Consider the following 56,436-nt stretch of genomic DNA (forward strand, 5'->3'; position numbering starts at 1 on the left):
AGCAGCTCGCCGGTGGCTTCGACCGTCACCTGCTGCGTCAGGTCGCCGCCGGCCACCGCCGTCGTCACGACCGCGATGTCCCGCACCTGCGCCGTCAGCCGGGACGCCATCGTATTGACCGCCTCGGTCACATGGAGCCAGTCGCCCGACAGCCCCTGCGCCTTCGCCCGGCCGCCGAGACGACCCTCGGTGCCGACCTCGCGGGCGACCCGGGTCACCTCACCGGTGAAGAGGGAGAGCTGGTCCACCATGCGGTTCACACCGATGCCCAGGCGTCGCAGGTCGCCGCGGAGCTGGCGGCTCCCGTCATGCAGATCGACGTGCTGGGTCAGATCGCCGTCCGCGACGGCGTCGAGCACCCGGGTGGCCTTGGCGACGGGCACCACCAGCGCTTCGAGCACCGTATTGGCGGCCTCGATGTTCGTCGTCCAGGTCCCCGAGCCGGGACTCGCCGAGATCCGCTCGTCCAGCCGTCCCTGTCGGATGATCTCGTGGCGTACCCGCTGGAGCTCCGAGGCGAGATGCGCGTTCCGCGCAACGATCTGCTGGAACACCCCGGCCATTTCGGCCGGCACCCCGTCGGGCAGGGTAGCTCCGCCCCGTTCCTCCGAGTCCTCCACTCGTGCCGTGAAATCACCGTCGCACAGGGCCTTCATCGCGGCGAGCAGCGGGCGCAGATCGCTCGTACGAACCCACTGTCCGTCTTGCTCCGTGCCGGGCCGGGTCGGGGCCAGTGCCATGGAAACACCCTCCGCCCAAGATCCATTGGTGCTCACCAGAGGTTCATTGGTCGCGCTTGTCATAGTATAAAACGCACGAAAGTACTCTTTCTCGTGCGTATTTGGTGCATACGGGAGGAACGGTGATCCCGTTGTCCGTACACGCGAGCCAGTCCGTGTCCAGGAAGGGGCTGCCGGCGAACCAGCTGGCGGCCGCCCGGGCGCGGGAATTCGTGTGTGCGGCGCTCGAGGGGTGGATGGCGACGCTCGCGGACGGGGACGGGGGAGAGGCGTCGGCCACCGATGCGGGCACGGCCCCTGCTCCGGCGCGGGGCCCCGAGGAGATCGAGGAGCTCGTCGACGACGCCGTCCTGCTCGTCAGTGAACTGGTCACCAATGCCGTCATGTACGCCGGCACCGATATCGACGTGGTCTGCCGCGTGGAGCGGAACCCGGCCACCCGGGTGGGCGTCGTCGTGGAGGTCGTGGACCGTCACCCCTCCAGAGGGGTACGCGGCGGGGTGGACACCCGGCACGGTGAGCCCGGCTACGGCCTCCAGCTGGTGAACGCGCTCTCGGAGTCCTGGGGTGTGACCTACCGGCGGGCGGAGAAGAGGGTCTGGTTCCGGCTGGAGGTCGCGGGGAGAGAGACACCTGCGACAGATGCGGCCTCCTCCGGGCCCGGTACCACCGAGCCCGGCAGCGACGCACGGTCCCGTGACGCAGCGCCCCCCGTACATTCGGCGCAAGCCCACGGATACGCCCCCGGGTGGGCCGACCGCGGCGGCCCGTCGTTCCTCGCCGAGACCAGCGAACTCCTGGCGGGCCAGCTCGACGAGGCCATGGTCACCGCGCTCGCGGCCCAGATGCTCGTACCCCGGCTCGCGGACTGGTGCGGCATCTGGCTCAGCGCGCCGGGGAGGGGCCTGCAACTCTCCCGGGTCTGGCACGCCGACGAGCAGCGCATCGCTCCGCTGCGCGAGGAACTGGAACGGATTCCGCCGCCTGCCGCGCTCCGCAGCGGGGGTACGCCCTGGCCGTGGCCGGAGAGTGCCGGCGCCGACCGCGCGGGCGGGTCGGCGTTCGCCTTCCCGCTTGTCGTCCGCGACATCGACCAGGGCGTACTGCTGCTCGGCCGGGCCGGGCAGCCGCAGATGACCGACACCGTGGTGCGGATGGTGCAGGACGTGGCCCGCAGGGTCGCGCAGGCCGTGTTCACCGCCCGCCAGTACACCCGGCAGCGCAGGATCAGCGCCGCGCTCCAGCGCAGGCAGCTGCCGGCCACGCTGGCCACGATCGCCGGCGTCGACACGGCGATCGTCTACGAGCCGCACGGCGAGGGCCAGACCGTCGGCGGCGACTTCTACGACATCTTCCCGATGGGCGAGGACCACTGGTGCTTCCTGCTCGGGGACGTGCAGGGAAAGGACCCGGAGGCGATGTCCGTCACCGGCCTGGCCCGGCACCTGGTGAGGCTGCTGGCGCGCGAGGGCCATGGCGTGGAGTCGGTGCTCGGCCGGCTGAACGTCGCCATGGCGGAAGACAGCGCCGAGGCATTCGCGCTCGGCGCCGAGCAGACGGGCTCCCGCTTCCTGAGCCTGCTGTACGGGGAGCTGACGGTCGACCCGGGCGTGGCCGGAGCCCGCTGCACGGTCGCCAGCGCAGGTCATCCCCCGCCGCTGCATCTGTTCGCCGACGGCAGGGTGGAACCGGCCTCCGAACCCCAGATGCTGCTCGGCATCGATGAGGGCGCCGAATTCCGGGCCGGCACCTTCCAGCTCGCGCCCGGCGAGACACTGTTGTGTGTGACCGACGGCGTTACCGAACGCCGCTGTGGCAACTGGCAGTTGGACGACAACGACGGTCTGGCCGATGTGCTCCGGCAGGGTATGGGGCTGGGCGCGAAGGCACTTGCGGAGCATGTGCGGCGCGCGGCGCACGACTTCGGGGTGGGGCCGGTCGAGGACGACCTTTCGGTACTGGTGCTGCAAGCGGTGGCGGAGGACTCCTGCGAGCGGCGGACCCGAACGTCGGCCCGGGCGGACAAGGCCTGACACCGGCGGCCGGACGCAAACCGGGTGCGGCGGCGAACCGCGCTCCGGCACACTGCGCCGGTGAACGCAGCCCCGTACCCGTCGCCGCAGGCGCGGGCCCTGAGCCATGTCGGGTCCCGGTCCGCGGGCAGGCCGCTCGACCCCACCCTGCCCCTGACGCTGAACTTCCATCCCGACCGGATGGCGGGCGGCCGGCCGATCCTGGTCCGGCTGGCCGAGGACGGTGTTTACCGTTCGCAGTTCGTCACCGGCACCGGCAACGGCGGCCTGACCGCGCATCCGGGTGGTGACCGGTGGCGCTGGGAGAGCCGGATCTTCGACGGTGCGTATGACGACGCGCCCGCCGAACAGCGGCCGGTGTACGGGGCGTTGAACTTCCGTCGCAGAGCCGTCGGTGCGGCGCCGAGGTTCGGGTCCTCGCACTTCCGGCTGACCGCGGACACCCTCCCGCGTGCCACGTTCTGCTACCCGGACAGCGCTGCCGAGCCGACGGACTTCGGCGTGGCGTCCGGTACGCACCTCATCGAGCTGGCCGAGGCCGACGACCGGGACGCGATCGACGACTACATCGAGGCGCAGATCCATGGCCCGGTCCTCCTCGACCGCCATGTCGAAGCGTTGGTGCTGGACCCCGGCTACCGGTCCACACCCGTCGAGGAGGCGGCCCGCCGGCTCCCCTGCCGTACGGAGTGGCACGCCGGATTCCGGCTGACCGTGGAGCAGTTGCGGCTTCACTCCGACTACCGGGGTGCGGAGTCCGTCGATCTCGGCGCCGAGATCGCACAGGGCGGCCTGCTCGACCCCCGCATCATCGGCGACGCGGCCCGCACCGGCCGGTACGAGCCGCAGTCGCTCAAGATGGTCTGGCACTGCCTCGCGCGCTTCGGCGCACCGCCGCACCCGACCCGACCGATCCGGGCACGGAATATCGGGTCCGCCGGGGTGCGTGCTTCCTAACGTGAGTGCTCGTAAGGGAAGGAGTCCGGGGTGCTGGAGCGGCTGAACCAGGCCATGGAGCACATCGAGTGCCGCCTCGATCAGCGGATCGAGGCGGCCGAGCCGGCGCGGATCGCGCTGACGTCGGAGTACCACTTCCGGCGGATGTTCTCGGCGTTGGCCGGGATGCCCCTGTCGGAATACATCCGGCGCCGGCGGCTGACGCTCGCGGGTGCCGAGGTGCTGGCAGGGGAGCGGACGCTGCTGGAGATCGCGGTGCGCTACGGCTACACCTCGGGGGAGGCGTTCGCGCGGGCGTTCCGGGCCATGCACGGCGTCGGCCCCGGCGAGGCCAGACGGACCGGTGCGGCTCTGCGGTCCCAGCCCCGGATGTCCTTCCACCTCGTGGTCGAAGGGAGCAGCAGCATGCGGTACCGGATCGTGGAGAAGGAGGAGTTCCGTGTGGTCGGGAAGAAGGCGCGGGTTCCGCTCGTGCACGAGGGGGTGAATCCGGCCATCGCCGAGTTCATCCGGGGCATCGGACAGGAGACGGTGCGGCGCATCGCGGAACTGTCCGACCAGGAGCCGGAGGGAATCGTCTCGGTGAGCGACAACCTCGCCGACAGCCGGGCGGAGGGGACCGAACTCGACTATTACCACGCCGTGGTGACCGGTGGGGCCGCGCCCGAGGACCTGGACGCACTGGTGGTCCCGGCGGGCACCTGGGCCGTCTTCGAGAACTCCGGGCCCTTCCCGCAGGCACTTCAGTACCTGTGGCGGGATGTGTTCACCCAGTGGTTCCCGTCAAATCCGTACCGGAGCAGGCCCGGTCCCGAGATCCTGCGCACCCGGGTGTCGCAGGACGCCGGACAGGCCGAGGCGGAGCTCTGGATCCCGGTGGAGCGGACCACGGCCTGAGACCGGGGGCTCGGTCCGGACGGCTCGAGACCGAACGGCCTGAGACCCGACGGCTTGAAACCGCCCCTTGTGGGGGCCCCTGCCGTGCGCCAACATGCGCATGTCAAAACCGAAGGAACTTCGGTCGCAGGGGCCATTCGGGCCCTGCACAGGTCACTGGAGGGGACCCCCACATGAAGAAGCCTCTCGTCGGCGCGCTTTTCACCGTTCTGCTGCTCGGGGCGGGAATCGCACCCGCGACCGCGGCCGCCGGCCACGACGCGGCAGCGACCGGCACCGTCAAGACGAAACTCGCGCCCAAGGCGGTGAACTTCGCCGGGACCGTCGCGCTCAGCAACTGTTCCGGCTCCGTCGTCCGTACGCCCGACTCCCAGCCCTCCGACCCCGCGCTCGTGCTCTCCAACGGGCACTGCATGGAGTCGGGATTTCCGGGACCGGGCGAGGTCGTGTTCAACCAGCCGTCCACCCGGAGCTTCACCCTGCTGAACGCCTCGGGCAGCGGGGTCGGCACCCTGCGGGCGAGCAAGATCGCGTACGGGACGATGACCGACACCGACATATCGGTGTACCAACTCACCCGCACCTATGCCCAGATCGAGAGCACCTACGGCATCAAGGCGCTGGAACTCAACACCGCGCACCCGGTCCAGGGCACCGCGATCACGGTGGTCTCCGGCTACTGGAAGCGCACGTACGCCTGCAATGTGGACGGTTTCGTCTACCGCCTCAAGGAGGGCGAGTGGACCTGGAAGGACTCGGTCCGCTACACCTCCGCCTGCCAGACCATCGGCGGTACGTCCGGCTCCCCGGTGATCGACAACGCGACCGGCAAGGTCGTCGCCGTCAACAACACCGGCAACGAGGACGGGCAGCAGTGCACGGACAACAACCCGTGCGAGGTCGACGAGAGCGGCAATGTGACGGTGCGTCAGGGCATCAACTACGCCCAGGAGACCTACGGCATCGTGCCGTGCATCGGTGCCGGCAACAAGTTCGACCTCAGCCGGCCGGGGTGTGCCCTGCCCAAGCCGTGAGTTCGTGAGCCACGCCGCCGCCGCGATGCCGACCGGGCACCGCGGCGGCGGCGCGCGCTCGTGGGCTCACGGAGCGCCCGTACGCCGGATCGCCGCCTCGATCCCGTCGAGCAGCACATCGAGTCCGACGGCGAACGTCTCCCGCGCCTCGCGTTCCAGATACGGCATCGCCTCCTCGCCGGGGGCGGAGGGCGGCTGCTGCGGGGTGCCCTCGCTCTCCATCGCGCTCAGGCTCGGATAGCGGTCGGCGAAGTCGGGTGCCGCCTCGCCCAGCAGCGCCGAGCGGGCGAACCACCACTCCTCGTCCGACTCGCCCGTCACCGCGGCGGCCTGCCGCGCCTCGGCGACCGTCCCGGCGCAGCCGCGGACGAAGTGGGTCAGTGTGCCCACCAGCCGCCGCAGGAGCGAGGCGTCGAGCCCGGTTCCGCTCAGCAGGCGTACGAGCGTGTCCAGGCCGGTGTACTCGTGCGGGCCGAGGACCGGGCGGGCCTGGGAGACCTGGAGCACCCAGGGGTGGCGGAGGAGGAACGCGAGCGTGTCCCGCGCCCAATCGGTCAGTCCCGCACGCCAGTTGTCGGTGCCTGAGTACTGGGTGGGCAGCTCGGCGTGGACGGCGTCATACATCAGGTCCAGCAGCTCGCTCTTGCTGGGGACGTAGGTGTAGAGCGCCATCGCCGTACGGCCCAGCCGCTCGCCCACCGCGCGCATCGAGAGCGCGGCCATGCCGTCCTCGTCGGCGACGGCGATCGCGGCGGTCACGATCGCGTCCACGCTCAGCCCCGGCCTGGGGCCCGGCCCGGGGCCGCGGCGCGGCTGCGCCGGCTGCTCGGCGCGCCACAGCAGGGACATCGAACGGCGGGCGTCGCCCTGTCCGGCAAAGACCACCACTTGCGACTCCTTACGCCATAAAGTAACTTCGCCGAGGTAATTCCTTACGGCATAAACTATCAGTCGCAGAGAGTGGGTGCCGCGATGGGGCAGGCATTGCCCGTGTCGTATGTACGGGTTGTGGGCGTGGAGCGGATCACCCCGCGCACGGCACGCATCACCTTCGCCGGGAACGCACTGGCGGAGCTCATGGAGGACCGGCCCGACCAGCAGATGAAGCTCTGCCTCCCGAGGGAGGGGCAGGAGGTGCCCCGGCTGCCGGAGCCGGACGCCGACGACACGTACGGCATGCGGTGGTACGAGGCGTACCTCGCGATCCCCGAGCCCGAACGTCCGCTGATGCGGAGCTTCACGGTTCGCGCGTACGACCGGCGGCTCGGCCTGATGGCCGTCGACTTCGTGCTCCATGGCGACGAAGGACCCGCCGCCCGCTGGGGCCGGGACGCGCGCCCCGGGGATGTCCTCGGCATGGTCGGCCCGTCGTCGATGTACGCCCGGCCGCTGCCCGCCGCCGACTGGCTGCTGCTGGCCGGGGACGAGACGGCGCTCCCGGCGATCGGGACGCTCCTGGAGTCCCTCCCGGCCGGGGCGCGGGCGGTGGTGTACGCCGAGGTGGCCGACAAGGCGGAGGAGCAGGTGTTCGACTCGCCCGGCGAGGTGACCGTCCACTGGGTGCACCGGGACCGGGGTGAGACGTTGACGGACGCGGTGAGGGGCGCCGAACTGCCCGCCGGGTCCGGTGCGGCATGGCTGGCCGGCGAGGCCGGGGCGGTGCGGGCCCTGCGCCGCCACCTGGTCGAGGAGCGCGGACTGCCCAGGGCCGCTGTGGAGTTCAGCGGCTACTGGCGGGCGAGCCTCACCCAGGACGACGCCCCGACCGAGGAGGACCTGGCCTGGGCGAAGGAGCGTGCGGCCGAGGGCCCGGAGACCTCATAGGCCCTGGGTGCGTCCCTCTCCCCGTACGGCCCGGCCCGCCAGCACCTGGGTCCGGCGGCCGTCCTCGATGACGAAGCGGCCGTCGATCAGCACATGCGGAATGCCGGTCGGCAGCGTACGCGGTTCCTCGAACGTCGAGCCCGCCGCCACCGTCGCCGGGTCGAAGAGGACCAGGTCCGCGCGGTAGCCCTCGCGTATGTGTCCCCGGTCGGTCAGACGCAGTCGCTTCGCCGGGCGGGAGGTGAGGTGGGCGACGCACTCCTCCAGTGACAGGATGCCCAACTCCCTTACGTACCGGCCGAGATACTGCGGGAACGTGCCGTACGCGCGCGGGTGCGGCTTGTCGCCCTGAAGGATGCCGTCGCTGCCGCCGGTGTGCACACGGTGGCGCATGATCTGCTGGACGTTCTCCTCGTGGCCCACGTGCTGGAGGATCGTGGAGCCGAGCCGGTCCTCGATGAGCAGCCGGCGTGCGGTCACCCAGGGGGCCTCGCCGCGCAGGCGGGCGGACTCGGCCACCGTACGGCCGACATGGCCGGCGAGGCCGGGGACGCTGACGCCCGAGATCTCGATCGTGTCCCACTCGATCGGCACACCGTGGCAGCCGTCCGAGCCCAGCACCTCCATGTGGTGCCGGATCCGCTCCGCCGCCCTGTCGTCCGCGAGACGGGTGAGGACCGACTCGGGTCCGCCCTCGCTCGCCCAGCTCGGCAGCATCGCGGCGAGGGTCGTGCAGCCCGGCGCGTACGGGTAGGTGTCGAGGGAGATGTCCGCGCCCGCGTCGAGGGCGTCGTCGAGCAGGGCGAGGAGGTCCGGTGCCTTGCCCTTGTTCACGCCGAAGTTCATGGTGGCGTGGGCGAGGTGGAGGGCGCAGCCCGCGTTCCTGGTGAGCTGCACCATCTCCTCGTACGCGCCGAGTGCGCCCGCCCCGTAGGAGCGGTGGTGCGGGCAGTAGTAGCCGCCGTACCCGGCCACCACCCGGCACAGTTCGGTGAGTTCGGCGTCGTTCGCGTACATGCCGGGTGTGTACGTGAGACCGGAGGACATGCCGACCGCGCCGTCCGCCATGCCCTGGGCGACGAGCTCCTTCATCCGGGTCAGCTCGGCGTCGGTGGCCGGGCGGTCCTCCCAGCCCATCGCGTACATCCGGACCGTGCCCTGCGGGATGAGGTAGGCGGCGTTGACCGCGATGCCCCGGCCGTCGAAGTTGCGGTCCAGGCGGTCCAGGTACTCGCCGACCGTGCGCCAGTCGAAGTCGAGGTCCGAACCGTCGCCGTTCCAGCCGCTGATCGTCTTCCGTACCTCGGCGAGCGTGCGGTCGTCGACCGGGGCGTACGACAGGCCGTCCTGGCCGAGGACTTCGAGGGTGACGCCCTGCGCGGCCTTGGCGCTGTGGTCGGGGTCGCGGAGCAGCGCGAGATCGCTGTGCGCGTGCATGTCGATGAAGCCGGGGGAGAGCGCGAGTCCGTCGGCGTCGAGGGTGCGGCGGGCGGTGGGGCGCGGGCCGGGGGCGTGTTCGGGGTGGACCTCGGTGATCCGGCCGTCGCCGATGGCCACGTCCGCGCGGTGGGCGGGGGTGCCGGTGCCGTCGACGACATGTGCGTTACGGATGACCAGGTCCATGGGGTGGGCCGCCTTTCGCCAGGATCAAGCCCCTTTGGCGATCGAGGTCCGGGGGTCCGGGGGCGGAGCCCCCGGTTACAGGGAGGGGCGGGCAGAGGTCAGAAGAACGTGCGGATGTAATCCGTCACCGTGCCGTCCGCCTCCACCAGCGGAATCAGCTGCCACTTGTCGAAGCTCGTGCACGGGTGCGACAGACCCATCCCCACCCAGTCACCCACCTCCAGCTCCGCTCCCGGCTCCGTACGCACCCACGTGTGCTGGTCCGACAGACCGCTGACCGCGACACCCGTCGCGGGCCGGACCGAGCCGTCGCGGCCGGACCGTACGACCTGCGCCTGCGGGAGGTCGAGGTCGTACGCCGCATCCCGCTTGCCCGCGTTGAGGAACGCCTGCTCGGGGGAGGGCCGGGAGACGACCTGGGCCCAGAGCCGGAAGGCGGGCTGCAGGGCCCCCTCCTCCGGGACGCGGTTGAACGGGGTGAGGTGGCGGTAGTGGCCGTCGTCGTGCGAGACGTACGCCCCCGAGCGCAGCAGCTTGAGCACCGGACCGGAGAGTTCCGGGATCTGGGCGAACACGTCCGCCACCGCGTCGAACCACGCGCTGCCGCCCGCGCTGATCACGATCCCCTCGTCGGCCGCCGACTCCGCGAACCGGCCCGCCCGGTCGAAGCCGACGGCCAGCGCGACGAGCCGGCGCAGCCACTCCCGTACCCGCTCGCCGGACGCGTCCGGCACCTCGCCCTCGTAACCGGCCACGCCCACCAGCCGCAGCGTCGAGGCCGCGGCCACCGCATCGGCGACCGCCGCGCACTCGGCCTCGGTACGGACCCCCGTACGCGCACCCTCGCCCGCGCCCAGCTCGACGACGACGTCCACGGGCCGGGAGGCGCCCGCCGCCCGCAGCGCCTGGTCCATCAGCTCCACGCCGCGCACCGAGTCGACGTAACAGATGAAGCGGAATTCCGGGTCCGAGTCCAGCTCACCGGCGAGCCAGCGCAGGGCCACCGCGTCGACGAGCTCATTGGCCAGGAAGATCCGCCGGATTCCGTACGCCCGGTAGACCCGCGCCTGGTGCGGCACGGCCGCGGTGATGCCCCAGGCGCCGTACTCCAGCTGGCGGGCGAAGAGCTGCGGTGACATGGAGGTCTTGCCGTGCGGGGCGAAGGCGAGCCCGTGGCGCTCCGCGTACGTCTCCAGAAGGGCGAGATTGTGCTCGACCGACTCGGCGGACAGGGCGAGCACCGGGGTGGTGAAACCGCCCGTGAAGAGATTGCGTCGCTCGGCGGCGAGGGCGCCGACGGTCAGGCCCTCCGCGTCGGGCGGGAGCGCCTTGAAGCGGTGGTCGACCAGCTCGTCGGCAAGTCCGGCCACAGGACGGTCGGCGGCCAAGGGGGCCTCCTCGATCGAAGGAATCGTTGCAGCATATGCAACACCCATTGCGTATATCGCTCAACGCTGTCTAACATCCGAGCCGGCGCCGGGTCAATGCCGGGAGCCGGCAGTCGGCACCGCCCCTACCCGAGCCGCCGCCCCGCCGAACCCGCCGCATCACCGAACCCGCCGATCCCGCGAGGAGCCCCGAGTGTCCGGAACCCCGGCCAGGACCGCCGATGCCGCCACGGCCGCCGAAGTCGTGTGCCTCGGCGAGTCCATGGTGACGTTCCTGCCGTCGCAGTCCGGACGCCTCGCCGACGTACCCTCCTTCGGCCGCGGTATCGGCGGCGCCGAGTCCAATGTCGCCTGCGCGCTCGCCGCCGCCGGGCACCGGGCGGCCTGGGTCAGCAGGGTCGGTGCGGACGGGTTCGGGGACCATCTCGTCGAGGCGGTCGCCGGCTACGGGGTCGACACCTTGGCCGTGCAGCGCGATCCGGCGCGGCCCACCGGGATCTACTTCCGCACGGCGACGGACCGGGCCACCGATGTGCACGAGGTCGCGTACTACCGGGCCGGGTCCGCCGCCTCCGCGATGTCCCCGGACAACGTCCCGTACGAGGCGCTGTTCGCAGGCCGCGTCCTGCATCTGTCCGGCATCACGGCGGCGCTCTCCGCCGGCTGCCTGGCCCTGCTCCACGACCTGACCGCCCCCCGGCCCGGTCGCCCGCTGATTTCCTTCGACGTCAACCACCGGCCGGGCCTGTGGCGCGACGCCGACGCGGCCCCCGAGGTGCTCCTGGACCTGGCCCGCCGCTGCGACCTGGTCTTCGTCGGCGAGGACGAGGCGGAGGAGGCGTGGGGGGTGAAGGGCGCGAAGGCGATTCGCGCGGCATTGCCGGAGCCGGGGGTGCTGGTCGTGAAGCGCGGGTCCGACGGGGCGACGGTCTTCTCGGACGCGGGCGAGGCCGACGACGTCACCGCCGTCCCCGCCCTCCGGGTCGACGTCGTCGCCCCCGTCGGCGCCGGTGACGGCTTCGCCGCCGGGTTCCTCTCCGCCACCCTCCGCGACCTCCCCGTACGCGACCGCGTCCGGCACGGCCACCTCATGGCCGCCGCCGTCCTCACCGTCCCCGGCGACCTCACCGACCCTCCGGCCCGCGCGCACGCCGACGCCCTTGCCGCACTGGACGACGAGGCCTGGGGGAGACTTCGTCTCGGCCCCGGGTGGACGGGGCACGACCAGGAGGTATGTACGACGTGAGCGAGCGCGGCGAGCGAACGGACAAGAGGGGCGTCCCGGGCGAAGACCGGGCCGAGGGCAGCGAGGCACGCGTATGAGCCAGACCGTCGACCGGGCGCTGAGCATCCTGCCGCTGCTCGCCCAGGGGCCCGCCGACCTCGGGCAGGTCGCCGAGCGGCTCGGCGTCCACAAGTCCACGGCGCTGCGCCTGCTTCGTACGCTCCACGAGCACGGACTCGTCTACCGCCAGCAGGACCAGCGCTACCGCCTCGGCGCCCGCCTCTTCGCGCTCGCGCAGGAGGCCGTCGAGAACCTCGACGTACGGGAGATCGCCCACCCCCACCTCGTCGAACTCAACGAGAGCTGCGGCCACACCGTGCATCTCGCGGTGTACGAGGAGCACGAGGTCCTCTACATCGACAAGGTCGAGAGCCGCTACCCGGTCCGGATGTACTCGCGGATCGGCAAGCCCGTCGCGATCACCGTCGCCGCCGTCGCGAAACTGCTCCTCGCCGATCTCACCGAGCCCGAGCGGCGCGCCATCGCCGAGACGCTCGACTACCCCATGTACACGTCCCGTTCGACCCCGAACGCCGGTGCCTTCCTCAAGGAGCTCGCCGTCGTCCGCGAACAGGGCTGGGCCACCGACCTCGGTGGCCACGAGGAGTCCATCAACTGCATCGGCGCCCCCATCCGGGGTGCGGACGGGCGGGTCGTCGCCGCGATGTCGGTCTCCGCACCCAATGTCGTCGTCACGGCCGAGGAACTCCTCACCCTGCTCCCCCTGGTGCGCCGCACCGCCGACACCATCAGCCGGGAGTACTCCGGCACCAACCAACCCAAGAAAGCCTGAACAGCCATGACCGAGAAGATCGCCCTCACCCCGAGCACCCACACCACGCCGCCCGCGAAGTTCTCGCACGGCGTGAAGAAGGGGAACATCCTCCAGGTCGCCGGCCAGGTCGGCTTCCTCCCCGCCACCGAGGGCCAGGCGCCCACCCCCGCCGGTCCGACGCTGCGCGAGCAGACCCTCCAGACCTTCGCCAACGTCAAGGCGATCCTGGAGGAGGGCGGCGCGAGCTGGGACGACGTGATGATGATGCGCGTCTACCTCACGGACGTGGACCACTTCGCCGAGATGAACGAGATCTACAACGCCTACTTCGGCGAGCAGAACCTCAAGACGGCCCCGGCCGCCCGTACGACGGTCTACGTCGGCCTCCCCAAGGGCCTGCTGATCGAGATCGACGCGCTCGCGGTCCTCGGCTGAACCAGCTGATCCACTTGCGTCGCCCAGGGCTCGGCGACGGTCGCGATCGTCACCACCGCGGGCGTCGTCGTGCCGCTGGTCGAGGCCAGGACCTGTCCCAGGCGCATCTGGCGCTGATCATCATGGCGATCTCGGCCGGCTCGATCTTCGCCTCGCACGTGAACGACGGCGGCCTCTGGATGGTGTCGAACGCATGCAGCAGCGCCGCCGGGGGAGCGGCGGCGCTGCTGGTCACTGATGCCGGACGGTGGTTACGGCAGGCCGTGCACGTGCGGGGCCACCGCGTTCGACCAGGCGTTGCCCGACTTGGCGTCCCAGTTGGTCGACCAGGTCATCGCACCGCGGAGACCCGGGTAGGTCTTCGCGGGCTTGAACGTGCCGCAGTTGGTGCCGACGGCCAGGCAGTCCAGGGCCGCGTTCACGATCGACGGCGAGACGTAGCCGCTGCCCGCGCCGCTGGTGGAGGCGGGGACGCCGAGGCCGACCTGGGACGGGTCGAGGCCGCCCTCCAGTTGGATGCAGGCGAGCGCGGTGAGGAAGTCCACCGAGCCCTGCGAGTAGACCTTGCCGTCGCAGCCGAGCATCGAACCGCTGTTGTAGTACTGCATGTTGACGACGGTCAGGATGTCCTTGATGCCGAGCGCCGTCTTGAAGTACTCACCCGAGGCGGACTGCATGTCGATGGTCTGCGGCGCCATCGTGATGACGAGGCCGGAGCCCACCTTCTGCGACAGCGAGCGCAACGCCTTCGTCATGTACGTGGAGTTGATGCCGTTCTCCAGGTCGATGTCGACGCCGTTGAAGCCGTACTCCTGGATGAGCGAGTAGACCGAGTTGGCGAAGTTGGTGGCGGAGGCGTCACTGTTGACCGAGACGGACCCCTTCTCACCGCCGACCGAGATGATGACGTTCTTCCCGGCCGCCTGCTTCGCCTTGATGTCGGCCTTGAACTGGTCGGCGGTGTAGCCGTTCAGGCCCGCCGTGTCCAGGTTGAAGGTGACGGCACCCGGTGTGGTCGTGGCGTCGGCGAAGGAGACCGCGATGATGTCGTAGTTCGCGGGCACGTCGCTGAGCTTCTGCACGGTCGCGCCGTTGTTGAAGTTCTGCCAGTAGCCGGTCACCGCGTGCTTGGGCACCGAGGTGCCCGGGTCGGGGTTGCCGCCCGACTGGGCCGTACGCCCGCTGACCGTCGCGGACTTGACGGACTCACCGGCCGCGTTGGTGGCGGTCACCGCGAACCGGTACGCCGTGTCGGCGGTCAGACCCGTGATCGTTGCGGAGGTCCCGGTGGACGTGGTGACCTTCGCGCCGTCCTTGTAGACGGTGTAGCCGGTCGCGCCGGACACCGCGTTCCAGGACAGGGCGATGGAGGAGGGCGTGGTCGCGCCGACGGTGAGACCGGCGGGCGCTGCGGGGATCTCCGGAGTGGGGTCGGTGCCGCCACCGCCGTCGGGGCCGCTGACCGAGATGTCGTCCGCCAGATAGGCGGCCTGCCCGTACCAGCCGTGCGTGTACACCGTGACCGAGGTGGTGCTCGGGCCGGTTCTGAAGCTGGTGGTGAGCTGGGTCCAGCTGCTGGAGCCGGGGGACCAGGCCGATACGTCGGTGGTTCCGGTACCGCTCGCGCCGATGTACGCGTACCCGCCCTGCACCCAGGAGCCGAGCGTGTACGTCGAGTCGGGCTTCACGGCCACGGTCTGGGTGCACTTCGCGTTGTCCTGGCCGGCCGGGGTGGCCTTCAGGGCGGCGGTGCCCCCGTGCACGGGGGAGGAGACGGTGGTGCCGCTGCCGCCGGAACAGGTCCAGTTGGCGAGCCCCGACTCGAAGCCCGCGTTCTTGGCGACGTTGACATCGGCGGCCTCGGCGTTGCTGACGAGACCGGTGGCGGTCAGCGCGCCGGCTGCGAGGACGGCCATGGCTGCGCCGAGGAGCGGCCGGGTGTGGCGCCTGCGGATTCTGTGGCCGCTGACGGGCAAAGGTTCCACTTGCTGCCTCCGTGGGGGAGTTGGGGATGCCGGGCGGGGTACCTGGGATGAGCCGGCGGGTCGACCGGCGGTACCCGGGCTGTCCGGGGAATGGCGCGGAGATGGAGGGGGTGTGCAGTTGAACGACGGTGGCCACCGCTGGCCGATAAGCTGGTCCGGACCAATCAAGTTGTCAAGACCTCTGGCGATGCCGGCTGTCCGGCCCGTGCTCGCCGGGGCGCTCCGCGGCCGCCCCGTCAGCCACCCGTGAACGGCCGTTCGGAGGTTCCGCAACGGCCGTGGGGCCCCAACAAATTGACGATTTGTTGAGCTCGCGTGCCCCTCGTGCGGGTGACGTGGTCCAGATGCTCGGACAGTGACGATCAGGCCCTCCGGAGCCCCGTGCGCCAGGTTCCGCATCCGGCCTGACGTGCGGAGATGAATTTCCGGCGGCAGGTAATCGGGAGGTGGATTCGTAACACTCCGCAGTGGTACAGGAGTTAACGATTTTCGATTTGATCCGATTTAGCATGGAGATGTTGTGCAGGCGGCTCACACAGGTTGTCGTACTGACCTCCGAAAAGTGTTCTCTGCCAGGTAAGACGTGGATAAAGTGCAGAGGCAGAACCGCGGAGCAGGAGCGATTGCGGCCGACGTCATGACCGCCGTCTGGCCGGAGCCGAAACGGGGAACAGCGTGCCGACCGCAATAGCAGTGACCAGTGCTGATTTGGTACTACCTCCGACCGACCAGCAGACGCCGACAGCAGCCCTGCTGCAGGCACCCGACGCCCAGGCGTTGGAGATGGCCATCGGTGACATGCACGTGCTGCTCGAACAGCACGGCTACGTCGTCGCCGTCTACCCGACCGGCATCGCGCCCGCCCATGAACGCCGGCTCTACTCCGTACGGTCCGTGCTGGAGAGCGACCGCATCGCTCTGCTCAAGGTGGACCTCCCCCCCTTGGGCGTCGCCGTACTCGTAAGACAGCTCCGCCAGTTGTCCATCTGTGACTTCAGTCCGGGAGTGGTCGCCTCCGCCGCCCGGCTGCTGTCCCACTACATCCGCGCGGGCGCCCTGCTGAACTCCGTCACCAAGTTCGACCGGGTCCCGGTCGACCTCAGGACACATGCCAAGTCCTGGGTGCCGGGCTCCCAGTTCGCCGTGGTCGCGGGGCCGGACCCGCAGCTCGTCAAGGTCGGCCCGAAGGCGGACCCACCGACCGGCCCGGAATTCGCCACGGATCTGGTGATCGCCAAAGGGCAGTCGCAGTCCGAGTGGGTGAAGCAGACCCTGGCACCCGCGTGGCAGGTCCAGTCCATTCACGAGGCCGCGCTTCCTTCCGGTTCCCCGGCATGGTGGGGAACCGGAAAACTGGTTGAATTCGCTGCCTATCTTCCAGACATCTCCATTCTGTACCAACTGGTGTCCTCCGTACGTCGCGAGAACTGCCACTGGTGCGGAATGGACCTCATCGGTGACCGCTGCGGGTTCTGCTCCTCCCCGCTACCCGCAGCCGAGAAACGAATGCACCCCGCCGGCGTCCTCAGCCAGGGAGTGCCCGCACCACCGCAGTCCTAGCGCTTCCGCTTTCCTCCGTAGACGCCCTCCTGTCCGCTGCCCCACGCATCCGATTCGAACGAGGTTGTCCGGCCCATGAACTCCCGCCAGCGCCGCGGCGTGATACTCCTGCTTTTGTCGGTTCTGTGCGCCTTCGGCGCCTTCGCCGGCGTGCTCTCGGTGATCAGTGACGTCAACACCAAGGTCGGCCCCGAGGTCTCGGCCTACCAGCTGAAGTCCGATGTAGCGCCCTATACCGCCCTGTCGTCCGGTCAGTTCGAGAAGATCTCGATGCCGAAGCGCTGGCTCTCCACCAACGCCGTGACCGACCTCTCCGAGGTGAACGGCAAGATCGCCGTCACCCAGCTGCGCAAGGGCTCGCTGCTCCAGTCCGACATGATGCAGAAGCGCCCCGAACTGCAGCCCGGGGAGCAGGAGATCGCCATCATGATCGACGCCGCGACCGGCGTCGCGGGCAAGATCACCCCCGGTGCCACGGTCAACATCTACGCCACCTTCGCCGGTGAGCGCGACGGCGACCCCTCCCAGTCGAAGGTCATCGTCTCCAACGCCAAGGTGCTGGACGTCGGCAAGCTGACCGCCCTGGAGCCGAGCCGCGACGGCAAGTCCAACATGGGCACCGAGGCCGTCCCGATCACCTTCGCGCTCAACACGCTCGACACCCAGCGCATCGCCTACGCCGAGTCCTTCGCGGAGCACGTACGCCTCGCGCTCCTGGCCTCCGGCAGCGACAGCACCATCCGCCCGGGCGACCGCACCTACACGATCGACAAGGACAAGTGAGGATCGCATGACCACCAGGATCCTCCCGGCCGTCGGCGACGTCGACGCGGCCAGATCCGTCACCACCCTGCTCAGCCAGCTCCCCGACGCGGAACCGGCCACTCCGGTCACTGATTCGACCCAGCTCATCGACACCCTCGCCCGGCTCGCGGGCGAATCGCTCGACGAACTGCCCGAGGTGGTGCTGGTCCACGAGCGGATCGGTCCGGTGCCTGCGCTGGAACTGATCCGGGAGGTCTCCCTGCGCTTCCCCGCCATCGGGGTCGTGCTGATCACCGCCGATGTCACCCCCGGCCTGTTCGCCTCCGCGATGGAGTCGGGTGCGCGAGGTGTCATCACCCTGCCCCTGAGCTACGAGGAACTGGCCAGCCGGATCCAGTCCGCCGCCCAGTGGTCCGCCGGCGTCCACCGTCACCTGAGCACCGGAGCCGATGTCTTCACCGGCCCCGGCGGTACGGTCGTCACGGTCAGCGGCGCGAAGGGCGGGGTCGGCGCCACCGTCACCGCCGTACAACTCGCCTTGGCCGCCCAGGCGTCCGGACGTACCGTGGCCCTGGTCGACATGGACCTCCAGGCCGGCGACATCGGCTCCTACCTCGATGTGCAGTTCCGGCGTTCCATCGTCGACCTGTCGACCATCGCCGACATCTCGCCACGCGTCCTGTCCGACGCCGTGTTCAGCCACGGCTCCGGCCTCGCGCTGCTCCTGGCGCCCGGTGAGGGCGAGAGCGCCGAGGAGGTCAGCGACCGCTCGGCCCGGCAGATCGTCAGCGCCCTGCGCTCGCGCTATGAGGTCGTGGTCATCGACTGCGGCAGTCAGCTGCAGGGAGCCAGCGCCGCGGCCATCGAGATGGCCGACACGGCGCTGCTGGTCACCACACCGGATGTGATCGCGGTGCGCGGTGCCAAGCGCCTTGTACGGATGTGGGAGCGGCTCCAGATCCGCAAGGCGGAGGAGACGGTCACCGTCGTCAACCGGTTCATCCGCAGCACCGAGATCCAGCCGCAGCTGATCGAGAAGATCACCGGGACCCGGACGGCGAACACGGCCGTTCCCGCGAACTTCAAGGAACTCCAGAGCGTCGTCGACGCGGGCCGGCTGCACGACCTCGATTCCAAGAGCTCCGTCAAACAGGCCCTCTGGGCCCTTGCGGGCGAGGTGGGCATCGTGAAGGTTCCTGAGAAGGCCGAGAAGAGCGGTGCGAAGGCCGGCGGAATATTCAAGAACGACCGAGGCTCGATCGGGCGCCCACGCGTCGGCCGACGCGACGGCGACGCCCGGAACCGGGCGACGACCAAGGGGGCAAGTTGACCAATGGCACCTACCGAGACGACAGACACGGAGATACGGGGAAGGCGTTACGGTGATCCGTCCCCGGCGCGAGGCCGGGTGCGGGGCTTGGTGCAGGGCCGGCTGCTCGGCCGCAGGCGTGACCGCGGCCAGACCGCGATCGAGTTCCTGGGCGTCACGCCGCTGATCATCCTGCTGGCGGTCGCGCTCTGGCAGTGCGCGCTGATCGGCTACACGTTCAGCCTGGCGGGGAACGCGGCGGACAAGGCGGCGCACCAGGGGGCCATCACGGAGGGCCTGCGGGTGCAGGAATGCCGGCACGCGGCCAAGGAGCACCTGCCGAAGGCCTGGCGGAAGTCGATGAAGACGACGGACTGCCGCCGCAAGTCCGGCATGTACACGGCCAAGGTCAAGCTGCAAGTGCCGGTCCTGGTGCCCGGTGTACTCAACTGGCCGTTTCGCGTCGAAGGCAACGCCGCGTTCCCGCTGGAGGGCTGAGCGATGAGCAAGCGCACGCACACACCCGGCCGGACGGCCGCCGCCACCACCACCGCCACCACCACCTGCCGAGACCGCGGCCAGGTCGCCATCGAGTATCTGGGCTTCCTCCCCCTGCTGCTCCTGGTCGGCCTCCTCGCGATCCAGGCGGGCCTCGCCGCGTACGCCGCCAACCAGGCGGGGACCGGGGCCCGGTCGGCGGCCCGTACGGCGAGTATGTCGACGGGCGGCTGCGACGAGGGGGCAGCCAAGGACGCGATGAGTGGCTGGACCGCCGACCGGGCCGAGATCTTGCCCTCCTCCTCCTCCTCCTTCGACGAGGTCACCTGCACCGTCAGTGTCGACGTGCCCGACATCATCCCGGGCGTCCATATCTGGGGTCCGGCCGAACGCAGTTCCACGATGCCGCGCACCTGACCCCGCGGCGCACCACACCGCTGTCTCACCGGCGGATCAACAGGCAAGTGGGAACGAGGAGTTACGGAATGAGTCTGCGGGCACGCATGACCGCCCCCGAGAAGAACGGCGGGGCGCGGGAGGACAGCCACATGGTGGCCACCTACCGCGCCAAGCTGCTCGAAGAGATCGACCTGGCGGAGATGTCCTCGCTCGCCGCCGCAGACCGGCGGGCCCGGCTGGAGCGCGTACTCAGCCACATCATCAGCCGCGAAGGACCGGTCCTCTCGACCGTCGAACGCACCCAGCTGATCCGCCGGGTCGTCGACGAGGCCCTCGGTCTCGGCATCCTCGAACCGCTCCTCGAAGACGCGTCCATCACCGAAATCATGGTGAACGGACCGGACCAGATCTTCGTCGAGCGCAGCGGCAAGGTCGAGCAGCTCCCGATGCGCTTCAGCTCGCACGAACAGCTGATGCAGACCATCGAGCGCATCGTCTCGACCGTCAACCGCCGCGTCGACGAGTCGAACCCCATGGTTGACGCGCGTCTACCCAGTGGTGAGCGTGTCAACGTGATCATCCCGCCGCTGTCGCTGAGTGGCGCCACGCTCACCATCCGACGGTTCCCGAGGGCCTTCACGCTCCAGGAAATGATCAACGTCGGCTCGCTCGACGAGCAGATGCTGATCCTTCTCTCCGGACTCGTCCAGGCCAAGCTCAACGTCATCGTCTCCGGCGCCACCGGTACCGGGAAGACGACGCTCCTCAACGCGCTCTCCGGCCTCATCCCCGACAGCGAGCGCATCGTCACCATCGAGGACTCCGCCGAGCTCCAGCTCCAGCAGAGCCATGTCATCCGGCTGGAGTCCCGGCCGGCGAACGTCGAGGGGAAGGGCCAGATCACCATCCGTGACCTGGTCCGCAACTCCCTGCGTATGCGACCCGACCGCATCGTCGTCGGTGAGGTCCGTGGTGGTGAGTCGCTCGACATGCTCCAGGCGATGTCGACCGGTCACGACGGCTCGCTCGCCACCGTCCACGCCAACAATGCCGAGGACGCGCTCATGCGTCTGCAGACCCTGGCCTCGATGTCCGAGATCAAGATCCCGTTCGAAGCACTGCACGACCAGATCAACAGCGCCGTCGACGTCATCGTCCAGCTCACCCGGCACGCCGACGGTTCCCGCAAGATCACCGAGATCGCCGTCCTCGACTCGCACGGCCGCGATCCCTACCGCATCGTGACCGTCGCCCGGTTCGACGCCCAGCCGATGGATGCCGAGGGCCGGATCAACGGCGAGTTCAGGTACCTCCCGATCCCGCGCAAGATCGCCGAGCGTCTCTACATGGCCAGCCAGCCCGTCCCGCAGGCCTTCGGGGTCGCCGATTCCGCCGAACAGCTCGCCACCCGAGAGGCCAACTAGGTACCGTGCCATGACGAATCTCCCTCTTCTCACGATCGGCGTCACACTGCTCTGCGGTGTCACCGGCGTCACGGGCCTGCACGCCTACTCCGGCGGCAAGGCCGACCGGGACGCCCTGGTGGACCGCCTTTCGCACACCGGCCACATCCCGGAGACCGGGCGCCGCCGCTACTTCCGAGGAATCGACAGCCGGCTGCGCAAGACCGGTCTGGGCCGGAAGCTCGAACTGAAGCTGGCCGCCACCGGCCTCGACATCACACCGGGCGAGTTCTTCGTCTACGCGCTCGCCGCCATGGCCGGCCTCTGGATGATCGCCTCGTCCATGCTCGCCAGCTTCTTCGGCCCGGTCGCCGCCCTCATCGGCCTCTGGGGCACCAACGCCTTCCTGAACTGGCAGCGGACCAAACGCACCGAACGCTTCATCAACCAGCTCCCCGAACTCGCCCGTATCCTCGCCAACGCCACCCAGGCCGGCCTCGCGCTCCGTACATCCATCAGCATGGCGGCCGACGAGATGGAGAACCCGGCGGGCGAGGAACTGGCCCGGGTCTCCCGACGCCTCGCCGTCGGTGAACCCCTCGAGGACGCGATGAGTGAGCTGACCGACCGGCTGCCCTCCCGTGAACTCGTGGTCCTCGTCACCACCCTCGTCCTGTCCAACCGGGCCGGCGGTACGGTCGTCAGCTCGCTGCGCAACCTCACCGAGACGCTGGAGGAGCGCAAGGAGACCCGGCGCGAGGTCAAGACCCAGCTCTCCCAGGTCACCGTCACCGCCTACGCCGTCCCGATGTTCGGCCTGGGCGCCATGCTCCTGATGAACGCCGTCATGCCCGGCGCACTCGACCGCATGACCGGTGCCTTCATCGGCCAGGTCGCGGTGGTCATCTCCATCGCCCTGTACACGATCGGATTCGTCGTGATCCGCCGCATGTCCCGGATCGACGTCTGATGGGCGGGGCGCACATGGGCCTGCTGCTCGCCGGCGTCATGGGTCTCGCGGTGTACGGAGTCTTCGCCGGTTTCCGCATGTACCGGCGCGACGCGAAGCTCCCCGGCGACCTCGCGATCGCACTGGAAGTCGGTTCCACCCGCACCAGCGCGGTCGGTTCCGGCATCGACCGGCTCGGCATGCGCTGGGCCCCTGCGGTCCTGCGGATGATGGGACCCAAGGCCGTCAACAAGAAGCGCCGCCAGATCGACCTGGCGGGCAACCCTGGCGGTCTTACGATCGACCGCTACGCCGCCCGCCGCGCCGTCTACGGCGGCCTCGGCGCGCTCGGCGCCTTCACGATGCTCCTGCGCGGCCAGATCTTCCTGGCCCTGTTGCTGATCGCCTTCGGCATCTTCTGGGTCGAGGTCGGCATCTGGTCGGCGGTCCGCATCCGCCGCGACCACATCGACCGGACGCTTCCGGACTTCCTCGACGTCCTCGCCGTCGTCGTCTCGGCGGGCCTCGGCTTCCGGCAGGCGCTGGGCCGCGTCGCAGAGAAGTACGAGGGCCCCTGGGCCGACGAACTACGCATCACGCTCCGCCAGATGGACATGGGCGTCAGCCGCCGCGAGGCATTCGATCAGCTGCGCAAGCGCAACGACTCGGAACAGGTCGCGATGTTCGTCACCACGCTCCAGCAGGGCGAGGAGCTGGGTGCGCCGATCGTCGAGACGCTGATCCAGATCGCCAACGACATGCGGCGCACCGACGCCCAGAACGCCCGCCGAAAGGCCGCCCGGGCCGTCCCCAAGGCGACCTTTGCGGTCACCACCTTCCTCCTCCCCGGAACCCTGGTGCTGCTGACGGTCGGCTTCGTCTACGGAGCCAACATCGACTTCGGCGTCCTCGCGGGCGGATGACGTGAACGCGGCGGACGGCGGGCAGGACGGTCGGAAGGAGGTGACAGGCTCATGTCGTTCCAACTCGGCGGCATCCAGACCGGGCTGAATGTTGAGGTGCGTCAGGCGATCGCCGATCCCGGAGCGCGTCCGGCGTTCGCGATCCAGGTCAACGCGCTCCAGGCGATGTGCCGCCAGGTCTTCGGCTTCCGGCTCGCGATGATCGCCATAGCCACACCGTTCGCGATCGGCCACACTGCGAAGGGACTGGCCTCCTGGCTGATCGGCTCGGCCATTCTCGTCACCTTCATGGGCTCGTACGTCCTGTTCCGCGACTGGGAACGCTTCGGCCCCGTACTCCTGCGCCACCCCTGGCTGCTCGGCATAGACGCCTTCTTCGGCGCCCTGCTGCTGATCACCGCCTCCCCCGAGTCCACCCTCGCGTACGTCACCGTGTGCACCCCGCTGCTGGCCGGGCTCGTCTACGGCTGGCGCGGCGCGGCAGTCTTCACCGCACTTCAGATCGTCATCGTGCTCGGCGTGTACGGCACCGACCCGAAACTGCAGCCCGCCGACGCCACGGCGTTCCTCCTCCCCGGCTTCTGCATCATTGCCGGTGCCGTCGGTGTCACCCTGCGCAATCTGCTTCTCCGCTTCGGGGCGGCCAGCCAGGCCCTCACCGAAACCAGGGCCCGCCTCGCTGTCAACGAGGCCGTGGAGGGCGAACGCACCCGGCTCGCCCGAGAAATGCATGACTCGGTCGCCAAGACCCTGCATGGCTTGGCGCTGGCAGCCGACGGCCTGGCCGGCTCCTCCGATCGCATGGACCCGCTCACCGTCAAACATCAGGCCGAACTGGTCGCCCGCGCCGCCCGCCGCGCCGCGGCCGAATCCCGGGAGCTTCTCTCGGACCTGCGCCGTGAGTCCGGACTCGACGGCGGTGTGGACGTCGTACGTGAACTCCGGGCACGCGCCGACGACTTCAGCCGCCGCCACGAACTCACGGCCACCTTTCGGCTCCTCAACGACGCACCGATCCCGCACGTCCCCCAAGTCGTCGCGCGCCAGCTGCTCACCGTCGCCTCCGAAGCGATGGAGAACGCGCACCGCCATGCTCAACCCACCTACCTCGTTGTACTGGCCGGCGTGACGGGCGGTGTCCTGCGCGTCAGTGTGTACGACGACGGGCGCGGCCTGCCCGCAGGCACGACGCTCGACGATCTCCGGCACGCCGGGCACTTCGGCCTCGTCGGCATGGTCGAACGCGCCGCATCCATCGGCGCCCGCATCCGCATCGGAAAGGGCCAGGCGGCCAAGGGAACCGAAGTACGCCTGGAACTCCCGATCGCCGCTCTCAGTACCGCTCTCGAAGCAATAAAACCCAACTGAACAGCTCCAACTCCACCCTCACCCCCCCATAAAACCCTGAGAGGAGGTCGCAGATGCCGGACGACGTCTCCCGCGCGTCGGGCCAGAACTGGACAGCGCAGAATCACGCCTCCCAGCACACGTCCTCGCACGTCACCCCGCTCAACTCGGAGCCCAGCTCCGATGCGTTCCCCGTCCCCGTCCCCCAGCAGTCCGCGGCATCCGAGTCCATGCCTCCCTTCCCCGCCGGGCCGCCCACGCCCGCCCCCGGTGCCCTGCGGGTCGTCGTCGCCGACGACAACCCAGTGGTACGGGCCGGCCTGGGCGTACTGCTCTCCGGCCGCGACGACATCGAAGTCGTGGCCGAGGCCGCAGACGGCCGCCAGGCCTACGACATGGCCGTACAGCACCGCCCGGATGTAGTCCTGCTCGACGTCCGTATGCCCGGCGTCGACGGCATCTCCGCCCTGCCTCACCTCGTACAGGTCGCGCCGGTCATGATGCTGACCTACAGCCGCGAGAGCGAGATCGTCCACGAGGCGCTACGCCTGGGCGCGGGCGGCTATCTGGTCCACGGCGAGTTCACGGCCGACCAGTTGGTACAGGCCGTACGCGACACCAAGGACGGACGCGCCCACTTCACCGCCACCGCGGCCAACGCCCTCCTTGCTCATATGCGTCAGGGCCCCGGGCCGCAGGGACGACCGCTCCCGGAGGGACTCGGTGCGGCCCTGACCACGGGTGTTCCGTACGGGGGCCCCGGCTCCGACGGCCGCACCCCGAGTCCCGTCCAGCAACACGGTGCGCCTGCACATGCGCCCAAGCCTGAACCGGCTCCACCTGCGACGCGACCGATCCGACCATCACAGGGTCTTTCGCATCTGCAACCGGTTGTGGCACAGTCTTCCATGACCGGGGGCCCGGCAGTCTCCCTCAACAGGCGGCAGTACGGGCTGAGTTCACGGGAGGTGGAGGTCATGGAGCTGATCGCGTCCGGCATGAGCAATCAGCAGATCGCCGCCACCTGCTTCATCAGCGAGAAGACGGTCAAGAACCACATCAACCGCATCTTCACCAAGTTGCACAGCACCAGCCGCAGCGAGGCCATCGCGCGCTGGCTCGGTACGGCCCCCGCGGCGGGGCCAGGGGTAAGCGGGGTCGGTGGTCATCGTGGCTGAGCGGGGGAGTGGTAGCGGGATCGGAACTGCAGCCGGACGTGCGGGGCGTGGGGCCCAGCACGTACCGGCGGCAGAGGCCCAACTGACGCTTTGGGCCCGGGAATGGGCCCTGGGACCCTCCGGCGAGCAGGGTGTCCGGCCGTATGTTTCTCATGTCGCCAGCGGCTCCGGCCAGGAGGAAGCCGGAACCGCAGGCGGCACCCAAGAAGCGTGCGAGTCGGCCGGCTACCGGTCGGCCGAATCCGGAGGGGAACTCCATGTCGAACATCACCCTGAAGACCGCCGTGCGCGTCAACGGCTGGGCCAACACCGCCGTGAGCCGCATCCAGAAGCGTTACGAGGCCAAGGACCGCGGTCAGACGGCGTTCGAGTACCTGGGCATCATCCTGGTGGTCGTGGCGATCGTCGGTGCGATCATGGCTACGGGTATCGGCGGCAAGATCTCGAGCCGGATCGACGGCCTGGTGACCTCCATCACCACGGGCACGTGATCGAGCGCAGTCGCCGCGATGCAGGGCAGGCCTTCCCCATCTATGTAGTGATGGTGGCGGGCCTGCTCTTCCTCGTGTTCGCATTCTTTGCCGTCGGCAAGGCGTCGGCCTTGCGTAATGGAGCCCAGGGTGCGGCGGACGCCGCCGCGCTGGCTGCCGCTCAACAGACTCGTGAGGACTTCGGGGCCCCGTTCCTCGCATCGCTCCCCGGGAACATGCTGGAGCAGTTCCTTCAGGTCCACGCGGTTACCGGGTGCCCTGCGGCTCAGGGACTTGCCGCAGCGAATCAGGCGGACGTCGTCAGCCCCTGCCAGACGAAACGTGCAGGCTATCGGGACCGGATCACGGTTGAGGTCGAGGGCCGTAGACCGGTGGACTCGTCGGTGATTCCCGGTACGGAGAATAAGTTCGCGAAGGCCACGGCCACTGCCATTGTCGAGTTCCGTTGCCTCGGGTGGAGGGCCTTGGACTTCAACGATGACGGTGTCCAGGACTTGTACATCTTCCCGTGTGACGCTGGGGTGGTCGAAATCGAGCCGAGCAACCCCCCGCCCTGGTCCGAGGTGAGGAAGAAGCTCTACGACGTGCACCTGGTCGACAATTGACAGCGAACGACGAGTAAAGGAATCAGAACCCATGAGCATTCGGCGCTCCACCAAGTCCCGAAGGGCAGTGGCAGCCGTCTCGCTGGCGGCGTCCTTGGCTCTGGCCGTCACAGGTTGCGGCACTGACGGTGGTGGCAAGAAGACGAGCGATGCTGGTTCGTCGCCGTCCTCCGAGCCTTCCAAGCCCTCCGACGGGGACAAGGGGGCGGAGCAGGAGGACACTGCTGCCGGGGACAATGTGGACCCGAATGTGAAACTCGCTCAGGTCAATGGCCGCAACGGGCTGACTCTTGTCGTCAATGAGGTAAAGCGTGACAGCGGCGGGTTCATTACTGTCAGTGGCGTGATCAAGAATGGCGGCGACGATATTCGCAGTAGCGACCAGTGGTCGGGCAGTGAGAGCACCATCGTGGCCAAGAATCCGAACTCCGTAGCAGGCGCAACACTTGTGGACAAGGTTGGCAAGAAACGCTACTACATTCTTCGGGACACGGATGGTCGATGCCTCTGCACCACCGGGGTGACAGCGATTCAACCCGGAAAGTCGGTCTCTGTCTTCATGCAGTTCCCGGCACCGCCGGCAACCACCACTGAAGTCGACTTCACGCTGCCGACGTTCGCCACTGCCTCGCTGAAGATTTCTGGGTGATGGCCGACATGGAATGCATTCGTACACGGCACAGGCAACGCCATGTCGCAGGGCGGGCCATCGCTGTAGCGGTACTGCTGGCCGGCAGTACCGTCTTTGGCGCGACGGCGGCTCTGGCTGATGACGGCCCGAGCGTGCCGCCAGGCACCGAGTCCACATCGGTGCCCCCGGTCAAACTCGACCCCAACGATCCCGATCTGAAGATGCCCGAAGGCGGCACGCTCGCTCCGGCCAAGGTTCTCGACATCATCCAGGTGGTCGAGGACGAGGGCGGCGAAGAGCGTCGCGAGGACAGCAACGCGAACATCAAGTTCGCGCTCCAGGCAGAGGTCCTCTTCGGCAAGGACAGCGCCAAGCTGAGTTCCGCCGCCAACGCGCGTATCGCTGCCATCGCCGCCGAGATCAAGAAGCAGAACGCCACCAAGGTGCGCGTCTTCGGCTTCACCGACAATCTCGGCTCCTCCGCCCACGGTGACGTGCTGTCCAAGCAGCGCGCCAACGCGGTGCAGTCGGTGCTGGTCAAGGAGCTGGGTTCGAACGTCACCTTCGATATCCGTGGTTACGGCGAGCAGTACCCGATCGCCGACAACAGCACGGAAGAGGGCCGCAAGAAGAACCGCCGCGTGGAGGTCTCCTTCCCGCGCGGCACCTCTTCCTGAGGCACCCGCACACGCAGGGGCCCGTGTAGGGTCTCAGATTTCTTGGCCGAATCTCAGAGGAGATGGCCAAGTGGTGGCAGATATGCCGTAGTTCTGAGACTGCCAGTTCAGGTGGTTCACTCGTTTGGGTGTCCCGGACTTCGGTCCGGGGCACCCAAGAAATGATCTTGGCACCGTGGTCTCACAGGCGAACGCCTGTGAACTGGGGGTGCGGGATGGCAATCGCTGCTGCGACCGTGAGTGTTCGCCGTCAAGACGGCACGGCTGTGGAGGATCGGGCGTGGGAGATCACGACCGTTGAGCTTCTCGGGGCGGCAGTTCCGTGGAGGACGTTCCGCTGGTACAAGGGGCAGCGCCACTACTCGGGGACCTACTGGTCTGCGACGGTAGACGACCACGTGATCTACGAGTCGCGTCTGGAGCTTGGGCGTCTCCTCTTTGCTGACTTCGATCGCAGCGTGCGTCACATCGTGGCGCAACCCTTCCTGCTGAAGGTTGTGCTGGAGGGGAAAGTGCGCAAGCACATCCCGGACTATCTGCTGCTCACCGAGCAGGGCCCTGTGGTGGTGGACGTCAAGCCGCTGCGCCGGGTGTCGAAGCCCGAGGTGGCCTTTACCTTCGGTTGGACCCGTCAGTTGGTGGAGTCGCGGGGATGGCGGTACGAGGTCTGGAGCGAGCCACCACCGGTGAAGCTGGAGAACATCCGATTCCTGGCCGGCTATCGCAGGAGTCGGCTGTTTGGCGCGGAGCTCATCGATGAGTTGGCCGGGGTGGAGCTCGACGGAGTCTCTCTAGGGCAGGCCACGGGCTTGCTGCCGAGTCGTTCAGAGCCCCAAGTCCGGGCTGCCGTACTGCATTTGCTCTGGAAGCAGGACTTCACCGTTGATCTCGGCACGCCCATCACGCCCTCGCATGTGCTCAGGAGGGCGGCATGAGCAGGGCGGGCGCCAGGGTCGGTGTCGGCACGCGGTTCCAGGACTCCGGCGCGACATGCGAAGACTGCCCAGTGCAGAGCGGTCCAGAATTCGTCGTCACCCGGCCGCTGGACGTCTTCCCCATCGGTCTCCACGTCGTACGGGGATGCAGTCATGCGTTCCGGGAACAGCCCGAGTGTGCGGGTCCGGGCCTGGGCATCCTCGCAGGGGAGGATGCTGCCGATGTAGAGGTACTGGTCCCATCCCACGTGTACCGCGAATGTGCCCACCGCCTCCAGCCGGCACCACGCACCACCGTCGCGCAGCATGACCCGTACCAGCTCCAGCCTGATACCGAGCGGCACCTCCGCTCCGTCGTAGAAGCCGGTCAAGCCGTTCGGGAAGAGCCCGTTCAGCCCGAAGCCGTCCAACGGCCGCTCGATGCCGAAGTGCGCGGGAGGCGGGACCTGCGGCTCACGCACGGCCAGTTGGTCGATGCCGGTGTCCGATGCGAACGCCTCGATCGCTCGAAGGTAGGCATCCTCGACCTGGCCGTGGTCGCTGACCGTTTCCTCGGCGCCGGTGTAGTGGCCGTGTTCATCACGGTCGGCAGGGTCGTACTTGGTGACGCGATAGACGTAGGGCAGCACACCTCCTATCCTCCAGCACGGTTCGGAGGCCGCCCAACCAGGCAGAACGGCCTTGGCATCATTGGCTGGTGACCACATGGATGCGCTGTTACTGGGACGAGGGAGACGTCTGGTTCTACTTCGAGGTCGACGCCGAAGGCTGGGTGACCAGGCAGATCGAACTCCAGGGTCCTGCATCGACCCCGATCGCGGCAGCTTCCCTCGAAGAATGGCAGCGGGCCCAGGACGCAGGCCGCCTCGATGAGTACGACAGCAGGTTCGGGATCACAGCCGAGCTGCCCGTCTCGGAATGGGAAGGCCACGATCCCGATCAACTTACCTCCGGGGAGTTCGAGGAAGTCTGGGGTCCTGCCCGTCAGCAGATCGCATCCCGGCCCCGCTGATCGTCCGGCCTGCTGAGTCTTCTTGGCATCATCTCGACATGACCCCGCCCCTTCCCCACACCGTCCGAGCCGTCGACACCGCTCAACTTTTGAACCTAGCCCTTGAGGCCGCCATGCACGGCTTCAGTCAGCGACTCCCGGTCGACTGGCTCCAGAAGCACCTTGCCGCAGAAGCGACGCACTACCTGTTCCCTACGCTCGTGCAGCGGCTCAGGCACCGTCCCGAGGTGCCGCTGCAGTGGAGGTGCCAGCAACTGCTGACAGTCAGGACCGGTGAACAGATCTGGGGTCTGCTCGACGTCCTTCCCGACACCTTCGACAAGATCCCGGAGACCTTGGATGCGGTGTCCAAGAAGGACATCGTCAGCCACATAGAGCATGCCGTGACCGTGCGCGAGTGGGCGGAGCGGACGGCTCCTGATACCGGTCCTGAAGAAATGCCACGGACTTGAGACACGGACACCTGGACACGGGCTGAGACAGCTCAGAAACTCGCTGGTGAGGGCTGTGCTCTATGCCACGAGCTGCGAGATCTTACAACGGGTGTGGGATCTCAGATCGGCTGGCCGAATCTCACGGCCGGTGGCCATTGCGTGGCCGATCGGCCACGGAACTGAGACTGGCTGGGCAGCCTGTTCACTCGTTGGAGTGAGTCACACGTGGGACAGGTCCTCCATGGACAGTGTCTTGGTGGCGCGGCCTTTCTGCCACTGGTCCGTGCTGGGGGTACGCATGAACCTTTCTTGCTGTCACGGTCAGTGTTCGTCGTCGAGATGACGAAGCTGTTGAGGGCCTGGGGTGGTCAGCTGCTTCGCTTGACCTGTTGCGCTCAGCCGCTCCGTGGCGGACGCCCCGCCGGCTGCGAGCCGCTGTGTGATCCGGTCGAACAAGTCTGTCAGTGGCGCACCGACGTCCTGGCCGAACTCAGTCAGCCCGTAGGTGACTTGGGGTGGCGTCGTCGGCTCGACCTTCCGCCAGACCAGGTCGTCCTGGACCAGTGCGCGCAGTGTCTGAGCGAGCATCTTCTCGCTGATGCCCTGGATGCTGTCGCGCAGCTCGTAAAACCGAAGGTCGGTGCTCCGCAAGGAGATCAGTACCCAGATACCCCACCTGCTGGTCACGTGGTCGACCACGTCGCGCGCAGGGCAGTCGGTGTGAAACACCTCATACCGATTGCCCGCCTCGGCCTGCGTCAGCTGCGCACCTTCCCTCATGTCCGGAGCTTACCTCTGGGTATGTTCTTACGAAAAGTAAGCCTGCCTCCTAGCGTCAATTGCCGCAGTGCGCAACGGACTAGGAGCTGAACATGATCGTGGTGACCGGAGCTACCGGGAATGTGGGCCGGCCTTTGACGCAGGCCCTGGCCAACGCGGGCGAGCAGGTGACGGCGGTGTCACGGCACGCGGCGGCAATGCCGGACGGGGTCCGGCACGTGCCGGCTGACTTGGCCGAGCCGCAGGGCCTCACCCCCGCTTTGGACGGGGCGAAGGCGCTGTTCCTCCTGCTGTCCGGCGACCTGCACGCCCCCGAAGCCAGGCCGACCGACATTATCGACCTGGCCGCTGCCAGCGGGGTCCGCCGAGTCGTCCTGCTGTCTTCGCAGGGCGTGGCGACCAGGCCGCTCGGCCCGTCGCGGATCGCGATGCGCGCGGTGGAGGACGCGTTGAGAGAGTCCGGCCTGGACTGGGCCGTCCTACGACCGGGCGGCTTCGCCTCCAACGCCTTGGCGTGGGCGGAGTCCGTCCGCACGCAAGGGACGGTCGCCGCACCCTTCGGCGATGTCGGGGTTCCGATCGTCGACCCGGCGGACATCGCCGAGGTCGCGGCGGCCTGCCTGCTGGACGACCGGCACACCGGCGGAATCTTCGAGCTGACCGGGCCCGAGGTGATCACGCCCCGTCAGCAGGCGGAGGCCATTGCTGCCGCGCTCGGCTCGCCGGTGCGGTTCCACGAACTCACCCGTGAGGAGGCCAAGGCTGCGACGACCCGGTTCGTGCCGCCGGAGCTCGCCGACGACACCCTGGACATCATCTCCGCCCCGAACCCCGCCGAACTGCGGATCAGCTCGGACGTGGAACGAGTCCTCGGTCGCGCTCCGCGCCGTTTCAACGACTGGGTCGCCCGTAACATCGCCACTTTTCGCTGAGGCACAACTCGGCTGAAGCGCCCGGGCAGCCCCGTGCGACTACGGCCGCACGGGGCTGCCCCATAGCGTCACCGCCCACCACCATCCAAAACTCAAGAGCCGGAGCGACCTGGCAGGGTCCTACTGGTCTCCTGCGCCGGAGATCCTTTGGCAGGCGGGCGAGGGAGTCGAGGATCTCTTCGGCTGTTTCGGTCCAGGTGAACGGGGTCGAGTTCTCGTTCCACTGGCTTTGCCCAGGCGCGGACGTCAGATTCCAGGGAGAGGGGCGATGTCCTGTGGATGGCCTCCTGCGGGCCAGGCGCCTGCTACTCGTGGCCGGTCCGGGGATTCGGACGCAACGGTGAGACTGGCCGGCTTGGACACGGCGTGAGACACCGGGGCCAGCCGCAGCTCACAGCCTCTGAACAGGCCACGAACCGCGAGAACCTACAGCCCGGCACCACGAGCGCTTCGCGGTGCCGGGCCGCTGCTGTTACAGCAGGTGGTCGGCCTTGCCGGCCTTGATGTCGTGGATCATCTGCTGAAGCGCTTCGCGGCTGTCGGTGAGGAAGCGTTCCTCCGCACCCGCAACAGCGATGTAGCTGTTGCCCTGCTCGTCGGTTCCGATCCGGAAGCAGGAGTTACCTTCTCCGCAGAATGAGTCTTCCCAGTTGACGTCCGACATCGGTCATCTCCTCAGAGTTGGCGTGCGATGTTGTGGATGAAGTCCCGCGACTTGCCCGGCGACAGCGCGATTCCCTCCATCCAGTCCAAGTGGGCTCGGTACTTGGCCAGTTGCACGTCTGTGTGGACGAAAAGGGGTCCGTGCGAGTTGTCGATCTGCACGGTGTCGAGCTGAGGCGCCGGTCCTTCTGCGTACAGGACGGTCTGCCCGGCGCCGGGGAAAGCTCCTGCCTCAAAGGGGATGACCAGAAGCGTCACATTCACCTGTTCGGACTTCTTCAGCAAGTGATCCAATTGGGCGCGCGCCACGGCGCGGCCGCCGAACTGCATTCGCAGTGCTGCCTCGTGAACGATTCCCGTGAAGGACGGCGGCGTATCCCCGTCCAGAACCTCTTGGCGCTCCACGCGATGTGCAAGCCGCAGCGCGACCTCCCGTTCCGGCAGCTGGGGGATCACCACCCGGAAGAGGGCCAGGGCGTGATCAGAGGTCTGGAGGAGGCCCGGGATGTGCATCGAGTACGCAGCTCGCATGCGGAGCGCGTACGCCTCCAGTTCGGCGATGTCGAGCAGACCTTGAGGCAGAGCGCCTCGATATCTTTCCCACCAGCCACGTCCGCGTGGTTGCGCCATCTCGACGAGTGCGTCGATGTACTTCTCGTCCGTGCAGTCGCAGTTGCAGGCCAGCGTGCGTAGGCGGTCCGGGCTGATGGGGCGTGCGCCGGCCTCGATGTTCGAGATCTTGCCGCGGTCCACGCCGAGCAGGCCGGCCGCGAACTCGGCGGAGACGTCGGCCGATGTGCGCATCCTCCGCAGCTCGGCACCGAGCCGCTTCTGACGTTCGGTGGGAGACGTCCTTGCTGCCATGCCGTTCCTTTCCGCATGCGGTCACCGGCAGTCTGCCGCGTGCGCGTGCGATGCGACCACGAAAGGGTTCATTCACCAGAAGTAGAGGGTTATTTTGCCCCTTGAGGGCTACATTAAGTTACGCACCGCTCACACAGCGACGACGAGCCGGAAGTGCATCGCGCGGTCCTGCCCGCTACCTCCTTCCCTGGGAGAGGCAGTCCCGTGTCAGGGAGACAAGCCACTGCTCGTCCACAACGCAACCGTGAGAGCCACTCGTGCGCACCCACGCGAAAGGGAGACACCGCCAACTCACCACCCGTATCAGGGGAGTCAGCCATGCACTCATCTTCACTCGCCGCACTCTGCCCGGCCGTCGCCGAGACGCGTACGCCGGTCCCGTATCCGTATCCGTATCCCGGCAGCCCGCATCCCAACACCCAGCCGTACCCGCAGCCATATCTGCGTTCCAAGGGCCGCTCCAGCCGTGGGCTCGCGATGAGCTTTACGCTGCCCGGCGACGTCCGCAGCGCGCTCATTGGCCGTACCGCGATCGGCGCCGCTCTGAAAGCGCACGCGCTCGCCCCGTTCATCTGGCCGGCCACGCTTGCGGTCAACGAACTCATCACCGTGACCGCCAGGATGAGCCCGGGCAAGGAGCTCTACGTATCCCTGCGCCACCGGGACGACGCGCTCCGCCTCCTCGTCTGGGACCAACACCCCCACCACCTCAACCCGGACGTGGCCACACTCTGCGAGACGCGGCGTCGGCAGGCGCTCTTTCTGCTGGCAGCTGTTGTGGACGACTGGGGCGGGGAGTGGGGCGCCTGCGAGGCCAACCCGCCGCAGCGAGGAATCAAGTCGTGGGTTCAGCTGCCCCGTTGAGACTCGCGGCGATGGGCTTGCGCCCGCGCCCCGCGCGACCACGCCGCGACGCGCTCGCGCGCTGGATCGTCCAGGTCCGCGCAGCCGACCTGCCCCATCTGCACGCCTTCACCCGGGGCCTGGACCGAGACCGCGACGCTGTGACCGCCGCGTTCACGCTTCCGTACCACAACGGTGGAACCGAAGGTGTCAACACCAAGACCAAGCTGTTCGCGCGGCAGATGTGCGGGCGGGCACCTTCACCCTCCTCCGCCACCGCATTCTCCTCGGCTAGCACCACCCTCCGTCACCACCGAACGGGAGACAGGGCCGTTGACCGTACAGACCCCGATTATGCAAAGGAAGTCCAGCCGTCTCAGCAGGAAGTGCCGGCAAGGTTCCGGCGAGCGCCGGACCGCCGTCTGACTCGCCCCCGACCTTAAGGGCGGATTCACCCGGAGGTTACGGGACGACGGGAGGCTGCAGGCGTCGGCCGGCAGCCGCCCCGCGGGGCGGCCGGGCGTTGCGCGTACGTGAGGGGAGCGGCTGTCGGAGGCCACCGCCGGACATACGGCGGAACTTCGGCGGCATCCCGAAAGTCGGCGTCCTCATCGCGCGCAGACTGGACCATCAAACCGCAAGGTATGAATCGCATGAAATGTCCTGGCCGAGGGTTAGCCGATAGCACGCACCGATCGGAAGCGGCCCACTGAGTGCTGAAGCGGAGCGCTCTCGTGAGAGGCGCTGACCCGCTCGTATGCGAGCCGCTCCCGGTGCGGCCGCGGCGCTCTTTGACGGCACTTGTGTGACGGCGCTGCCACGCACCACGACGAACCGATATCGCTCGACTGCCGGTGATCCACACCCGCGTCGCCCACGGTGACATCAGCACCCGCCCCATGCGGCTCCCGCTCCTGCCGGCGCGTCCGGTCGCTGGACCTTCTTTTCGCTCCAGCACCCGTTTTTCCCGAAAAGGAGAGACACACCCGCCATGCCCGCACAGCGCCACCCCCTGCCCAAATGGGCCGATCCGCAGACCCCCACGGCGTCACTTGACGCCCAGTCCCTCAGTCGCCGCGGACTCCTGCGTCGCGTCGGTCTGTTCGGCGCCGCCTTCGCGGCCGGCTCACTGCTGTCGGCCCACGAGTGGCGGGCGCCGGACACCCGGGTGGTGCACACCTCCGACGTGTCGGAGCGCGCCGGGACGTACACCCTCACCATCCCTGTCGAGGCCGGGGACAAGTCCTTCTACCTGCGGCTGCGCGGCAGCGACGGCAAGCGCAACGGGGCGGGCTACCTGGGCGCCTCGATCGACCCCAACGGACCGATTCCGCACGTGCCGGGCGACGGCAACCCCTGGCTCGACACGTGGTTCTACCCCAACCCCATCTTCATTGAGACGGAAGGCTGAAAAGCCATGAAGAAGTTCTTCGTGCTCCTCGGGGCACTGGCCCTGGCCACCACCGGAGGAACAGCGACCGCCGTCGCCTCCTCCCCCTCCTCCGGCACGTGGACCGAGACCGGCGTCTCGTACGTCGACTCGCGCGCCGGTGGCCAGGGCCTGGCGTCCCGGAGCAACGGCAGCCTGCTGTTCCGCGGCAACGGCTCCATCCCCCAGGACCTCAGAGACCAGGGCTGGACCCACATCGGCGACCCGGAGATCGCCCGCAACCGCATCTTCGACGCCTACCAGGGCAATGGCGGCGCGACAGCCAAGATGTTCACCGTCACCACCCCGGGCGGAAAGCGCTTCGTCTACACGCACCAGCTCGAAGGCGACGAGCGGATGAACAACTCCTTCGCCGCCGTCTCTCCCGACGCGCAGTGGCTGGTCTCGGGCGAATGGGACCAGCAGGACCGGCTCCTGGTCTTCCCCGCACCGGTCTTCAACGCCCAGGCCCCCGCGGGTGGCGGCGAGCTTCCCGAGGCAGGCCGGATCTCCCTGGACCACCCGGTCCGGGACATCCAGGGCTGCGACTTCGTCTCGGCGACGCGCCTGGTGTGCGCCTCCGACGACAGCACCCTGTCGCTGTGGCCGGTGGAGCGCCCGCTGTTCCAGGTGGACCTCGACCACGCGCTCGACGGCAAGCCCGTCACCGGCCACGTCTCCGTCATCCTCCCCCTCCCGCAGCGCTCCGCCTGCGCGGGAACCGACTTCGAGACCGAAGGCGTGGACTACGACGCCCGCACTGGCACCCTGCGGGTCGAGATGATCCCGCCCGGCGAGTGCGCCGCCTCCACCGCCGTCTACACATACAGCGCGCACTGACAGCGCTACATGGACTCCGTCAAGGAGGGCATCGAGTGGTTCGAGTTGGAGTACGGCGGCGAGGTCTACAACCAGGGCGTCGGCGGCGTGGACTTCTCCAAGCAGCCCAAGCAGAACATCTCCCGCACCCGGTTCAACGTCGAACACCGCACCCTGGACACCACCACCGAGACGTCCCTCCAGCCCGATGACGTCTCCTGCCGGGACACCGGCACCCTCTACCTCGGCGGCAGCGGCAACGTGGCGGCCGCCCTGGTGCGGTGGATGCGCCGCAGGCGTCAGGACGCCACCGGCTGAACTGACCCGCGGCGATTCGCACGTTCAACACGAGAAGGGCCCCACCCCCCGAAAGGCGAGGGCTTGGGTTCTAGCGGTCCTCGCAACACTCACGATGTTGGGAGTTGCGAGGACCGTGGGCGGTAAGAGGCTCGATCCAGCGTTGAAGAGGCGTTTCCTTGAGCGGCTGGACGTTGTGGGGAGCGTGTAGGCGTAGCGGGCGTGACAGGCGAGCTGCTTGTAGAGGGAGGAGCTCTGTTCCGAGTTCAGCCACTTCAGCGGATAGGGCGCCTTGCTGAACGACTGGTCCCACAGTCGGTCGTAGCTGGTGTCGGCGGACTCGAACCCCTCCTCGGTCGGGATGACCGAGATGTCGACGTTGCCGCTGATGGTGCCGTTCTCGATGGCGCGGGCGATCTCGGTCTTCTGCACCCACTCCGTGTTCGTGTCGGCCCGGTAGCCGACGCACTCGCCCTTGCACACTGGGTGGTTGGTGTCCCCACGGTCGAACCCCGGGGACCACCACAGGGTGGTGCCGCGGCCGGAGAACGTCTGCATGACGCCCTTGATCTCGGATACGGGGAACTGGTCCGAGGTGGGGTAGCCGAAGTCGCCGCCTTCCCACCCGAACTGTCCCCACATCTCCCCGATCCGCCCCCAGACCGGGTGTGCACCGTTGGACAGGGTGGGGTGCCAGTAGACGGTGCCGCCCTCGAACTGCTGCCGCTTGCCCTGGCCGTCGGAGTTGGTCAACTCGTCGCCGACGGGGTAGCCGAGCTTGGACGTCTCCCAGCCCATCAACTCCCACTTGTCGCGGACCGCACCCCACACCGGGTGGGCCTGGGTCTCCGGGGTCCAGTAGATCGAGCCGCCCACGAAGCGGCTGTAGCGGCCCCGGCCGTCGGGGGTGGGCAGCTCATCCGTCACCGGGCACCCGAGGGGGCCGCCCTCGCCGCCCATCTCGGCATGAAGGCCAGGCCCAGACCGAAGCCGACGAGGAGGGTGCCGGGCAGCACCTGGGTGGAGGCGATGACGACCGCACCGGCCATGGGCAGCAGGGCCACGCCGACCTGGGACCATCCGGTCCGCCGGTGACATCCAGAAGCTGATGCCGGTCATGCAGGACACCGTAGCGGCGACGTCCGGCGCCGCTACGGCGAGTTGACGACTCCCGGCATCAACGAGGACGGTCCGGTGCGTTCAGCCCTCGGCCCGGGGGAGAGCGGCGAACGAATCGGGGAGGGAGTCGGCGACAGGGGTGGGGAGCCGATCCGTCGAGAGCGACGCCTTGCTCGTGGCGGCCGGGGCCTTGCCGCAGAACTCCGCCTCGATCACGTTGACGTAGAGCGATCCGTCCTGCAGCCAGTCACCGTTGACGTTGAACGTCAGCTGGTGCTTTCCGTCCTGCGTGCCGACCATCGCGGACAGGGAGCCGTTCGTACGGCCGCTCTTGCCCACCACCTTCACGCCGCAGGACAGCTGTGCGAACTCGACCCCGAGTCCGTACCCGGTCCCGTCGCCGGCCGGTACCTCGGCGAGCATTTCCTTCATCTGTGTGGGTGGCAGCAATTCGCCCCGTATCAGGGCGCGTTGGAAACGGTTGAGGTCGCCGGTGGTGGAGATGATGTCGCCGGACGCGCCCAGCCAGGTCATGTTCTGCTCGGTGGCGTCGTGGATCTCGGCGTCGGGGGTGTCCTGGTGGAAGCGGGAGTAGGCGACGGGGTGCGGGTCCGGCATCTGCGGCGCCGTGCCGGGGAACGACGTCCCGCGCAGCTTCAGCGGCCGGATGATGCGGCGGGCGGCCTCCTGCGCGTACGAATGGCCCGTCGCCTTCTCGATGACCATCCCGGCTATCACGAAGTTGGTGTTCGAGTACAACGGCGCCTTCTCCGGATCGGGTCGCGGCGGGTACTTCAGCGCGATCGCCACCAGTTCCTCGGGCGTGTGGGTGTCGTACCGGTGCTCCGGGAAGCCGGGGCCGGCGGCGTCGTGCACGAACTCGGGGTCCGAGGTGTGGTTGGCGATGCCGCTGGTGTGGTTGAGCAGTTGACGCAGGGTGATCCTGCTTCCGTCGTACCCGTTGCCCCGCACCAGGCCGGGCAGCCATGTTTCGACCGTGTCGTCCAGGCTCAGCTTCCCCTCCGCCTCCAGCTGGAGCAGGACGGTCGCGGTGAACGTCTTGGTGATGCTGGCCCCGCGGAAGTGGTCACCGGGCGAACGCTCACGGCCGGTGGCGGTGTCGGCGTGACCGGCCGCCCCGTACCAACTGTGGTTGATGTCCAGCGAGTTGGCGGCGACTCCGGGTTGTCCGCCCTTCTCGACCAGATCACGCAGCGCGGCCCCGGTCGCCTCGTGGCCGTGCGGTGACTGTGCCGACTGCGGTGGCTGTGCCGCATGTGTGGAGTGGGTGAGTGCGGGCGGGGCGAATGCGGACGCTCCCACGGCCGCGGTCACCGCCAGAGCGAGCGAGGAGATACGTGCAGCCCGTTGCCTCATGCGTCTTGCCTCCAGGTCACCGGGAGGGCAGGTGCTGCCCTCCCGGTGCCATTGACGCGCAACGCGGGCCTCAGGGTTGATCGTTGGGGCGGCTCGCCGGGGTCACCGCTTGGGTGCCTTGGCCGTGACCAGCAGGCCGGCGAGCAGGCCGGCGAGCAGGCCGGCGAGCAGTGTGAGGCCGACCGTCCACCAGAGGGCGACGGAGTACCCGCCCACGACCGCCTTGCCGATCTCGACCTTCGAGATCCGTGGTTACGGCGAGCAGTACACGATCACGTGCTCCACACCGGCATCCAGTGGGAGTTCCTGCCCGGAGAACTCGGCTTCGGGTCGGGCATCACGTGCCGGCGTCGGCTGCGGGGCTGGAACGACGCCGGGGAACAAGGGGCGTGCGACTCCCGGCTGTCGGTGTCACCAGCCGCCGTGGCCGCTGTCCCCGTGGCCGCCGCCGTGGTGGCCGGTGCCGCCCGCGCCACCCTCGGACCAGCTGCCCGGGTCCAGGTCGTGGCCGAGGCCGTGGCCGCCGGTGGTGAAGTCGGCGTAGAGGTCGCTGAGTTCGCCGATGAGTTGGCGGGTGAGGACGTCGGCGCCGGTGGTCAGTGCCGCAGCGAGTTCCTCGTCGGCGGCCGGAGCCGCTCCGGCGGTTGCGGGGGTGAGGCGGTCGGTCGCGGTGAGGGCGGCCAAACGGCGGCGGTCGGTGATGCCCCGCAGGCCGGGGTAGGCGGCAGGGGCCAGGCCCGCGGCCTGGACGAGGGCGGCGAGGGTCAGGTCGCGGTCGGCGGTGGACGTCGCGGAGCCGGAACGGACCATGCTGTCGAGGCGGGCCAGCAGCGCCCGGCGGCGCGGCAGGTCGACGGAGAGGATGTCGTGGCGCTTACGGCCGCTGGGGTCGCGCCACCGGCGGACCCGGACCGCCCTCTGGTCCTCCAGCCGGGAGAGGTACTCGGTGGCGAGGGAACGCGGTGTGCGGCGCAGCCAGTCCTTGAGGCTGGGCGGGGGCACAGTCGCGCCCAGACTGTGCAGGACGTTGTTCAGGCGGCGGTCCTCGACGCGCCGGGGGTCCGACACCTCGATCCGTCGGGGGCCGAGGGCGATCCGTCCGGCCAGGCCCAGATCCGCCAACTCCGAGGCCCGCAAGGCGAACCGGAGCCGGTCCTCGGCCCGTATCCGGATTCGCCGCCTGCCCGGGACTATCGCGAGCAGGAGCAGTTCATCCCCCGTGGTCATACGCGCCAGGGTATGCGCGGCCGTGCGCGGAGGGGAGTCCTCCGTGTACCCTCCGCGCCGGCTTCCGCAACCGGCCCCATCAGGCGCCCTCGAAGCCCAAGCGCGCGGCAAGGATTCCCGGCGCGCGGGCCGGACATTGGGCCGTCAGGCGTTGAGGTCGCGTCCGGCATCGGTCATCCCCTTGGAGTTGGCGCGCGATGTTGTTCTGCGGAGATCATTTTGATGTTGAGTACGGAGCCGCTCACGCCGGCCGGACGCGGCGACCTGCGTGCTCGGCGCGAGCCCGTCGTTCAGCTCGGCCCTGTCCGAGGCGAGCAGCCAGGACCCCGAAGGGCCACGGGTGAAGGTCAGTGTGTGGGGGAGTGAGTACTCCTCGCACTCCGGGGCTCCTTCCGCTGCTTGAGCGGAAGTGAACGGGGGGTAGAGGCGGGTGTCCTCCGTGATGTGCAGTGTCACGGCGTCACCCTCCTCGACCGCGTCGTTCACCGTCACGTCGACCGTGGCGCGGATGTACCCGCCGTCGGCCTGCCGGTAGGCGCGGCCTTTACGGACCAGCGCCGCGAATTCCGCCCGCAACTCGGTCCGCATCGACGGTGTGGCCGCGGCCGGTGGTTCGGGGGTGGGGGACTGCGCGGCGGCCCGGGTCACCAGGTCGGCGCGTTGTTGCAGGTAGCTCTGGGCGAGCTGGGACAGCCGAGCCCGGTCTGCCGCTGCGGGTGCCCGGGGAGCGACGTTCACCGATGCTGTGACGCCACCCGCGATGGCTGCCGCGGTCAGCGCCGCGGCAGCCACGCTCATACGTGATCCGCGTGCGCGCACGTGTTTCCTCCCCGGAGGTGTATGAACGGTCGGGATCGAAGATGTCCTTTGCGGGGACGACGTCAGCAGCGAGGCGAAGCCGTGTCCGAGAAGGGCCCAATCTTTGACCCGTATGCGTCGGTCGGGCGGCAGGAACGGTGCCGTAGCGCGTGAGCCGCACACCCGGCGACCCCGGCGATGTCCGTGGCGTACCCGTGCTGAACGCAGGTCCGCTCGGCCGGGCGTACCGAAATGCCGATGACTCCGGCCTCGCATAGCGTGACGAGGAACTACATAAGGTAATTGAATGGATGCGAGCGGGCTCACGGAACGTGCCACCGTCGCGAGGAGCCTGCCCGACCGCGAGTACGTGAGCGTCGACGCAGTGCGGAGCGAGTACGCCAAGCACGCGTCCTGAACACTTCGGCCGGGACGGCGACGCGGTCCCGGCCCGCTCTCCCTTGACCTGCGGAGGTCGGACGTGAATCTCGGCTTGCACTACTGGAACTACTCGACACCGGCCGACCCCGCGCTCATCGCGCCGACGCTCGCGGAGTCGGTGAGGATCGCCGAACAGGCGGGGATCTCGTCGTTCACCGTGATGGATCACTACTTCCAGATGGAGACCGGGCAGACCGTCGCCGACGACCCGATGCTGGAGGGGTACACCACCCTCGGCTACGTGGCGGCGCTCAGCGAGCGCATGACGCTCGGCCTGATGGTCACGGGTGTGATGTACCGGCACCCCGGGCTGCTGGCGAAGATCGTCACCAGTCTCGATGTGCTGTCGCGCGGCAGGGCCAGGCTGGGTATCGGCGCCTCCTGGTACGAGCGGGAGCAGTACGGGCTCGGAGTGCCGGTGGTTCCGGTCGCCGAGCGGTTCGAACGGCTGGAGGAGACGATCCTGATCTGCCTGCAGATGTGGAGTGACGACAACGGCCCGTTCCGGGGCCGTCATTACCAGCTCGCCGAGACGCTGTGCGTGCCCGAGCCGATCGGTGAGCGCCCGCCGATCATGATCGGCGGCGGAGGGGAGAAGAAGACCCTGCTCCTGGCCGCCCGCTATGCGGACGCCTGCAATCTGTTCGCCACCGACCAGGAAGAAGTGGCCCACAAGCTCGACGTGCTGCGCGCCCACTGCGCCGCGGAGGACCGTGACTACGACGCCATCGCGAAGACCGTGATGTACAACGGCCCGGTGCTGGCCAGGCCGGACGCGTTCCTCGCGGAAGCGGAGGCGTACGCGAGCCTGGGCATCAGCGAGATCCAGGTGCTGCCCGACCGGCACCCGGTCAGCTTCACCCACCAGGTCGCCGAGCACATCGCACCCGGCATCGCCGCGATGGGGTAGCCGGACAGGGCAGGACTTCGGGAGGCCGGGGTTTGCGCCCCTGGCACCGCACCGCCCGACCAGGTGTCGCCCCGTCCCCGCGGCGCTGGTGAGGCGCGGGCGGCGCGGCGCGGTCATCATGAGAGACGAGGGCGATGGCGTCTCACCCCGAACGCTTGGCGACCCTCGGACGGATGCGTGGCAGGAGAGGCTCACTATGGCTGCGACGACAGATGCAACCCCTTCAGCCCAGCCCGAGCGCCCGGGCAGGAAGGATGGGGTCTGCAGCGAGTTCACCGTCTTTACCGAGATCAAGCCGGGCCATGCTGATGCGTTGCGTGAGGATCTCGCCGCGATGGCCGACGCGGCAGCTGACGAGAACGCCCATGCGGCGGTGCGCCAGATCGGCACCCTGCATGACGCACGGCACGTGATCTTCGACAACGACACCCGGTTCATGTTCGCCAGCGTCTTCGACGGCTCCTGGGACACCTACATCGACGACTTCGCCAAGACGGTGGTCGGGGACCGCTTCGCCAAGGTCTTCTCGCACACCGCAGGGTTCCCCGGCGTCACCGATCCAGGGGTGAAGGACTGGTTCGTCGCCCACCAGGAGCCCGCGGGGGTCTTCGTCAGCGCCTATCCCGACCTGACCGTTCAGCAGATCTACAAGGACCAGCGCGTGGACGACGCGTTCCAGGCGGTGCTGGACACCCCCGAGTTCCGGGCGGCGCTGGACAACCCGGCCAACGCCGAGTTGCTGGCCACGCCGGCCTTCCAGAAGCTGATGGAGGAAGCCGCAGCCTAGAACCCGGACACAACCGACCTCTGCGCGTCATGGACCGCGCCGGCGGGTGCGAGCCGGCCGCCGCGGGGTTGTCCGGCTTGAAGACCGATGTGGAGGCACAAGCGATCATGAACGTGGCGGCAAGCGCGAGCGGAGCGGGCGTGGGCGTCGAGATCGACGACGTCCAGAGCGGGGCACTGCGTCCACGGCCTGCGCCGTACGAGGGAAGGTTCGTCTTCCTGCGTGTCGATGACCGCTACGCCGGGCGTTCCCTGCTGCGGCGGCTGCTCCCGGCGGTCGAGGGTGGTTTGCCCAGCGCGGACCCGAGCGAGGGTGCCTGGGTGGCGGTGGCGTTCACTTACCAGGGGCTGCGGGCCCTGGGGGTGCCCCAGGAGTCGCTGGACAGCTTTCCGCAGGCGTTCCGTCAGGGCATGGCCGCGCGTGCGGACCTGATCGGCGACGTGGGCGAGAGCGCCCCGGCCCATTGGGAGGCACCGTTCGGAACGGGCGACGTGCATATCGCGTTGAGTGCACTCTCTCCCGATGCGGCGCGGCTGGACAAGGCTCTGGAGCGGGCCCGCGTCGCCTACCAGGACACGCCCGGTGTCCAGGTGATCTGGCAGCAGGAGGTCCACCAGCTCCCGACCGGGCGCACCACCTTCGGTTTTCGCGACGGCATCAGCCATCCGAACATCGAGGGCCTCGGGCTGCCCGGCTCCAACCCCCAGGAAGCCCCCATCAAGGCCGGCGAATTCATCCTCGGCTACCCCGACGAAACCGGCAGTCCGCCGTCCATGCCCAGCCCCGACGTGCTGGGGCGCAACGGGACCTACGTGGCCGTGCGCAAGATTCACACCAAGGTGGCGGCCTGGCGCCGGTACCTGCGCGCGAACACCTCCAGCGCCCAGGAGGAGGCGCTCCTGGCGGCGAAGATGGTCGGGCGCTGGCCCAGCGGGGCACCGCTGACGCTGACGCCGGAGCACGATGACCCGGAGCTGGCGGCCGACCCGCAGCGCGTCAACAACTTCCTGTACCGGGAGAACGACGACCGAGGCTTCCGGTGCCCCGCCGGTGCCCACATCCGGCGTACCAACCCCCGCGATGCCACGATCATCGGCGACGCACGGATGCACCGCCTCATCCGCCGCGGCACCACCTACGGCCCGCCGCTGCCGGAGGGCGTGCTGGAGGACGACGGCGCCGACCGGGGCCTGGTCGGAGTCTTCATCGGAGCCCACCTTGAACGACAGTTCGAATTCATCAAGGCCGAGTGGGTCAACGACGGCAACTTCATCGGCTACCCCGGCGAGAAGGACCCGGTAGCCGGGCATCACGACGGAACCGGCAGCGCCACCATCCCGGAGAAGCCGGTCCGGCGCCGCCTGCGGAACCTGCCCAGCTTCGTGGTCACCCGAGGCGGTGAGTACTGCTTCCTGCCGGGTCTGCGCGCCCTGCGCTGGCTCGCCGAACTGGAGGACTGAGGCCTGTGCTACCCGGGACGCGGTCTGCCTCGCAGCCGGCCAGGAGTGCGGCGAGCGCCGTACGGAGCCCGGTGAGGTCGCGGCGGCGGGCGCCCAGGAGGTGCTGAGGGTCATATGGGTGTGCGGCGTCTGTGGGATCACTTCCTGGAGCATCCAGCCGGCGGTGGACTGGTGGCGATCCCGTTCGTGCTGATTGGGACGATCACCGTGCTGGATATCTACAGCGGGCGCGATGTCCATCTGGGCCCACTGCTGGTCATCGCGCCCGCTCTGACCGCCTCCCTCGCCGGGCCACGGCTCACTGCTCTGGCCGGGGTCCTGGCAGTGGCGGCCCAGGTGCTCATAGCTGTCTTCCTCGGCGGACTGACCACGCCCAACCACTTGGCGCAGATCATCGCGCTGACCGCGCTCTCCGCTCTGGTGGTTTTCCTGCGGCTTGTGCGGGAGCGGCGCGACCGGGCGCTGAGCCTGGCACGCTCTGTGGCGGAGACGGCTCAGCGGGTTCTGCTGCGGCCTCCGCCACGCCGGATCGGGCCGTTGCAGGTGGCATGGCTGTACATGTCCGCCGAGGACGAGGCCGAGATCGGGGGCGATCTGTTTGCGTTCGCCCGCGCCGAGCATGCCGCGACCCGGGTGGCCATCGGCGATGTCCGGGGCCATGGGCTGGCCGCCATCGGTGAGGCCTCGCTGGTGCTGGGGGCATTCCGCGAGGGCGCTCACCGGTATGCCACCCTCCCCGGGCTGGTGACTGCCCTCGAAGACAGCGTCTCCCGGAATCTGGAGGACGTGGCGGACACCGAGCACGACGTCGGCGAGCACTTCATCACCTGCCTCGTCCTGGAGATCCCCGACGACGCCCTGTCGCCCGCCGAGATGATCAATTCCGGACATCCCCCGCCTCTGCTGGTGCACGATCAGCGGGTCACGGTCCTTTATGCCCGACAGCCCCTGCCTCCGCTGGGCGTGTGCGAACGACCCATCGAGGACGACCGCATCGACGCGTTCCCCTTCGAAGGCGGTGACATGCTCGTCCTCTACACCGACGGTGTCATCGAAGCCCGCTCGCCGTCCGGGGCGTTCTACCCGCTGGCCGAACGGGTCGCCTCCTTCCCCGCCAACAACCCCGACACTCTGCTGCACCACATCCACCGCGATCTGCTCGCCCACATCGGCGGCCACCCCGCCGACGACGCCGCCCTCCTGGTCATCGAACGCACTCCTTCTCACCGGCCGCATCTCACGCCCCGTCCCACTGACGGCCATCACCGGCACCGCCCCGGCGGAGCCGGCACGTAGATCCAGGTCGACGCCGATGTCTGCCGTTGTGACTGAGACCGACCGGCAAATGGGGGGCGGCGTCGCGGGGCTGGGCACGCACTCCCCCAAGGCCTTAAGGGCCAGGGGGGACCCCCTCCGGCGTTGTCGTCAATCACCAACTTCCCCAAGCTCTCGGCTTCGCTCGAGCAGGGGAGACCCCATCGCGTTGGCTCAATCCTCCGCCTTGCAGCTGCACGCACCCAGCCCCGCTCCTTCTCCCACCCCCCCATTTGCCGGTCGGTCTGAGCCGTTTGTCCGGCTAGACGCCGGTGGTGCCGTCGACGATCTCCCGGATCACGTCGAGGTGGCCGTTGTGCCGCGCGGTCTCCTCGATCAGGTGCAGCACGATCCAGCGCAGATCGGGATACCGGCCGTCTCTGCGCGGGCGTTTGGCCGGCGTGTCCAGGTCGTGGGAGGCGACCAGTTCGCGATAGCGGGTGGTCCGTGCCTCGTACTCCGACAGCAGATCGGCGAGCGGAATGTCCACCGCGATGCGCATCTCGCGGTCGGGGTCCTCGTCCGTCCACGGCCCTTCGTCCTCGCCGCCGAGGAAGGCCACTTCGAACCAGTAGTACTCGACCCAGCTGAGGTGGTTGATCAGCCCGGAGACCGTCATCAGGGGCGAGCCGGGCAGCGGGGCGCGGCGGGCATCCTCCGGTGAGATGCCCTCGCATTTCGCGCGTGCGGTGTCGCGGGCGTAGTCGAGGAAGGTGGCCAGCTGGGTGCGCTCGTCCCATGCGGGAGGCGTATCGGTGCGTGTCATCGGCGTACACGATGTGCGATCTCCCGCCCCCTGTCCATCGCTTTGTTCCATTGGGGCCCGCCCCTGGGTCCGTGGGCCCAAGCCCGGGCGGGCGGAGCTCATTACGCTCGTACGCGACCAACCATGAGCCCACCTGACCAGGCGCCCGCCACGAGCGCTTGTCCGGCGTGCCCATGCGTACCTGGATCTGCACGCTCCACCACTTCTTGGGGTGATGTGTCGATGAGTGACGGTTTCTTCTACTCGTACCACCTCGGCTGGAGCCGCCCGGACGCCGAGTCGCTCTTCGGTGATCTCGACGCGGCAGGACTGCGGCTCAGACACCCCGTCACGAGGCGGGTCACGCTCCTCGGCCCGGGGCCGGATCCGTGGGGCACTCCGTCGTGGGTGACCAGGGAGCAGCTCGTACTCCTGGCCGGCCTGCAGCGGATCGACAGGGTCGACTTCCTGCTGTGGGTGAACAGCGGAGCCTTGGTTCCGGCGCGCATCCGGCGGATGGGGGACGGAGTCGTCGCGCTCGAATTCGGATTCGGTCGGCTGACGCGGGACGAGCAGGAGGTGGCCGCGCGGGCGATCAGGGAGGCGATAGGGAGGGCTTCCGTGCTCTGCATCGGCTTCGTGGTCGACCGGGAGGGCGCTTCCGCGGCGACCGACTGGAGCGGTGTCGTCATCAACGGAACGACATTCTTCGACAGTTGGCCCGACACGCTCGCAGTCAGGCATGAAATCGCTGCGATGCAACCGCAGTTGTCCGGAGTGGCGTCATACGACCAGTCGCCGTGGATGCTGTTCGGGAGCGAGGTCCCCAGCCGGTAGAGGGGCGGTTCCCCGGCCTTCTGCGTATCTGCAACTCCGGGTGGAATCAGCAACTTTGAGCCTCGCATTGGGTCCTGAGACCCATGCCCGAAGGGTACCGATGTGGTCGGATGCGTGGAGTGGCTGAACTGTGGCTGCACACCGGCAAGCTGGGGGACTCGTCGTGTCTGGCATAGGCGGATTTGCGGTTTCGGGCGGCGCCGGTGGGGGTGCTGCCGTGGCTCAGCAGGGCAGGCAGCCGTTGCCGCGCCCGCTGCAGGCGGTACTGATCCTCGTCCGGCTCCTCTTCGCGGCCGCGGTCCTGGGCGGCGCCGGTGTGCTGACGGTGGCGTCGGCGGTCAATGAGGTCGACGGCCAGCTGTTCGGGCTGTTGCTGTACGCGGCGCTGCCGAGCGTGACCGCATTCGTGCTCTCGCTGTATCTGCGGACCGGCGGCATCTGGATCTGGCGCGGACTCCTGGCCGTACACGTCTGGCTCACCCTCGGCGCGCTGGCGACCCTCGGCGGGGACGGCGGCGGGCGAGGCGTGACGCAGCTGGTGATGCCCGTCGCCGTCGTCGTCCTGCTGTTCCGGCCGAGCTCGCGCGACTGGTTCGAGCTGCCCCTCGAACAGCGTGTGCCGCACCGGCCGTTCAGCATCGCGCGGATGATCAAGTGGCGCCGCGACGACGGCGGTCAGACCGCGATGGAATACCTGGGCATGGTCCTGGTGGTCGTGGCTCTCATCGGTGGACTCGTCGCCACGGGCATCGGCGCCCAGCTGACCGGTCAGATGCGGAACGCGATCTGTCAGCTGACCGGAAGCGCGTGCCCTGCGCCCGGGGGCGATGTGGTGGCGGGGGACGGGAAGAACTCCGGGGGTACGGAGTCCGGGGGAGCCGGCTCGGGCTCGGGCGGATCGGACTCCGGCGGCGCGGTTGCGTCCGGTGGTACGGACTCCGCAGGGGCGGGCGCGTCCGGTGGTACGGATTCGGGTGGGGCGGCCGCGTCCGGTGGCACCGACTCCGGAGGGGCGGGCGCGGCCGGTGGCTCCAACGCGGCCGGTGGCTCCAATGCGGCCGGTGGCTCCAATGCGGCCGGTGGTTCCGACGCCGCCGGCGGTTCCGGTTCCGGCAGCTCCGGCGGAGGTGACACCGCCACTCAGGTCGACGACGGCGGCGACGACGTGGACACCTCTGGGGAACCGGACGGTGGCGACGATGTGGACGACGGCGGCAACGGCGGCGACGAGAAGCCCGGTGAGAGCTGCACCTCCGGCGTCGGGGCGTTCTTCTCCTGTGCCGCACACCAGACCGGTGGCTTCTTCGAGGGCCTGGTCGGCGACGGGCTGTGGGGCGACATCACCGGCACCTTCGACACGATCATCCACCCCGGCAAGGCGTGGAACGGCCTGAAGGACTACGGCAAGAGCCTCGGCGACAAGTGGAGCCAGGACTCCAAGGACGCCGGGGACAAGTGGTCCAAGGGCGACTACCTCGGTGCGGTCTGGGACTGGACCAAGGCGTCCGGCGGCACCGGGGTGAAGGTCCTGGACGACATGTTCATCGGCGACGACGTCCGCGACATGTGGAAGAGGGGCGACGAGGGCCAGGCGATCGGCACCGGCCTGTGGAACATCGGCTCGCTGTTCATCCCCGGCTACGGCGAGGCCAAGCTCGTCGGCAAGTTCGGAAAGCTGGGCAAGCTCGGGAAACTCGGCAAGCTCGGCGAAGTGGCCGAGAAGGCGTCGGAGGCCGCGGCCAAGGCGAAGAAGGCCGCCAAGGCGGGCGATGTCGGGGCCGCCGAGAAGGCCGCGAAGGAAGCGCAGCAGCACGCCGACGACGCGGCCGAGCAGGCCGGCCTCAAGGGCTGCACGGTCGGCATGGGCGGCCGCGTACGAGTTCCGTACGGCAGCGGTGCGGGCATGGGAATGCCCGGCTCCGGCACCGGCGTCCTGGCCGCGGCCCGCACGTCCGTGCCCGTCGGGTTCCTCACCGGAAAGTGCGACGAGGTCGACCCGGAGAAGAAGGCGGCCGCCGACGAGGCCCAGAGGCTGGCCGACGAGGCGAAGAAGGCGGCTGACGCGGCCAAGCGGAAGCAGGAGCTGGAGCGCGCCCAGAACCTTCCGAAGCCGGCCTGGTACAAGGACCTGAAGGACCCGCCGGCCGGGGCCAAGGACGGCGGGGAGGGCAACTGGAAGGAAATCAAGCCGGGCGTCTGGAGCTACCCGACCGAAATGGGTGCCCGTTATCAGGAGCAGATCTCCAAGGTGGGCCGCGGAAAGGAGTACCGGGTCCCGCTGGACAAACTCACGGGAAAGCCGGTCGACTTCGACGGCTGGGACGCCTCGCGCGGCACCTACCTCGAAGCGAAATACGGGTACAAGGGCAAGGACTACTACAACGCCGACACCGGGACGCTCACGTCGAAGGTCGCCGACCGGTGGGCGGACCAGGCGCGCCGTCAGGTCGACGCGGCACGTGGCAAGCCGGTCGAGTGGCACCTGTCCGACCCGGACGTCGCCGAGGCGGCGCGAGAGATGTTCGAGGACCGGGGCATCCCGGTTAAGGTGATCCACACCCCGGGGGACGTGACCGGCTGAACGCCGGGCGGGGTGTGGAACCGCAGACCGGAGCCCGAGGAGAACGTGTCGTGCTGAACGTGGTGGTCAACGGCGTCTGGGGCCTTCGCGGGGAATCCGTTCAGGCCGTCGCCGAACGCTGGTCCGGCACGCTCAGCGCGCTCAAGGACATCGACGGCCCGACGTTCGACGTATGGCACGAGGCCGGTGACGACCTCCCGTCCGATCCCGTGCTGGAGCCCTCGGTCCCCGCACTGGCGGAGTACATCGAGCGGAAGAACACGGGCCCCGACCTCGACGTGGTGGGCTACACGACGTCGCTGTGGGCGCAGAACCTCCCTGCGGCGCGCGTGTCCATGGCGATTCACGCGGGCAGTACCTCGCACTACGCGGTGAACTCCGTCTCGCTCGCCTTCCGGTCGCGCGAGGTGGACGAAACCGCGGAGGTGATCCGGCGCGCTCCGGAGATCCTGCGCCTCCTCGCGGAGAACTGGGAGATCGACGCCGGGCAGGTGTACGACAGGCCCCAGTATCGGGCGGTGGCCGAGCGGTTCGACCTGGCGAACAGCGACCCTCGCTGCGGCCGTGCGGTCTTTCTCTCCGCCGGCCGTGCCGCCCTCGCACCCGAGGGGCTGCCCGGCACGTACGTCCGCACCACACACGGTGGACTGGTCATCGACCTCACCCGTGGCGGTACGGAGTCCCCGGCCATCGAGACGATCATCGAGGCGAACACACGACTGCGGGCTGCCGGGGCGCTGGAAAAGCTCCCGGTGCCGTTCGACCGGGCCACGTTCTGACCCCTGCGCGCCCGTGAGCGGCGTGTCTCAGAGCCAACCCGTCAGATCCAAACCCGTCAGAGCCACCCACGCATCGCCGCGAACCCGACCAGCAGCCCCACCGCGAACACCCCCGGCACGACCGCGAACACCGCGGGCATCACCACCGGCCCCCACGCCCCCGGGCCCGCCACCGTGGCGTGCTTCGACGGGGCCGCCGGGTCGTAACTGACCCGGACCGGCGCCCCGACCTCGAAGCCGAACGGCCCAGGGGCGTGGTCGGTGAACTCGATGTCGCGGCCGTCGCGGGTACGGAACGCGAAGACGTACTCGGTGACGTGACTCCGGTCCATGCCCGGCCCCCGGTCGACCGTCCGGCGGTCCGCGCACCGGCCCTCGGCGTGTTCGCCGTGCCGGACCAACCGCAGCACCCGATGCAGACGCAGCGCCGAGCGGACGGCGAACGCACCGAGGAACAGGCCGAACAGCAGCAGGAACGTGGCCGTGCCGCCGGGCAGGATCTGCATGAACGAGCGCCCCTGATCCGCTACTTGACGGTGATCGACTCGACGAACGCGTCGAGGTCCTGCCGGCTCAGCGAGCCCTTCACCGCATTGATCCGGACCGCGAACGGCACGTCCTTCGAATCGACGCCCGCCACCACGACGCCCGTCATCTCGGTGCCCGGCGCCGGGGTCTGCTCCTTGCCGCTCGACGTGAACTCGTAGTCGATCCTGCGCGCCTCACGGGCGCTCTCCGCACCCGCCAGCCGCACGTCCGAGGTCTCCTTGCGGGTCGCCCCGATACCGATACCGGCGCCCGCCGCAGCCGCCGCCTCACCCGCGTCGTCCACGCCCGTGGCGAAGTCGAGCTGCACGGAGACCATGCCGGTGCGCAGCCCGCCCTCCTCCTTCAGCGCGACGGCGGCGTTGGCCTTGGCCCGGTCGGCCGCGGGCTGCTCCTTGTAGCCCTTCTTCCCGGGGTAGCCGACGGAGAGGCTCTTGGTGTCGAGCTTGCCCCAGCCCTCCGGGACCGCGGCGGCGTCGTCGCCGCAGCCGGTGAGCAGGGCGAGGCCGATGGCGGCGGCAGCAGCTGCGCCGATTGCCCGGGACATCTTCATCGTCGTCGTCATCGCCTATCGCCTCGTCGTCGTGCGTGGTTGCTGCGCACCGTAGCCGTACCCGGTGTACGAACTACTTCGCGCAGTAGCTGTACGGAAGGTACGAGCGCTTGTCGCCCTGCGGAGCCCCGAGGAACTGCGCGTCCGTCAGTGTCTCCTTCTTGTGCTCGTCCGAGATGGAGAATCCGAGACTCATGCCGAGCGAAACCTCGAAGCCGAACTCCTGGGCGTCCGTCTCACCGTGGTACTTCATGGTGCTCGACAGGCCGTCCTGGAACATCAGCTGGTCGAACGGGTCGGTTCCGGCGGGCTTCTGCTGCATGGAGTGGTCGCCGAACATGTACTCGAACGGGGCGGTGTTGTTGCCGGAGCCGTCCAGCCACTGCTCGGCGACGGCCCGCTTGTCCTCGGTGGCCTTGTCGGTGTCCTTGCCGAAGATGATCGAGTTCGTCCGGACCTCGATGCCGGTCTCGCCGGATGAGTCGGTGCCGCTGACCTTGCCGCCGCGCTTGTCCTTGCCCTTCTCGCCGTTGTCGCCGCTGATGTCGCCCTTGTCGGACGTCGAGCCGTTCTCGACGGTCTGGGTCATGTCGATGCGGACGATCTTGCCGGTCTTCTGGTCGCGGGTGACGGTGATCGCCCCGGTCCGGCTGTCCTTCGCGGTGGCCGTGCCGCCGAGCGGACCGGCCGAACCGCCGACCTTGCCCTCCAGGTCGAGCTTGGCGGTGTACGTGTACGACTCGTTGCCGTTGACGTCGTCCTTGGTGATGGTCACCTCGGGGGAGAACTTGGCCTTGCCGCCGAGCTTGGCACCGAGTTTGGTCTCGTCGCCCGCACTGATGGAGAGGCCGCCGTCCGCGTACACATTGAGGCCGACGGTCGAGTACGAGATCTTCTTGTCACCGATCTTGCTCTCGACGTCCTTCTTCTTGTCGGCCCACTTCATCCCGGAGTACCAGCCGCCGCCGTAGCCACCGCTGTACTTGGTGGAGGTCTCCCACATCTTCATTTCCTCGATGTCGTCCCGCATCTTCTTGGCGTCCTCCTCGCTCTTGAAGACCCAGGTGTCACCGTTGGTGATCTTGATGCCGCCGCCGACGTCCACATCGGCCTTGCCCAGCTTGCCGAGCTTGACGCCGGGGGTGCTGGCGGTGGCACCGGCCGAGGCGGCGTCCGTGAACGTCATGTAGACCAGCTTGTCGTTCTCGTCGACCTTGCCGTCCTCGTTCACATCCGTCTTGGCCTGGCTGACCTTCTGCTGGAAGCCGTACTCGTTGCCCCACTCGAACCAGCCGATCTTGACCTTGTCGCCGACGGTGTCGGAGATGCTGGAGACCTGGCACATCTTGGGCTCGTAGTCGGCGTCCGTCTTCGGCTTCGCGGTGGTGTCCCCGCCGCCGGTGGAGCAGCCGGCACCGCCGCCGCCCATCGAATTGATCGCACAGCGGATGCGTTCCCCGATCTGCCCGCCGACACCCGCCATCGCCATCGCGCCGATCATCGTGACGACGAGGATGATCACCCCGAGGTACTCCATCGCGGTGGCTCCGCCGTCCCGCCAGGAGTACGGCTGGTACGGCGCGGGCGACTGTTCCTCGCGGTCGTCCAGCAGCCGGTCGACGGCCAGCCCCACGGCCGAACCGGTCACCAGCGAGACGATCGGCATCAACGCGCCCTCGAAGCCCACGAGATGCCAGGACACGGCGAATCCGTAGGTGAGCGCGGCCAGCGGGACACCCAGGGAGGCGAGCAGCGTCAGGAGGCGGGACTCGCGCTGTTCGTCGGGCAGGACGCGGGCCGATGCCAGGACCGTGAGCACGGTCGTGATGACGTTCGGTACGTGCAGCAGGGCGAGGCGCCAGCCGAAGGACGTGAGCCGTTCGTCGGTGGCGAGCATCTCGACGAGCCCGCGCGACACCAGATATCCGGCGGCGATGTAGACCAGGGCACCGGCGGCCCAACTGCGGGTCAGAGCGAAGAACGCACCCCCGCTCGCGCCGGAACCACCACCCCCGCTCCCCGGTGGTATGTGGCCCGCGCCTCCGCTTCCCCAGCCCCCGCCACCACTCACGGTTCTTCCTCTCCGACGCCCACTTGCCATGCCTGTGCCCGTAGTTCTGCATTCGGGTGTGGGCGTGAGCGTACGGGTGTACGGGCCGGGTGACCTGGGCCCTTGGCCCCAAAGCCGGGCCCAACGGGCGTTGCCCGGTGCCGCCCGCGGGGTGCGGGGGAGCCGGGCATCGGGGAGAGGCGGTCCGGGACCAGTCCAGATCGTCCGCGAACGTTCCCGCGCGTTCGGCGACTTCCGGCTTCCGCCCGCAGCACGGCGAAGCCGACGACACCGACGACCAGCGCGCCCACGAACACGTACGGCAGCACATTCAGCGGCCGGGCCGGGACGGGCCAGGGCGTGGAAGGCGCGGGCCGCGGCCGCCAAGGCGTCGCGGCCCGCCGGCCGCCCGCCACCTCGCGGCTCAGTGCGGCAGCGGCTCACCCTGTCGTTGCCGTTCTGGGTGTCGGTCAGGGGTGGCTACCTCTGAGGGTGGAGGCGGTGAAGGGCGGGGGCCACCTGGGGCTGATCAAAGTGAGTACCTGATGCTGACGGGGCCGGGGGCAGCGGTCCATAGGCTCGGTGGTGCTCCTGACAGCGCGTCATGACTGCTCAGGGCGGAAAAGCCGAGGGAAGATGACGACGTACCGATACACCGTGGCCGAACTGCGCGGGCAACTGCGGCAGCTGGCCCTGACCGGGGCCGCGATCGCGCTGGGGGTGGCCTTCCTGATCGCCTCCGTGAGCGGGAGCGGGGCACTGGTGGACTCCTTCAGCCAGACCGCGAGCGCCGAAGTCGGGCCCGGCGACGTGCAGGTGACCCCCGCGGCGAAGGGAGCACTGGACACCGACACGGCCGCCCGAGCGCGGCAGGTGGCCGGAGTGGCCGGGGTGTCGCTGCGGCTGACCGGCCGGGGCGGGGTGCTGACCGCGGACCGGCGGCCGCTGGGCGACGCCGCGGTGGTGAGCTCGGTCGCCGCCGACCCGGCGCTGCGCTGGCAGTTGCTGAAGGACGGACGGTGGCCGAGCACCCCGGGCGAGGTACTGCTCGACGCCGACACCGCGCGGCGGATCGCCGCCGCGCCCGGCGCGGACATCCGGCTGGTCCGCGCCGACGGCGGCACCGCAACCGCCCACCTGGTCGGCACCCTGGACGGCCGCGGCGCGCCCAGCTTCGCCGGACACCCGATCATCGGCGTCCCGGACGGCGCGGTGCAGCGGTACGCCACCGGCGTCACCGCCACCCAGCTCGACGTCCGGCTTCTGCCGGGCGCCTCGCGGGCGCGCGGTGCAGAGACGCTGCGCGCCGCCCTCGGCCCCACTGCCGAGATTCGCACCCGAGACGCGGCCGTCGCCGAGGCGACCAGGCAGAGCAAGACCCTCTACGGAGTGGTGCTGATCGCCGCGCTCTCCTTCGTCCTGATCGCCCTCGCGGTAGCGCGGATGGTGGTCAGCAACACCTTCTCGGTGGTGCTGGGGCAGCGGACCCAACAGCTCGCCCTGCTGCGCTGCCTGGGCGCCGACCGAGCGCAGATCCACCGACTGATCCGCCGCCAGGGCCTGCTGCTCGGAGTGGGCGCTTCGGCCGCCGGGGCGCTGCTCGGGACCGGGCTCTGTGCAGCCGGTACGGCGTTGGTGCATACCGCCGACCTCGGGCCGGTACACCTCTCGCTCCTGCCGTCCGCGGTGACCGTCGTGTCGGCCTGCCTGTTCGGCGTCCTGCTCACCCTGCTGGCTGTCCGCGGTCCTGCCAAGGCCGCCTCGGCGGTGCCGCCGTTGGCCGCGCTCGGTGGTACGCACAGTGCGGGCGGCGGCCCAACCCGGCTGCGCGCCGCGGCGTGGTCCGCGGCCCTGCTGCTCGCGGGTGTGGCGCTGCTGGCACTCGGGGCGGTGGCCGGACCGCCGCTCTCCCTGCTCGCAGTCACGCTCGGCGCGATCTGCAGCTTCTTCGGGGTGCTGAGGCTCAGCCACCGGCTGCTGCCGGCGGTCGTCGCGGCGCTGGGCGCCCCCGCACGGCGGCTCGGCGGCACAGCCGGGCGGCTCGCCACCCAACAGCTACGGCTCAACCCCGCGCGGACCGGCGCCACCGGTTCGGCGTTGCTGCTCGGGGTGACTGTGCTGGTCAGCGCCGTCACCGCACTGGCGATCACCTCCAACTCCCTGATGCCGATGGTCTCCGCGCGCCAGCCCGGA

The 56,436-nt window shown here is 69.0% G+C and carries 54 protein-coding genes and 4 pseudogenes (1 of these 58 cut by a window edge); 41 read left to right on the forward strand and 17 right to left on the reverse strand.

The annotated features are described in order from the left end of the window. Positions 1-740: the 5' portion of a HAMP domain-containing protein gene (locus ACZ7IB_RS08415; protein ID WP_470910299.1), read on the reverse strand. Its footprint begins 3,574 nt before the window's first position; only the first 740 of its 4,314 coding nucleotides appear in the window; it begins with the start codon at positions 738-740; the stop codon falls past the left edge of the window. Positions 741-862: 122 nt separating this feature from the next. Between ACZ7IB_RS08415 and ACZ7IB_RS08420 the strand changes: the two genes are divergently transcribed. From ACZ7IB_RS08420 to ACZ7IB_RS08435, 4 genes are all read left to right on the forward strand, one after another. After that, entirely contained in the window at positions 863-2,773 is a 1,911-nt protein-coding gene (locus tag ACZ7IB_RS08420; RefSeq protein ID WP_470910303.1) for a SpoIIE family protein phosphatase, read from the forward strand. Between the two features lie 60 nt (positions 2,774-2,833). Continuing rightward, the gene (locus ACZ7IB_RS08425) at positions 2,834-3,730 is read left to right on the forward strand and encodes a DUF3626 domain-containing protein (protein ID WP_470910307.1); all 897 of its coding nucleotides are present in this window, start codon (positions 2,834-2,836) and stop codon (positions 3,728-3,730) included. A gap of 30 nt (positions 3,731-3,760) precedes the next feature. Beyond that, entirely contained in the window at positions 3,761-4,627 is an 867-nt protein-coding gene (locus ACZ7IB_RS08430) for an AraC family transcriptional regulator (RefSeq protein WP_470910311.1), read from the forward strand. A gap of 173 nt (positions 4,628-4,800) precedes the next feature. Next, positions 4,801-5,661, forward strand: a complete 861-nt coding sequence (locus tag ACZ7IB_RS08435) for a S1 family peptidase (RefSeq protein WP_470910313.1) — start codon at positions 4,801-4,803, stop codon at positions 5,659-5,661. Between the two features lie 66 nt (positions 5,662-5,727). Here ACZ7IB_RS08435 and ACZ7IB_RS08440 read toward each other — a convergent pair whose 3' ends face one another. After that, positions 5,728-6,549, reverse strand: a complete 822-nt coding sequence (locus ACZ7IB_RS08440; RefSeq protein ID WP_470910316.1) for a TetR/AcrR family transcriptional regulator — start codon at positions 6,547-6,549, stop codon at positions 5,728-5,730. Between the two features lie 84 nt (positions 6,550-6,633). Here ACZ7IB_RS08440 and ACZ7IB_RS08445 point away from each other — a divergent pair, with 84 nt between their 5' ends. Beyond that, positions 6,634-7,485 carry a siderophore-interacting protein gene (locus tag ACZ7IB_RS08445; protein WP_470910320.1) on the forward strand — a complete coding sequence of 284 codons (852 nt, stop codon included), beginning with the start codon at positions 6,634-6,636 and terminating at the stop codon, positions 7,483-7,485. Here the strand turns inward: ACZ7IB_RS08445 and ACZ7IB_RS08450 are convergent. Both ACZ7IB_RS08450 and ACZ7IB_RS08455 read right to left on the reverse strand, forming a co-directional pair. Then, a complete protein-coding gene (locus ACZ7IB_RS08450; RefSeq protein ID WP_470910322.1) occupies positions 7,480-9,108 on the reverse strand; it encodes an N-acyl-D-amino-acid deacylase family protein in 1,629 nt (542 codons plus the stop codon). The genes ACZ7IB_RS08445 and ACZ7IB_RS08450 overlap by 6 nt on opposite strands. Before the next feature lie 98 nt (positions 9,109-9,206). Further along, the gene (locus ACZ7IB_RS08455) at positions 9,207-10,544 is read right to left on the reverse strand and encodes an alanine racemase (RefSeq protein WP_470910324.1); all 1,338 of its coding nucleotides are present in this window, start codon (positions 10,542-10,544) and stop codon (positions 9,207-9,209) included. 145 nt (positions 10,545-10,689) lie between these two features. On the opposite strand from ACZ7IB_RS08455, the gene ACZ7IB_RS08460 reads away from it, so the two are divergent. From ACZ7IB_RS08460 to ACZ7IB_RS08475, 4 genes and pseudogenes are all read left to right on the forward strand, one after another. After that, positions 10,690-11,742 (forward strand): sugar kinase, encoded by a 1,053-nt coding sequence (locus ACZ7IB_RS08460; RefSeq protein ID WP_470910326.1) that lies wholly within the window; start codon positions 10,690-10,692, stop codon positions 11,740-11,742. Between the two features lie 73 nt (positions 11,743-11,815). Then, positions 11,816-12,574 (forward strand): IclR family transcriptional regulator, encoded by a 759-nt coding sequence (locus ACZ7IB_RS08465; protein WP_470910328.1) that lies wholly within the window; start codon positions 11,816-11,818, stop codon positions 12,572-12,574. A 6-nt stretch (positions 12,575-12,580) separates the two neighbouring features. Beyond that, positions 12,581-12,991 carry a RidA family protein gene (locus ACZ7IB_RS08470; protein WP_470910330.1) on the forward strand — a complete coding sequence of 137 codons (411 nt, stop codon included), beginning with the start codon at positions 12,581-12,583 and terminating at the stop codon, positions 12,989-12,991. Positions 12,992-13,009: 18 nt separating this feature from the next. Continuing rightward, positions 13,010-13,179: pseudogene (locus tag ACZ7IB_RS08475) on the forward strand (GntT/GntP/DsdX family permease); the annotation flags it as partial. Positions 13,180-13,242: 63 nt separating this feature from the next. Here ACZ7IB_RS08475 and ACZ7IB_RS08480 read toward each other — a convergent pair. Further along, a complete protein-coding gene (locus ACZ7IB_RS08480) occupies positions 13,243-14,907 on the reverse strand; it encodes a chitinase (protein ID WP_470910468.1) in 1,665 nt (554 codons plus the stop codon). A gap of 762 nt (positions 14,908-15,669) precedes the next feature. Between ACZ7IB_RS08480 and ACZ7IB_RS08485 the strand changes: the two genes are divergently transcribed. The 17 genes from ACZ7IB_RS08485 (at position 15,670) to ACZ7IB_RS08565 (ending at position 30,110) form a co-directional block, all read left to right on the forward strand. Further along, positions 15,670-16,536 (forward strand): hypothetical protein, encoded by an 867-nt coding sequence (locus ACZ7IB_RS08485; RefSeq protein WP_470910333.1) that lies wholly within the window; start codon positions 15,670-15,672, stop codon positions 16,534-16,536. Positions 16,537-16,611: 75 nt separating this feature from the next. After that, positions 16,612-17,319, forward strand: a complete 708-nt coding sequence (gene cpaB / locus ACZ7IB_RS08490) for a Flp pilus assembly protein CpaB (RefSeq protein WP_382222157.1) — start codon at positions 16,612-16,614, stop codon at positions 17,317-17,319. A 7-nt stretch (positions 17,320-17,326) separates the two neighbouring features. Beyond that, positions 17,327-18,631 (forward strand): AAA family ATPase, encoded by a 1,305-nt coding sequence (locus ACZ7IB_RS08495; RefSeq protein WP_470910338.1) that lies wholly within the window; start codon positions 17,327-17,329, stop codon positions 18,629-18,631. A 90-nt stretch (positions 18,632-18,721) separates the two neighbouring features. After that, positions 18,722-19,108: a TadE family protein gene (locus ACZ7IB_RS08500; RefSeq protein WP_470910470.1), complete on the forward strand. Its 387-nt coding sequence runs from the start codon at positions 18,722-18,724 to the stop codon at positions 19,106-19,108. Positions 19,109-19,111: 3 nt separating this feature from the next. After that, a complete protein-coding gene (locus tag ACZ7IB_RS08505) occupies positions 19,112-19,525 on the forward strand; it encodes a TadE/TadG family type IV pilus assembly protein (protein ID WP_470910342.1) in 414 nt (137 codons plus the stop codon). A 68-nt stretch (positions 19,526-19,593) separates the two neighbouring features. Next, positions 19,594-20,931: a CpaF family protein gene (locus ACZ7IB_RS08510; RefSeq protein ID WP_384454513.1), complete on the forward strand. Its 1,338-nt coding sequence runs from the start codon at positions 19,594-19,596 to the stop codon at positions 20,929-20,931. Between the two features lie 10 nt (positions 20,932-20,941). Beyond that, positions 20,942-21,880 carry a type II secretion system F family protein gene (locus tag ACZ7IB_RS08515; protein WP_470910345.1) on the forward strand — a complete coding sequence of 313 codons (939 nt, stop codon included), beginning with the start codon at positions 20,942-20,944 and terminating at the stop codon, positions 21,878-21,880. 14 nt (positions 21,881-21,894) lie between these two features. Beyond that, a complete protein-coding gene (locus tag ACZ7IB_RS08520) occupies positions 21,895-22,782 on the forward strand; it encodes a DUF5936 domain-containing protein (protein ID WP_470910473.1) in 888 nt (295 codons plus the stop codon). 51 nt (positions 22,783-22,833) lie between these two features. Next, positions 22,834-24,150, forward strand: coding sequence for a sensor histidine kinase (locus tag ACZ7IB_RS08525; protein WP_470910348.1), 1,317 nt, complete (start codon positions 22,834-22,836; stop codon positions 24,148-24,150). Positions 24,151-24,203: 53 nt separating this feature from the next. Then, a complete protein-coding gene (locus tag ACZ7IB_RS08530) occupies positions 24,204-25,307 on the forward strand; it encodes a response regulator (RefSeq protein ID WP_470910351.1) in 1,104 nt (367 codons plus the stop codon). Between the two features lie 257 nt (positions 25,308-25,564). Next, entirely contained in the window at positions 25,565-25,798 is a 234-nt protein-coding gene (locus tag ACZ7IB_RS08535) for a hypothetical protein (protein WP_470910354.1), read from the forward strand. Continuing rightward, a complete protein-coding gene (locus tag ACZ7IB_RS08540; protein WP_470910358.1) occupies positions 25,795-26,403 on the forward strand; it encodes a pilus assembly protein TadG-related protein in 609 nt (202 codons plus the stop codon). The genes ACZ7IB_RS08535 and ACZ7IB_RS08540 overlap by 4 nt, the downstream gene beginning before the upstream one ends. Before the next feature lie 31 nt (positions 26,404-26,434). After that, positions 26,435-27,052, forward strand: a complete 618-nt coding sequence (locus tag ACZ7IB_RS08545; protein ID WP_470910360.1) for a hypothetical protein — start codon at positions 26,435-26,437, stop codon at positions 27,050-27,052. Continuing rightward, complete coding sequence (locus ACZ7IB_RS08550; protein WP_470910474.1) at positions 27,052-27,711, forward strand: OmpA family protein; 660 nt, start codon at positions 27,052-27,054, stop codon at positions 27,709-27,711. The genes ACZ7IB_RS08545 and ACZ7IB_RS08550 overlap by 1 nt, the downstream gene beginning before the upstream one ends. Positions 27,712-27,926: 215 nt before the next feature. After that, on the forward strand, positions 27,927-28,646 hold the full coding sequence (locus tag ACZ7IB_RS08555; RefSeq protein WP_470910364.1) for a TnsA-like heteromeric transposase endonuclease subunit: 720 nt from the start codon (positions 27,927-27,929) through the stop codon (positions 28,644-28,646). 709 nt (positions 28,647-29,355) lie between these two features. Next, complete coding sequence (locus tag ACZ7IB_RS08560) at positions 29,356-29,658, forward strand: hypothetical protein (RefSeq protein ID WP_470910477.1); 303 nt, start codon at positions 29,356-29,358, stop codon at positions 29,656-29,658. A 38-nt stretch (positions 29,659-29,696) separates the two neighbouring features. Further along, positions 29,697-30,110 carry a hypothetical protein gene (locus ACZ7IB_RS08565; RefSeq protein ID WP_470910367.1) on the forward strand — a complete coding sequence of 138 codons (414 nt, stop codon included), beginning with the start codon at positions 29,697-29,699 and terminating at the stop codon, positions 30,108-30,110. 303 nt (positions 30,111-30,413) lie between these two features. On the opposite strand, the gene ACZ7IB_RS08570 is transcribed toward ACZ7IB_RS08565, so the two are convergent. Further along, positions 30,414-30,872 (reverse strand): winged helix-turn-helix transcriptional regulator, encoded by a 459-nt coding sequence (locus tag ACZ7IB_RS08570; protein ID WP_381948937.1) that lies wholly within the window; start codon positions 30,870-30,872, stop codon positions 30,414-30,416. A 92-nt stretch (positions 30,873-30,964) separates the two neighbouring features. Here ACZ7IB_RS08570 and ACZ7IB_RS08575 point away from each other — a divergent pair, with 92 nt between their 5' ends. Beyond that, complete coding sequence (locus ACZ7IB_RS08575; protein WP_470910369.1) at positions 30,965-31,804, forward strand: SDR family oxidoreductase; 840 nt, start codon at positions 30,965-30,967, stop codon at positions 31,802-31,804. A 472-nt stretch (positions 31,805-32,276) separates the two neighbouring features. On the opposite strand, the gene ACZ7IB_RS08580 is transcribed toward ACZ7IB_RS08575, so the two are convergent. Beyond that, a complete protein-coding gene (locus ACZ7IB_RS08580; RefSeq protein WP_470910370.1) occupies positions 32,277-32,468 on the reverse strand; it encodes a hypothetical protein in 192 nt (63 codons plus the stop codon). Positions 32,469-32,479: 11 nt separating this feature from the next. After that, positions 32,480-33,331 carry a helix-turn-helix domain-containing protein gene (locus ACZ7IB_RS08585; RefSeq protein ID WP_470910372.1) on the reverse strand — a complete coding sequence of 284 codons (852 nt, stop codon included), beginning with the start codon at positions 33,329-33,331 and terminating at the stop codon, positions 32,480-32,482. Positions 33,332-33,649: 318 nt separating this feature from the next. Here ACZ7IB_RS08585 and ACZ7IB_RS08590 point away from each other — a divergent pair, with 318 nt between their 5' ends. The 5 genes and pseudogenes from ACZ7IB_RS08590 (at position 33,650) to ACZ7IB_RS08610 (ending at position 36,740) form a co-directional block, all read left to right on the forward strand. Then, the gene (locus tag ACZ7IB_RS08590; protein WP_470910374.1) at positions 33,650-34,195 is read left to right on the forward strand and encodes an ATP-binding protein; all 546 of its coding nucleotides are present in this window, start codon (positions 33,650-33,652) and stop codon (positions 34,193-34,195) included. A gap of 53 nt (positions 34,196-34,248) precedes the next feature. Beyond that, positions 34,249-34,469 (forward strand): annotated as a pseudogene (locus ACZ7IB_RS08595) (transposase); the annotation flags it as partial. Positions 34,470-35,321: 852 nt separating this feature from the next. Continuing rightward, positions 35,322-35,585 (forward strand): annotated as a pseudogene (locus ACZ7IB_RS08600) (histidinol-phosphatase); the annotation flags it as partial. Between the two features lie 6 nt (positions 35,586-35,591). Next, on the forward strand, positions 35,592-36,443 hold the full coding sequence (locus tag ACZ7IB_RS08605; protein ID WP_470910376.1) for a hypothetical protein: 852 nt from the start codon (positions 35,592-35,594) through the stop codon (positions 36,441-36,443). A 9-nt stretch (positions 36,444-36,452) separates the two neighbouring features. Next, positions 36,453-36,740, forward strand: coding sequence for a hypothetical protein (locus tag ACZ7IB_RS08610; protein ID WP_470910379.1), 288 nt, complete (start codon positions 36,453-36,455; stop codon positions 36,738-36,740). Between the two features lie 24 nt (positions 36,741-36,764). Here the strand turns inward: ACZ7IB_RS08610 and ACZ7IB_RS08615 are convergent, their stop codons facing one another. The 3 genes from ACZ7IB_RS08615 to ACZ7IB_RS08625 all read right to left on the reverse strand — a co-directional run bounded on the left by ACZ7IB_RS08615 (position 36,765) and on the right by ACZ7IB_RS08625 (position 39,215). After that, positions 36,765-37,646 carry an LGFP repeat-containing protein gene (locus ACZ7IB_RS08615; protein WP_470910381.1) on the reverse strand — a complete coding sequence of 294 codons (882 nt, stop codon included), beginning with the start codon at positions 37,644-37,646 and terminating at the stop codon, positions 36,765-36,767. Continuing rightward, a complete protein-coding gene (locus tag ACZ7IB_RS08620; protein ID WP_470910383.1) occupies positions 37,643-37,783 on the reverse strand; it encodes a hypothetical protein in 141 nt (46 codons plus the stop codon). The genes ACZ7IB_RS08615 and ACZ7IB_RS08620 overlap by 4 nt, the downstream gene beginning before the upstream one ends. A 136-nt stretch (positions 37,784-37,919) precedes the next feature. Further along, positions 37,920-39,215: a serine hydrolase domain-containing protein gene (locus tag ACZ7IB_RS08625; protein ID WP_470910385.1), complete on the reverse strand. Its 1,296-nt coding sequence runs from the start codon at positions 39,213-39,215 to the stop codon at positions 37,920-37,922. 276 nt (positions 39,216-39,491) lie between these two features. On the opposite strand from ACZ7IB_RS08625, the pseudogene ACZ7IB_RS08630 reads away from it, so the two are divergent. After that, positions 39,492-39,593: pseudogene (locus ACZ7IB_RS08630) on the forward strand (IS5/IS1182 family transposase); the annotation flags it as partial. Between the two features lie 33 nt (positions 39,594-39,626). Here the strand turns inward: ACZ7IB_RS08630 and ACZ7IB_RS08635 are convergent. Together ACZ7IB_RS08635 and ACZ7IB_RS08640 are read right to left on the reverse strand one after the other, a co-directional pair. Beyond that, positions 39,627-40,442, reverse strand: coding sequence for a GOLPH3/VPS74 family protein (locus tag ACZ7IB_RS08635; protein ID WP_470910387.1), 816 nt, complete (start codon positions 40,440-40,442; stop codon positions 39,627-39,629). A gap of 144 nt (positions 40,443-40,586) precedes the next feature. Next, on the reverse strand, positions 40,587-41,240 hold the full coding sequence (locus ACZ7IB_RS08640; RefSeq protein WP_470910389.1) for a hypothetical protein: 654 nt from the start codon (positions 41,238-41,240) through the stop codon (positions 40,587-40,589). A 481-nt stretch (positions 41,241-41,721) separates the two neighbouring features. On the opposite strand from ACZ7IB_RS08640, the gene ACZ7IB_RS08645 reads away from it, so the two are divergent. From ACZ7IB_RS08645 to ACZ7IB_RS08660, 4 genes are all read left to right on the forward strand, one after another. Further along, complete coding sequence (locus ACZ7IB_RS08645) at positions 41,722-42,591, forward strand: LLM class F420-dependent oxidoreductase (protein WP_470910391.1); 870 nt, start codon at positions 41,722-41,724, stop codon at positions 42,589-42,591. Positions 42,592-42,787: 196 nt separating this feature from the next. Further along, complete coding sequence (locus tag ACZ7IB_RS08650) at positions 42,788-43,378, forward strand: hypothetical protein (protein ID WP_470910393.1); 591 nt, start codon at positions 42,788-42,790, stop codon at positions 43,376-43,378. Positions 43,379-43,455: 77 nt separating this feature from the next. After that, positions 43,456-44,838: a Dyp-type peroxidase gene (locus tag ACZ7IB_RS08655; protein WP_470910397.1), complete on the forward strand. Its 1,383-nt coding sequence runs from the start codon at positions 43,456-43,458 to the stop codon at positions 44,836-44,838. A 114-nt stretch (positions 44,839-44,952) separates the two neighbouring features. Beyond that, positions 44,953-46,134, forward strand: a complete 1,182-nt coding sequence (locus ACZ7IB_RS08660; RefSeq protein ID WP_470910399.1) for a PP2C family protein-serine/threonine phosphatase — start codon at positions 44,953-44,955, stop codon at positions 46,132-46,134. Between the two features lie 280 nt (positions 46,135-46,414). Here the strand turns inward: ACZ7IB_RS08660 and ACZ7IB_RS08665 are convergent, their stop codons facing one another. Beyond that, positions 46,415-46,918, reverse strand: a complete 504-nt coding sequence (locus ACZ7IB_RS08665) for a DinB family protein (RefSeq protein WP_470910401.1) — start codon at positions 46,916-46,918, stop codon at positions 46,415-46,417. A 222-nt stretch (positions 46,919-47,140) separates the two neighbouring features. On the opposite strand from ACZ7IB_RS08665, the gene ACZ7IB_RS08670 reads away from it, so the two are divergent. The 3 genes from ACZ7IB_RS08670 (at position 47,141) to ACZ7IB_RS08680 (ending at position 51,094) form a co-directional block, all read left to right on the forward strand. Then, a complete protein-coding gene (locus tag ACZ7IB_RS08670) occupies positions 47,141-47,734 on the forward strand; it encodes a hypothetical protein (protein ID WP_470910402.1) in 594 nt (197 codons plus the stop codon). A 217-nt stretch (positions 47,735-47,951) separates the two neighbouring features. Next, on the forward strand, positions 47,952-50,315 hold the full coding sequence (locus ACZ7IB_RS08675) for a Tox-REase-5 domain-containing protein (RefSeq protein ID WP_470910404.1): 2,364 nt from the start codon (positions 47,952-47,954) through the stop codon (positions 50,313-50,315). Between the two features lie 50 nt (positions 50,316-50,365). Beyond that, positions 50,366-51,094 (forward strand): Imm52 family immunity protein, encoded by a 729-nt coding sequence (locus tag ACZ7IB_RS08680; RefSeq protein WP_470910407.1) that lies wholly within the window; start codon positions 50,366-50,368, stop codon positions 51,092-51,094. Positions 51,095-51,150: 56 nt separating this feature from the next. On the opposite strand, the gene ACZ7IB_RS08685 is transcribed toward ACZ7IB_RS08680, so the two are convergent. The 3 genes from ACZ7IB_RS08685 to ACZ7IB_RS08695 form a co-directional block, all read right to left on the reverse strand. Further along, a complete protein-coding gene (locus tag ACZ7IB_RS08685) occupies positions 51,151-51,600 on the reverse strand; it encodes a DUF3592 domain-containing protein (RefSeq protein WP_470910410.1) in 450 nt (149 codons plus the stop codon). Between the two features lie 20 nt (positions 51,601-51,620). After that, positions 51,621-52,205, reverse strand: coding sequence for a hypothetical protein (locus ACZ7IB_RS08690; RefSeq protein ID WP_470910412.1), 585 nt, complete (start codon positions 52,203-52,205; stop codon positions 51,621-51,623). Positions 52,206-52,266: 61 nt separating this feature from the next. Next, on the reverse strand, positions 52,267-54,264 hold the full coding sequence (locus ACZ7IB_RS08695; RefSeq protein ID WP_470910414.1) for a hypothetical protein: 1,998 nt from the start codon (positions 54,262-54,264) through the stop codon (positions 52,267-52,269). A 615-nt stretch (positions 54,265-54,879) separates the two neighbouring features. On the opposite strand from ACZ7IB_RS08695, the gene ACZ7IB_RS08700 reads away from it, so the two are divergent. Further along, the coding region (locus ACZ7IB_RS08700; protein ID WP_470910416.1) for an FtsX-like permease family protein at positions 54,880-56,436 on the forward strand (1,557 nt) is incomplete at its 3' end.

It is taken from the genome of Streptomyces sp. NPDC037301 (assembly GCF_055602785.1).

Coding starts and splice junctions, on each gene's coding strand:
- ACZ7IB_RS08625 (WP_470910385.1), bottom strand. CDS start 39,215: ATGAGGCAACGGGCTGCACGTATCTCCTCGCTCGCTCTGGCGGTGACC.
- ACZ7IB_RS08580 (WP_470910370.1), bottom strand. CDS start 32,468: ATGTCGGACGTCAACTGGGAAGACTCATTCTGCGGAGAAGGTAACTCC.
- ACZ7IB_RS08590 (WP_470910374.1), top strand. CDS start 33,650: ATGCACTCATCTTCACTCGCCGCACTCTGCCCGGCCGTCGCCGAGACG.
- ACZ7IB_RS08465 (WP_470910328.1), top strand. CDS start 11,816: ATGAGCCAGACCGTCGACCGGGCGCTGAGCATCCTGCCGCTGCTCGCC.
- ACZ7IB_RS08685 (WP_470910410.1), bottom strand. CDS start 51,600: ATGCAGATCCTGCCCGGCGGCACGGCCACGTTCCTGCTGCTGTTCGGC.
- ACZ7IB_RS08555 (WP_470910364.1), top strand. CDS start 27,927: ATGGCAATCGCTGCTGCGACCGTGAGTGTTCGCCGTCAAGACGGCACG.
- ACZ7IB_RS08505 (WP_470910342.1), top strand. CDS start 19,112: ATGAGCAAGCGCACGCACACACCCGGCCGGACGGCCGCCGCCACCACC.
- ACZ7IB_RS08515 (WP_470910345.1), top strand. CDS start 20,942: ATGACGAATCTCCCTCTTCTCACGATCGGCGTCACACTGCTCTGCGGT.
- ACZ7IB_RS08565 (WP_470910367.1), top strand. CDS start 29,697: ATGACCCCGCCCCTTCCCCACACCGTCCGAGCCGTCGACACCGCTCAA.
- ACZ7IB_RS08550 (WP_470910474.1), top strand. CDS start 27,052: ATGGCCGACATGGAATGCATTCGTACACGGCACAGGCAACGCCATGTC.
- ACZ7IB_RS08650 (WP_470910393.1), top strand. CDS start 42,788: ATGGCTGCGACGACAGATGCAACCCCTTCAGCCCAGCCCGAGCGCCCG.
- ACZ7IB_RS08470 (WP_470910330.1), top strand. CDS start 12,581: ATGACCGAGAAGATCGCCCTCACCCCGAGCACCCACACCACGCCGCCC.
- ACZ7IB_RS08560 (WP_470910477.1), top strand. CDS start 29,356: ATGCGCTGTTACTGGGACGAGGGAGACGTCTGGTTCTACTTCGAGGTC.
- ACZ7IB_RS08690 (WP_470910412.1), bottom strand. CDS start 52,205: ATGACGACGACGATGAAGATGTCCCGGGCAATCGGCGCAGCTGCTGCC.
- ACZ7IB_RS08640 (WP_470910389.1), bottom strand. CDS start 41,240: ATGAGCGTGGCTGCCGCGGCGCTGACCGCGGCAGCCATCGCGGGTGGC.
- ACZ7IB_RS08665 (WP_470910401.1), bottom strand. CDS start 46,918: ATGACACGCACCGATACGCCTCCCGCATGGGACGAGCGCACCCAGCTG.
- ACZ7IB_RS08610 (WP_470910379.1), top strand. CDS start 36,453: ATGGACTCCGTCAAGGAGGGCATCGAGTGGTTCGAGTTGGAGTACGGC.
- ACZ7IB_RS08445 (WP_470910320.1), top strand. CDS start 6,634: ATGGGGCAGGCATTGCCCGTGTCGTATGTACGGGTTGTGGGCGTGGAG.
- ACZ7IB_RS08535 (WP_470910354.1), top strand. CDS start 25,565: ATGTCGAACATCACCCTGAAGACCGCCGTGCGCGTCAACGGCTGGGCC.
- ACZ7IB_RS08635 (WP_470910387.1), bottom strand. CDS start 40,442: ATGACCACGGGGGATGAACTGCTCCTGCTCGCGATAGTCCCGGGCAGG.
- ACZ7IB_RS08455 (WP_470910324.1), bottom strand. CDS start 10,544: ATGGGTGTTGCATATGCTGCAACGATTCCTTCGATCGAGGAGGCCCCC.
- ACZ7IB_RS08450 (WP_470910322.1), bottom strand. CDS start 9,108: ATGGACCTGGTCATCCGTAACGCACATGTCGTCGACGGCACCGGCACC.
- cpaB (WP_382222157.1), top strand. CDS start 16,612: ATGAACTCCCGCCAGCGCCGCGGCGTGATACTCCTGCTTTTGTCGGTT.
- ACZ7IB_RS08530 (WP_470910351.1), top strand. CDS start 24,204: ATGCCGGACGACGTCTCCCGCGCGTCGGGCCAGAACTGGACAGCGCAG.
- ACZ7IB_RS08660 (WP_470910399.1), top strand. CDS start 44,953: ATGGGTGTGCGGCGTCTGTGGGATCACTTCCTGGAGCATCCAGCCGGC.
- ACZ7IB_RS08480 (WP_470910468.1), bottom strand. CDS start 14,907: ATGGCCGTCCTCGCAGCCGGCGCGCTGACCGCCACCGGTCTCGTCAGC.
- ACZ7IB_RS08605 (WP_470910376.1), top strand. CDS start 35,592: ATGAAGAAGTTCTTCGTGCTCCTCGGGGCACTGGCCCTGGCCACCACC.
- ACZ7IB_RS08520 (WP_470910473.1), top strand. CDS start 21,895: ATGGGCCTGCTGCTCGCCGGCGTCATGGGTCTCGCGGTGTACGGAGTC.
- ACZ7IB_RS08570 (WP_381948937.1), bottom strand. CDS start 30,872: ATGAGGGAAGGTGCGCAGCTGACGCAGGCCGAGGCGGGCAATCGGTAT.
- ACZ7IB_RS08495 (WP_470910338.1), top strand. CDS start 17,327: ATGACCACCAGGATCCTCCCGGCCGTCGGCGACGTCGACGCGGCCAGA.
- ACZ7IB_RS08435 (WP_470910313.1), top strand. CDS start 4,801: ATGAAGAAGCCTCTCGTCGGCGCGCTTTTCACCGTTCTGCTGCTCGGG.
- ACZ7IB_RS08545 (WP_470910360.1), top strand. CDS start 26,435: ATGAGCATTCGGCGCTCCACCAAGTCCCGAAGGGCAGTGGCAGCCGTC.
- ACZ7IB_RS08575 (WP_470910369.1), top strand. CDS start 30,965: ATGATCGTGGTGACCGGAGCTACCGGGAATGTGGGCCGGCCTTTGACG.
- ACZ7IB_RS08670 (WP_470910402.1), top strand. CDS start 47,141: ATGAGTGACGGTTTCTTCTACTCGTACCACCTCGGCTGGAGCCGCCCG.
- ACZ7IB_RS08585 (WP_470910372.1), bottom strand. CDS start 33,331: ATGGCAGCAAGGACGTCTCCCACCGAACGTCAGAAGCGGCTCGGTGCC.
- ACZ7IB_RS08510 (WP_384454513.1), top strand. CDS start 19,594: ATGAGTCTGCGGGCACGCATGACCGCCCCCGAGAAGAACGGCGGGGCG.
- ACZ7IB_RS08525 (WP_470910348.1), top strand. CDS start 22,834: ATGTCGTTCCAACTCGGCGGCATCCAGACCGGGCTGAATGTTGAGGTG.